Origin of the sequence: Pantoea sp. WEP (assembly GCF_041678305.1) — a bacterium.
GTDB lineage: Bacteria > Pseudomonadota > Gammaproteobacteria > Enterobacterales > Enterobacteriaceae > Pantoea > Pantoea dispersa.
The window spans coordinates 1-56824 of record NZ_JBGNXB010000002.1; the positions used below are offsets into that span (position 1 = coordinate 1).

Here is a 56824-nt window from a genome sequence, read left to right on the forward strand (position 1 = left end):
AGAAATCGATCATTTTACGGTTGCGCCACGAGCCATATTCGGTGACCAGATGCATCGGCACATCGAAGTGACACAACGTGACCAGTGGTTCGATGCCGTATTTGCGGCACTCTTCAAATACGCTGCGATAGAAGGCGATACCTGCCGCGTTCGGCGTCAGTTCATCGCCGTTGGGATAAATGCGACTCCAGGCGATGGAGGTGCGAAACACCGTGAAGCCCATCTCCGCCATCAGGGCGATATCTTCTTTATAGCGGTGATAAAAATCGATGGCGTCGTGGCTCGGATAGAACTCATCGTCGCGCAGCGCATAGCGCGGCTCCAGCCCCAGCTTAACCGCCATGCGGTGCTCGCCGTGTGGAATCATGTCCACCGTGGTCAAGCCTTTACCGCCGGCGCGATAACTCCCCTCTGACTGGTTGGCGGCTAACGCGCCGCCCCATAAAAATCCCGCAGGAAATGTCACTTCAGACATCACTCACCTCAATCACAGTCCATTATTAATTCGCGCTGACCGGCTTTGCCGCTTCCGACTTGCCGGGGCGCGGCGCGGTCTCTGTCACCGGAATATCTTCAAAGCCAAGAATCAGCGTCAAAATGAACGACAGCACCACTGACAGCACCATCACGCCAGCCACCCAGACGATGCTCATCGGGTTGGTGGGATCGAAAAACTGGACGCTGGTAAACAGGCCCGGTGAGGCCATCGAGTGGCTGGCGAGGCCGCCAATGCCGGCCACCGCACCACAGATAAAGCCGCTGATCAGGCTGGCAATCAGCGGGCGCTTCAGGCGCACCGCCACGCCGTACAGCGCCGGTTCGGAAATGCCGGCGACGATGGCGGAAGCTGCCGCCGCGAACGCCGTCTGCCGCAGTTCCGGATTTTTGGTTTTGAACGCCACCGCCAGCGATGAGCCGCCCAGTGACAGGTTGGCGCCAATTTCCGACGGCATTACCATGCCTTCTTTGCCGGTCTCAGCGATGGTCTGAATAATGGTCGGGGTAAACACGCGATGCATGCCGGTCATCACCAGCAGCGGCCACAGCCCGCCCATGATCGCCACCGACAGCCAGCCGAGATAACCGTGAATGGTATACACCAGCGCCGAAATACCGCTACCTATCCAGATACCGAGCGGGCCAATAAAGACGATGGCGATGGGGGCTGCAATCAGCACAATCAGCATCGGTTTAAGGAAGTTTTTGGTTACCGCCGGGGTAAAGCGATCGACCCAGTATTCGATGTGCGACAGAATCCACGTCATCACCAGCGCGGGGATCACCGTGTAGGTGTATTTCACCGCGGTGACCGGCACTGAGGCGAATTCCACCACCTGACCCTGCGCCGCTTTGGCCATCAGGTCGATAAAATTGGGATGCACCAGCACGCCGGCAATGGCAATCGCCAGCGACATATTGGTTTTAAATTTCAGCGCTGCCGAAGCCGCCACCATCACCGGCAGGAAGAAGAAGGCGCCATCACCAATCACATTCAGGATGATCAGCGTCGACGAGCCTTTGGGCAGCACGCCGCTCATCTCCAGCATCATCGCCAGCAGTTTCACCATCGATCCGCCAATGATCGCCGGGATCAGCGGTGACATGGTGCCGACCAGCGCATCGAGAATGCCCGCGCCGATACTGCGCAGCGTGATTTTCCGTTTCACCGGCGCGCTGCCGCTGTTGCCCGGCGTGCCGAGTTTCATCACTTCCTGAAAGGCGAGATTAACGTTGTTGCCGATGATCACCTGACACTGACTGTCGGTGTGCACCACGCCCATCACGCCGGGAATGGCTTTCAGTGTGGCGTTGTCGACGCGCGCGCTGTCTTTCACCACGAAGCGCAGGCGTGTCATGCAGTGGGTAACGGCTTCAATATTCTCTAATCCGCCGAGCGAGGCCACAATGGCTCGTGCGGCGTCAGCGTAGTTGGTCGCCATGAATGTTTGTCTCTGATTGTAGGGTAGAGGAAACGTCGGTTTCGTCTGGCTGTTATGTGTTCATGAGAAACCGGTTTCACAAAATCATGAACAGACGCATTCATTCAGACAAGAAATATCGCTATCTTCGTTTTAATTTTGTGATGTTGATCGGCTGGCGTGCGGCGGGATCTTCACCCGCAGGCGCAGGGCGACAAGAAAATTCCCCGTCTTATTCATCGCTTAGGTACACTGAGGCGATGAGCAGCGAAGCAGAGTGAAGCATGGCAACCATACTTGAGGTGGCAAAAAAGGCCGGCGTGTCAAAAGCGACGGTGTCGCGCGTGTTGTCCGGTAACGGCTACGTCAGCCAGGAGAAGCGCGATCGGGTGTACCAGGCGATTGCCGAGACCGGCTTCCGGCCGAATTTGCTGGCGCGCAATCTGGCGACAAAATCCAGCCAGACCATTGGCCTGGTGATCACCAACACGCTGTATACCGGCAGCTATTTCAGTGAAATGATGCAGCATTCGGCGCGTATTCTTGAGCAGCAGGGCCGTCAGCTACTGCTGGTGGACGGCAAACACAGCGCCGAAGAGGAGCGTGCGGCGATTCAGTTTCTGCTCGATCTGCGCTGCGATGGCGTGATCATCTATCCGCGTTTTCTCACCATTGATGAAATGGACAGCATCATTGCCCAGCACCGCCATCCGATTCTGGTAATCAACCGGCGGCTGCGTCAGCACGACAGTTACTGCATCTACTCCGATCAGCAGCGCACCAGCGCCGAGGCGGTGGCGCAGCTGATTGCACTCGGCCATCGCGATATCGCTTTTATCACCGGATCGCTCGACTCGCCGACCGGGCGCGAGCGGCTGGCGGGTTATCACGCGGCACTGGCGCAGCATCAGCTGGTGGCGGATGACGCACTGGTGGTGGAGGGAAAATGGCAGGCGCAGCACGGGGCGGCGGCAGTGGAAACGCTGCTGGCGCGTGGTAAACCGTTCAGCGCGCTGGTCGCCAGTAACGATGAGATGGCGGTGGGCGCGCTGAAAGCGCTGGCGGCGCATAACATCCGCGTGCCGCAGCAGGTGGCGGTGCTGGGTTTCGACGATATTCCGCTGGCGCCCTATACCATTCCGGCGCTGGCCAGCGTGCGCATGCCGGTGACCGGCATGATCGAGGAGACCATTGAACGCCTGGTGTCGATGCTCGACGGCGGCGAAATGCGTAACCGCAAAACCTTTGCCGGCGAGCTGATTATGCGTGAATCCGTTGGTCCCGGCCCGTTTTACCCTGGCTGAAATCAGGCGTTCAGCAGCGCCTGCTTGAACGAATAGATGTGCACGCGCGCGGCGTCTTCTGCCCGTGTTACGTCACCCTGCGCCAGCGCCGCAATGATTGCGTCATGCTCGGCGATCACCTCCTGCATGTGCTGCGCGCTCGACAGCGTGGTTGCCCAGAAGCGCTGCGCCTGGGCATGGATGATGCTGAGAATATCTGACAGACGACCGTTGCCGGCGATGTCAGCCAGCACCTGATGAAACTCGCGGTCCAGCAGCATCATCTGCTCACGATCGCGCGCCACGCTGGCGGCGGCGATGCGCTGATTCAGCGCCTGTAGCTGGGCAATCTGCGCCGGATTCACGCGCTGCGTCGCCAGCCGCAGGCACAGCGCTTCATTTACCAGCCGCACTTCAATCAGCTCCAGCGCATCGTCAATCGACAGCGGTGCCACCATCACCCCTTTACGCGGGATAATCTGCAGTAACCCTTCGGTCGCCAGCCGGTGTACCGCCTGGTTAACCGGCGTGCGGCCCATTGCCAGATCCTCCATCACCTGCGCGGTATTGAGATATTCACCTGGCTTATAGCGCAGCGTAATCAGGCGATGCCTGAACGCCAGATAGGCCTGTTCATTCAATGAAACGCTTTTTTGTCCGGCCTGTGACTTCACATTTTCAGCAATTGAATCACTCATCACGCAGATCCTTATTGGGGTACTGAGACATCTTACACAAAAACCTGGCATGAAAATGGCTATCTTGAAATTGCAGTGAAATTTCACACGCATTTTTCATCAGGAGATCATCGCATGCATTTACGCTTTACAACCGACTCACAAGCCGCCCCGGTGCTGGATGTCGACATTAAGCAGCTGGTCATTGCCGGATGGGTTGGCCGCGACCAGGCGGCGGTGCTGCACCATATCAGGGAGCTGGAGGCGCTGGGCGTGCCCGCACCTGGTGCATTCCCGCTGTTTTATCGCGTAGCCACCCAGCAGCTGGCGCAGCACAGCCCGCTGGAAGTGGTGGGCGAGCAAACCTCCGGCGAAGCCGAGCCGTTTGTGTTTTTCCATCGCGGCGAATACTGGGTGTCGCTGATTTCCGATCACACCGACCGTCACCTGGAAACCTTCAGCGTGGCACTGTCGAAGCAGGCCTGCGTTAAGCCGGTCGCCGGTCATGCGTGGCGTATGGCAGAGGTTGAGCCGCACTGGGATCGGCTGGAGCTGCGCGCGTGGATCAAAGTCAACGGCGACTGGGTGACTTATCAGCAGGGCACGCTGGCATCTCTGCTCACGCCGATGGATCTGCTGGCGCGCTACTTTGGCGATCGCCCGGTCAGTGAAGGCTTTGCGATGTCATGCGGCACGTTGAGCGCGATTGGCGGCATCCGTCCGGCCAGCGAGTTCCGCATGGCGCTGCACGATCCGCTGTTGAATCGCACGCTGGAACACCACTATGTCACCGGCACGCTGCCGGTGATTGCCTGAGGAGACGCGTATGACCACCTTATGGCAGGCGAGCCAGCAACTGCGCGCCGGAGACCTCACCGCAAGCGCCGCGACGCAACAGGCACTACGCGCCGCTGAGCAGCCATCGGGCGAAGGCGCACGCGTGTTTACGCGGACCTACGCCAACAGCGCCGTTCAGCAGGCGCAGCAGGCTGATGCGCGCTGGCAACAGCAGCAGCCGCGCAGCCCGATTGACGGACTACCAATCAGCATCAAAGACCTGTTTGATGTGGCGGGCGAACCCACCTGCGCTGGCTCGCGCGTGCTGGCGGATGCGCCGCCCGCCGCGCGCGACGCGCATATCGTGCAGCAACTGAAACAGGCCGGTGCCGCTATCATCGGCAAAACCAACATGACCGAGTTCGCTTTTTCCGGGCTCGGTATCAATCCGCACTACGGCACGCCAGCTAACCCATGGCAGCGCGGCGAAAAACGCATTCCCGGCGGTTCTTCATCCGGCGCGGCGGTGGCGGTGGCCGACGGCATGTGCCTCGCGGCGGTCGGCACGGACACCGGCGGCTCGGTGCGGATACCGGCGGCGCTGTGTGGGCTGACCGGCTTCAAACCCAGCGCCAGCCGCATCAATCAGGCCGGCACGCTACCGTTATCGGCGGCACTCGACAGTATTGGCGTAATTGCCCATGACGTGCGCAGCTGCTGGCTGCTCGACAGCGTCATCGCCGATCGGCCTTTGCAGCTGACAGAGCGTGATATCACGAGGGCGCACTTTGCGATTCCACAGACCCGGGTGCTGGACGGGCTGGATCTCGCGGTCAGCCAGGCGTGGCACCACGCGCTGGCACAGCTGCGCGCGCAAGGTGCCACGCTCACCGAGCTGCCGCTGTCTGAACTGGCGGAACTGGAAACCATGAACGCCCGTGGCGGCATCACCGCCTGGGAAGCCTGGCAGTGGCATCAGTCGCTGCTGCAGTCGCACGCGGCGGGTTATGACCCGCAGGTGCGGATGCGCATTGAGCGCGGCGCGTTACTGAATGAGGCCGACGCACAACTGTTGTATCAGCAGCGCGCCGACTGGCGGCAGCGGGTGGAGCAGGCGGTGGCACCGTTCGATGGTCTGCTGCTGCCCACCGTGCCGCTGATTGCGCCGACCATCGCCGAACTCGACGACGCGGAGCGTTATCGCCAGGTCAACCTGCTGATGCTGCGCAACACCAGCGTGATCAACATGCTGGACGGCTGCGCCATCTCCCTGCCTTGTCATCAGCCCGGCAGTGCGCCGGTGGGTCTGATGCTGGCCGCCACTCATGGCCACGATGCCGCGCTGCTTAGCTGGGCGCTGGCGCTTGAATCCATCCTGCAACGGAGTCTCTGAAAATGACACATCCTCACGGCATGCTGTTCGTCGCCACCAACGTCGCCGCTGAAAACGAAGCTGATTTCAATCAATGGTATGACCATGAACATGTCGCCGAGCGCGTTGCCATTGACGGCTTTCTCAGCGGCACGCGCTATCAGGCGCTGGATGCTGAACGCAAGTACCTCGGACTGTATGAAACCCGCTCGCTGGAAACCTTCACCAGCGCCGATTACTACGCCGCCTTCACGCGCCAGACGCCGTGGTCGGTAAAAAACCTGGAGCGGATGATCAAACCGATGCGCCGCGTGTGCGCCATCACTCAGCAGCACGGTCAGGGCAGCGGCAGCCACCTTGCGGTGCTGACGCTACAGGCTGGCATTGAAACTGCAACGCTCAACGCCTGGCAGCAGCAGGTTGCCACGGTGCCGGGCTATATCGCCTCGCGCTTACTCACGCCGGACACCACGCTGAGCACGCCGCTGCCACAGGAAGATCGGGCGCAGCGCGCCATGCAGCCGATGCTGCTGCTCAGCTGTTCGTGCGCCGATGCCTGCCAGACACTGGCGGCCGCCGCGGCACACGCGCTCAATGCCCGCGCTGAATTTTATGCGCTTAGCTGGCAGCTCACTAAACAGGAGATGGCTCATGGCGAATACTGATTCAACTCTGCCGCACGCCGCGCGTGCCGCAGCAGGGAAAACCCACACCGGCCGTCTTGCCGCGGCCAGCTCCATCGGCACCGCGCTGGAGTGGTACGACTTTACCGTTTACAACATCATGGCGGCGCTGGTATTTAACCATGTGTTTTTCCCCAGCTTCGACCCGCTGGTCGGCACCATTCTGGCGTTTTCAACTTACGCGGTCGGTTATGTATCACGTCCGGTGGGTGGTTTTATCTTTGGCCATCTCGGGGATGTTGCCGGGCGCAAGGCGGTCTTGATCACCACGCTGGTGATCATGGGCGTGACCACGGCGCTGATGGGCATGCTGCCCGGTTATGCGCTGTGGGGCATCTGGAGTCCGATTCTGCTGGTGGCGCTGCGCTTTGTGCAGGGCATCGCGCTGGGCGGCGAATGGGCCGGCGCGGTGTTGCTCTCCATGGAGCACGGCGAAGCCAGTAAGCGCGGGCGTAACGCCTCGTTCGCCCAGGTCGGGCCTTCCTGCGGCACACTGATTGGCACCGGCTTTATCACTTTAGTGACGTTGTCACTCAGCGGCGAGCAGTTTCAGGAGTGGGGCTGGCGCATCCCGTTCCTGCTCAGTCTGCTGCTGGTGATGTTTGGCCTGTGGCTGCGGCGCGGCGTGGAAGAAACCCCGACTTTCGTGGCGATGCAGCAGGCAGAGAAAACCAGCCACACGCCGCTGAAAGAGGTGTTCCTGCACTATCCACGTGAACTGCTGATCGCCGGCGGCTCGCGCATCGGCTCTGATGTGCTGTACGCGCTGGTGGTGGTGTTCACCCTGACATACGTCACCACCGTGTTACAGCTGCCGCGTCCGCTGGCGCTGATGGCGACGATGGTCGGCGCGATTGGCAACGCGTTGACGGTGCCGCTGTTTGGCGCGCTGTCCGACCGCCTGGGCCGCCGTCCGGTGTACATTGCCGGCGCGCTGCTGGCTATTGTCTGGTCGTTTGTGTTTTTTGTCCTGCTCGACAGCACCCAGCCGTGGCTGATTGTGCTGGCGGTGGTGATTGGCCTGCTGATTCACGCCGTGATGTACGGTCCGCAGGCGGCGTTTGTCACCGAGCAGTTCCCGAGCCACGTGCGCTATGCCGGTTCGTCACTGGCCTATACGCTGGCCGGCATCATCGGCGGCGGTTTTGCCCCGCTGATCATTACCTCGCTGTACAAAGAGCTGGGCAGCACGCTGTGGGTGTCACTGTATGTGACGCTGGCGCTGGCGATTACTTTGTTTGCCTTATGGAAAGCCAAAGAAACCGCGCACCAGTCGCTGTAATCACCTCTGGCGAGGGATCGCCACCTTTTATTAAATATTCATGTGCAGCGCCGGTTCACTCTGCGGCGGCTCGGTCGAGATTTGCGGCAGCGGCAGCGGTCGTCCGATGTAGTAACCCTGAATGGCATCGCACGCCAGCTCCTGCAGCTGCGACATCTGCACCGGCGTTTCCACGCCTTCCGCGGTTACCGACAGGGAATAGGCTTTGCCGAGTCCAATCATGTTTTCCACCACCTGGCGCGCCTGGGGCGAATCGGCCAGCGGAAAAATAAAGGATTTATCGATTTTGATGCCATCGAACGGGAAGGCACGCAGGTAGCACAGCGACGCATAGCCGGTGCCAAAATCATCAATCAGAAATCTCACCCCCAGCGCTTTCACCGCCTGCATCACCGCCAGGGTTTTGTCCGGATCGCTCAGCAGCGCGTTTTCCGTGACTTCAATTTCCAGCCGCTGGCTCGGCAGACCGCTGAGCTGCAGCACCCGGGTGATGCGTTCGGCTAAGGCGCTATCCTGCAATTCGCTGGCGGAAATATTCACTGAAACCGCCATTTCCGGCCGGTAACGGGCGATGTCCTCGCAGGCATTGAGCAGCACCCAGTCGCTCAGCGCGCTGATCAGGCCGGTCTCTTCGGCCAGCGGAATAAACTGATCGGGCATCAGTAAGCCCAGCCGCGGATGCTGCCAGCGTACCAGCGCCTCGACCGCGCTGATGCGCTGCGCGATCAGGTCATAGCGCGTCTGATAGACCAGCCGCAGCTGGTTCTCCTGCAGCGCTGCGCGCAGCTCATGCTCCATTTCGCGCCGCTGCACAATTTTCTCTTCCATGTCACGGTCGAAAAATATCCACTGGTTGCGGCCGCTGTTTTTCGCTTTATACAGCGCGATGTCGGCAAAGCGCAGCAGATCGCTGGCGTTGTCGGCATCCTGTGGTGCCAGCGCGATGCCGAGACTGCCGCCGATGTGGATGTCGTTGTCGTACACCGGAAACGGCAGATTGAGCTGGGCGATGAGCTGCTGACACAGCGCGTCGACCTGCTCGCGGCTGCCCGCCTCCGGCAGAATCACCACAAACTCATCGCCGCCGAGCCGCGCCACCAGGCCATTGCCGTTGAGCGTGCGCCGGATACGATCTGATACCGCATGCAGCACCTGATCGCCCGCTGCATGACCGTAGAGATCATTGACCGGTTTGAATTTATCCAGGTCGATCATGATCATCGCCAGCAGCGGCTGCGCCGGCAGTGGCAGGCTCAGCTGCCCCGTGAGGAATTCGCGCATCTGCACGCGGTTGGCCAGTCCGGTCAGTTCATCGAAGTGCGACAGATAGTGCGCGCGTGCCTGCGCTTCAACTTCCAGCGTTACGTCGCTGGCGCTGCCGCGAAAGCCGCTGACGCCGTGCGCCAGGCTGACGCGCTTGAGGGTCAGATTGCAGTAGCGCGGCTGATGCTGGGCGGAGAGATAGCGGCAGCCGTTCAGCGTGAGCTGACCGCCCGAGTCTGCCAGCTGCAAAAGCCGGGCGCGCTGGTGCTCATCGCACAGCAGGAAATCCAGTAGCGTGCGCTGCAGCCACTCCTCGCTGGTAAACCCGGTCACTACCGGGAAACGGCCGGAAACCCAGCTGAAGCGCAGCTGTTCGTCCATCTCCCAAATCCAGTCGGTGGTAATTTCGGCGATATCACGGAAGCGGCGTTCGCTGGCGCTGAGCGCCCGCTGGCTTTGCGCCAGCAGCAGCGTATTTTCATCATTGAGCTGCGCTTTACGCAGCGCGTTGCGCATCAGCATGATGGCACCATACAGGGTGATCAGCATGGCGATCACCAGCAGCGGCAGCAGGGCGGTCAGCAATTTACCGCCGGGGTTGCTGCTGGTCCAGCGCAGCGTGGCGTCATGGCCGTCGGCGGCGAGGCGCAGGCTTTCCGCCACTGGCGCGCGGGGTACAGCGAATTCCACCCGCAGCGCGTTGATGCCGTACTCGTGCCCCAGCTGCTGTAATTTTTGCGGCGTCAGGCGATCGGCAAAGATCATCAGCGATGGCGCACCGGGCACCTGCGGCACGCTGTTATCGCCACCGGTGGTGATCCATGCCGCGCACAGCAGCACTAACTGCTGATTTACCACCACAAAGCGCGACAGCGCCTTACCGTCATTGTGCTGTAACTGCTGACGCAGCGCGGGCAGTTGCTGGCGACCGAGCCAGCCGGTGAAATCGCGTTGCTGCAGCTGACCGTCGATCACGCTGTAAACCGTGTCGCCGCGCGGCGCGATGACAAACACGCCCTCGTAGGCAAAGGTCTGGAACAGCGACTCACCCAGATTCTGCCGCGTCCACGCCCAGTCAGTATTCAACGTGCGGTGCAGGTTTTGGTAGGCTTCGCCCCATTCTGCATTATCGGAGAGGTGAAAATGCATCACTTCCTGACGCGTCTGCAACGCCTTCTCCAGCAGCAGGCGGTTTTGCCGCGCCTCCTGCTGGTTGAGATCGCTGGCGATAAAGCACAGCGTCACCAGCGCCACCATAAAGGAGAGAAAAATCAGCAGCACCATCAGCAGCATCGGCTGGCGCATCAGTCCGCGCATCCGACCATCGGTCGGGAAATCCATCAGTGAACGTTTCGCCATCATAGACTTATCACAAACCAGTAAAATGATATTTCATAAGTACGTTATGAGTATCGGCATGACTGCGCCGAACCTGGGCGAAAAAGTAAAAAAAGCGTGAGCGGAGCGGCAAAAACAGATCGCATATTCGGCCAGAAGCCCGACGATGCCGTGGTGTAATCAGATCTGCATAAAGTGTGTTAATAAAAGGCCCTGCCGCTGCGTTTCCGCCAGTGCAATACGGCGAATGCCGGTAAACTTTCCCCGTTGCGTTAATAGCTTAGTGTTTATTTCATGCTGATGACGATAAATATATTACAGCCATAATTTATCAGAGCGTGATTTAACGTTCAGGACCTGAAGAATTTCCTGATTAAATGATGATGCGTTATCCAGGACTATTCTTGTTGAGTGTAAATCTTTGTCAGTGCTAATTTGCTGAAACCCATCTGCTCCTCTTTCCAGAGACCACTTATGCAACCACGTATCACGCATCTTGATGGCATGCGCGGATTAGCGATCCTGCTGGTGATTGCTTATCACGCCTATGCTCGCTGGCCCGAACTGTTGCCGTATGCCGCCACTACCCAGCATATTCCGCTGCTGGCATTTGGCTGGGTCGGCGTGCAGTTGTTTTTTATGATCTCCGGCTTTGTCATATTTATGACGCTGGATAAATCATCCGGCTACCTCAGCTTTCTCAAAAAACGCTGGCTGCGTCTGTTTCCGGCGATGCTGATAGCCAGTCTGCTGCTGTACGTTGCCGGCGGCTTTTTTCCGGAGTGGTCGCTGATGACACCGGAAAGCCGCAACCTGCTGCCCGGTCTGATATTTATTAATCCTGAGACGCTGACGCAGCTCACCGGCATTGAATTCCGCTCCATGGCCGGATCGTTCTGGTCTCTCTATGTTGAAGCGCTGTTTTATCTGATTATTGGCGCGGTTTATTTCACCCTCGGACGTAAATATTGTCTGCCGGCGCTGATTGTGCCGATGTTATTACTTTCCGCTTCATCGGTATTGAAATCACTCGGCCATCCATTATTAATCGATGTTATTTCAAAATTCGGTTTTATTCACTACGCCTGGTTTATGGTCGGCTGTCTGGTTTATGAACGTCTGCACGGGCGCGATAAACGTTATCACTACGCACTGACCGCGCTGGCCTTGCTGATTAATTTCAGCTACTACGTTAAAAACAGCGGCGTGGTCGCCGTGATACCGCTGCTACTGGTAATGCTGTTTTTTATCGCCAGCTTTTATTCCAGACAGATTGAGCGCTGGCTTTCCCTGCGCTTTTTCACCGCCATCGGATTTGTCAGTTACGCCCTGTATCTGATTCATGAAAATTTAATGATCGCGATATTGATTAAGCTTAATGGCTATATCAAAAATGAGGCGGTGATGACGATGCTGCCGGTGGTGGTGGCCAGCGTACTGTATTACGTTGCCTGGCTGATCAGTAAATATGCCGAACCGGCGCTGCGTAACGCGCTGAAGTGGAAGCGGCAGCCCGCGCCGCAGGCGGGCAGCGGGCTGTAATCGCGCGGGAGCCAGCGCTCCCGCGTACGCTGTCACACATCCAGCCGGTGAATGACGTTCACAAACTCGTGTACGCCACTGTTGATTTCCCGCAGGCTGCGCGACAGCACGCTGATCTTCTCCTGTTCGGTCACCACAAATTGCCTGACCTCATCCAGCTGCTGATACATCTGCTGGATCAGGTCGGCATTTTGCTCCACGACCACTGATATCTGTTTGGTGGCGCTGGCGGTCGAGGCCGCCAGGCGGCGCACTTCACCTGCCACCACGCTGAAGCCACGTCCGGCCTCGCCAGCGCGTGCCGATTCGATGGCGGCATTCAGTGCCAGAATGTTGGTCTGTGAGGCAATCAGGTTGATGGTTTCCACCACGTCGCTGATGCTCCTGGCCGAGGCGGTGAGCTGCGCGCCAATTTCGGCGGCGGCATTCACCTGCTGCGCCACCAGTCCGGAGTTACGCACCGTTTCATCCAGCACTTCATTGGCGTTATCGGTAATTTGTGAGGTCTGCTCAGAGGTGGTCAGTGCGATATCCGCCACGCGCTTCGCCGCTTCAACGCGCGCGGTGATATCCGAGGCGATCTTAATCACTTTGTAGACCTTACCGTCGCCGTCAAACACCGGGTTGTAGCTCGCCTCCAGCCAGATGCGCTCGCCGCTGGCGGTCTTACGCTCAAAGCGACCGACAAAATGCTGACCGTTGCCGATTTTGCGCCAGAAGTCCGGATTCTCGCGGTAAAAATTGTCGAAGCAGAACAGGCGATGATGCTGGCCGGCGATGGCTGGCAGGGTATAGCCCATGTGAGTGAGGAAGTTGGCGTTGGCGGTAATGATGTGACCGTCCGGCGTGAATTCAATCACCGCCATCGAACGGTCCAGCGCCGTTATCACCGCCTCTTTATGTTCCAGCTCCTGATGGCGGGCGGTGATGTCGCTGGCGACCTTGATCACTTTGTACACTTTGCCGCGCTCATCGCTCACCGGAAAATAGGTCGCGCTGAGCCAGAAGCGCTGATGCTGCTTGTTGAAACGCTCAAAAATGCCGTTCACCGATTCGCCGGCGGCCAGCGTTTGCCAGAAGGCGTAATAGTCGGAAGACTGGCTATAAGCAGGGCTGCAGAAAATCCGGTGATGCTGTCCCTGAATTTCATGCAGCTGATAGCCGGTGACCTGTAAAAATTGTGCATTGGCGCTGAGGATTTCACCGGCCGGTGAAAACTCAATCCACGCAACATGCTGCTTTATCGCTTCAATATCCTTAGCAACGTCGCCACTTTTGGCAAATGGCAGAGAAAGGCTCGATTTTTTCACCCCGAACATGAGAGACCTCAGGCGCTTGGTATGCTGTTGAACGAAATGCAGGCGCAGATGCGCGCGTGCTAACGCATTCGGCGCGTCCAGTGGACGGCACCGCATGATTTCCCCGGTTGTCCATTACAGCCGTGCCACAGGCACAGGCTGCTGTCTCGCTGCGCACCGATGTGCGCAGGTGGGGTGTGTAATGGTGTTACCTGCCTGATGTTGTTACAGCGCAAGCTGAAAGCTGATTTTGCTATGCAACTTTGATTATCGACCGTGGCGTTAAAAATGTGAGAAAAAAGTGATCAACGCCGCGCGTGCGGGTAAGAAAAGTGCCCAGCGGACTTGTTAAAAGATGCATGTTAAATGTATGTTAATGCCCGAGACGTGACGCAATTAACGCCCGATGACGGCCTGGAGAAAAACCACCATGACGACCGCGCTGTGCCAGCTGTTAAAACTGCAGTATCCGCTGATTCAGGCACCGATGGCCGGTGTCGCTACGCCGCAGCTGGCCGCAGCGGTATCCAATGCCGGGGCGCTGGGATCGATTAGCGTTGGCGCGGTGACGCCGCAGCAGGCGGCAGAAATGATTGCCCACACCCAGGCACTGACGCGTGCCCCGATCAACGTCAACGTATTTTGTCACGCGCCGGCAAGGCGGGATGCCGCGCGCGAGGCTGCGTGGATCAGCCGGTTCAGTCCGCAGTTTACGCAGTACCAGACGGCGCTGCCGCCAGCATTAACGGAGATCTATCAAAGCTTTTTGCACAATGAGGCGATGCTGACGGTGCTGGAGCAGGCGCGGCCGGCGGCGGTCAGTTTCCATTTCGGCATTCCCGATGCCACGGCCATCGCCCGGCTTAAACAACGTGACATTGTCACGCTGGCGACCGCCACCAGTCCGCAGGAAGCGCGGGCAGTTGCGCGCAGCGGTATCGATATCATTGTGGCGCAGGGCTATGAAGCCGGTGGCCATCGCGGCCATTTTGATCCGGGCGCGCCAGACCAGCAGCTTTCGACCGTTGCGCTGGTGCAGGCGATTCGTCAGCACACCGCGCTGCCGGTGGTGGCAGCGGGCGGCGTGATGGACGGTGCCGGCACCGCGACGATGATGAAACTGGGTGCCAGCGGCGTTCAGCTCGGTACGGCGTTTGTGCTGTGTCCCGAATCGGCGGCCAGTGTGGCCTATCGTCGCGCGCTGCTGGCAGCTGGCGAGCGTGGCACGGTAATGACGGCGGCGATCTCCGGGCGTCAGGCGCGCTGCGTGCGCAACGCATTTTGTGAATTGTGCCATGACGCAACGCCGGAGGAGATTCCCGACTATCCGCTGACCTATGCGCTGGGAAAAGCCCTGGCGGCAGCGGCGGCTGCGCACGGCGAGGACGGCTTCGGTGCCCAGTGGGCCGGTCAGGGCGTGGCGCGGGTGCGCGCGCTGCCGGCGGCACAGCTGGTGGAGACGCTGATTGCAGAGTGGCAGCAGGCATAAAGCAGGCTGCTGCCACATACTTTGTAACGTTACAGACCGAGCGCGCGCGTTACCGCTTCCGGCATTGACGGGCGCCCATTGGCGAGGCAGGTGGCGACAAACGTGGCCTCGGCATACACCACGCCGTCGACCTTGATTTGCTGCACGAAGTTCACGCGATTGCGCTTCTCATTCTGCTCCAGCGCGCAGGTGACTTCCACCTTATCGCCTTTCACCAGGCTCTTGCGGAAGCGCAGCGTGTACTCCAGCACCATGTAAATCTTGCCCTGACTGAACTCTTCTTCAATGTCGATACCCAGCGCCTCGCGCATGTAAGCGTGGCGCGTCCACTCCATGTAAAACGGGTAGTACAGCCCGTCGACCACGCCCTGAAAATCGATATGGCTTTCATCTACGTCATAGTGCTTTACGAACATTTTTGCATCCTGATAAGCGCGTTACGCGGTGAGGCAATGGGTATACCGCAGAATGACGCCGCGGGTAAACGGCAAGATGTTGCAAAGTAATTCCACTGTCGCCTGACGGAATGAATGCTGGTATTTTCCCGTGCTGCAGCAGAAACTGACAACTGCATCACATATCCATAATCAACTGGCTACCTTTTTGTGACAAATCACGCAGCCCGGACACATTTTTCTGCGCAGGGTCGCGCGGCCAAACATAATGGTTTTACTATGTACACACATGTTGTACAGAGTAAAACAACAACTCTGGCCGATTTGCGTTAAGCCATGACTCTGTGAGGAACTCTATGTCTGACAAGATAACCCGCGCGGCCGCTGTGCTCGATATTGAGCAGCAGACCGTAAAACGCGTCATCTGGCGCATTCTGCCGTTTCTGATCGTCTGCTATCTGATCGCCATTATCGATCGCGGCAACATCGGCATGGCGTCCCTGCAAATGAATGAAGATCTCGGGCTGAGCAAAGCGGTGTTTGGCCTGGCAAGCAGCCTGTTTTTTGTTGGCTATTTTCTGTTTGAGGTGCCAAGCAACCTCGCGATGCAGAAGATTGGCGCCAAAATCTGGATTTCGCGCATCATGGTGACCTGGGGCATTGTCTCGGTGTGCACCGCGTTCGTCAGCAGTGCGGAAATGCTGTACGTGCTGCGCTTTCTATTGGGCGCCGCCGAAGCCGGCTTCTTTCCCGGCGTGATCCTTTATCTGACTTACTGGATTCCGGCGAAATATCGCGCGCGCGTGATTGCGACCTTTATGGTGGCGATCCCAGCAGCCAACTTTATTGGCTCGCCGATCTCGGGCGCAATCCTGACGATGGACGGCTGGTTCGGCCTGCGCGGCTGGCACTGGCTGTTTATCATCGAAGGATTCCCGGCGATTGTGCTGGGCGTGCTGGCTTTCTTCCTGCTCAGTAACCGTCCGGAAAATGCCCACTGGCTGACCAGCGAACAGCGCAACTGGCTGAGCGGCAAACTGGCTGAAGAGAATGCCCAGCGCAAAGCGATTGGTCATATCACCCTGTGGCAGCTGCTGCGCCACAAGCATATCTGGGTGATGGCGCTGATTTACGCCGGCGCGTCGGCAGCGGGTTCGACGCTGAGCGTCTGGTCACCGCAGCTGCTGAAATCATTTGGCCTGGATAACTTCACCACCGGTTTGATGAATGCGATCCCGTACGGTCTGGCATCGATTCTGATGATTGTCTGGGGCCGCAGCTCTGACCGCAGCGGTGAGCGTCGCTGGCACACCGCGCTGACGCTGTTCCTGATTGCCGGTGGACTGCTGGCGGCGTTCCTGACCGATACGCTGGCGGGCAGCGTGGTGATTCTGTCACTGGTGCTGATTGGTGCTTACTCGATGAAAGGGCCGTTCTGGGCGCTGGCCTCGGGCTGGATGTCCTCAACCACCGCAGCGGCCGGTCTGGCTGCTATCGGCGCGATGGCCAACCTGATTGGTGGCGGACTGATGGTGAACGTTTACGGCATCATTAATGAGAAAACCGGCAGCCATGCGATGGCGATGATTCCTCTGGCGCTGCTGTGCGCGGCGGGCGGCATTGCGGTATTGCTGATGGGACGCAGCAAAAAGCTGCACGTTGAAGCGGAACAGCCGGTGGCCAGCACCGGGAAATAATCTCATGAGCCTGTGCCAGGGAGGGCACGCATCTGGCTCATCACGTCTGACGTTATCCTGCTTTCATCCTCTAAAACATCCGTTTCCCGATGCGCCACAGGCACACCGGGAAACGCGGCGTTATTATCTCTGCTCAGCGCTGCGCTGGCGCCACGGATCTTTCACCATGGCGACCGCCAGTGCGCCAATCATCAGGACTGCCGCCACCGCCAGCAGCGCCCACATAAAGCCGCCGGAAGACTGACGCACATAGCCGATCAGCGACGGGCCGAAGAAGCCGCCGAGATTACCAATCGAGACAATCATAGCTAAGCCGCCTGCCGCGGCATTGCCGGTCAAAAAGCCGGAAGGCAGCGCCCAGAACGAGGCCTGAAACGCCAGAATACCGCTGACGGTGCAGCACAGTGCCAGCATTTTGATCACCGGCGCATCGCTCAGCGCGCTGCACATCAGGGCTAAGGCGGCGATCACCAGCGCGCCGCTGATCCAGCGAATACGGTGCGCTGATGCATTAGCGCGGCGCGCCCACAACAGCATGCTCACGGCACCGCAGACATAGGGCAGCGCGGCAAGAAAGCCGGTTGCCGTATGGCTCACGCCGAGCTGTTTGATGATCTGCGGCATCCACAGTCCCACGCCGATCGAACCCACAATGCCGCAAAAGTTAATAAACGCCAGCAGATACAGCAGCGGATTGCGCAGCGCGTCGCGCATCTGGGAACCGTGCGTTGCCGCGATTTGCTGCTGCTCATCAGCCAGCCGCCGGCTCAGCAGCTGCTGTTCACGCGGCGCCAGCCAGCGCGCTTTCTCCGGCCGGTCGCTCAGCACAAACAGGCACATGACGCCGAGGATCACCGCCGGTAAGCCTTCAATCAACAGCAGCCACTGCCAGTTACGGATATGCTCATGGCCGGTGATCTGCATCAGCGCGCCGGAAATCGGTGAGCCGATGATATTGGCCACCGGAATGCCGACCAGGAACGCGGCGGTGATTTTGGCGCGCCAGCTGCCGGGGAACCAGTAGGTAAAGAACAGATAGATGCCGGGGGTAAAGCCGGCCTCTGCTACGCCGAGACAGAAGCGCGCAATGGCAAAGCTGACGGGGCCGCTGATGAACGCGGTCGCCATCGAAATCAACCCCCACGAAATCATGATGCGCGCGATCCAGATGCGCGCGCCCACTTTTTGCATGATCAGGTTGCTGGGAATTTCAAACAGGAAATAGCCGATAAAAAACATGCCCGCGCCGAAGCCAAACTGTTCGGCGGTGATGCCGAGATCGGCGTTCATGCCCAGCGCGGCGAAGCTGACGTTGGTGCGGTCAAGGTAGCTGACCACGTAACAGATAAAGATAAACGGCAGAATGCGACGAAAGGCTTTGGCGGCCGCCTGCTCACTGTCCTGGAAATCCTGTTCGCTGAGCGTTTCATGGCGGGGTGGCACCGCAGCCGGCTGAGCCGGCGCAGGGCTGGATGTTGAGTGCAGGGTCATAGTAATCTCCGGTGCGTTCGGATGACGCAGAGTTGTAGTCAGAGAAACGAGGTATCGATGGCCGGCAACGCGCGGCCTGGCGTGTTCTGGGTGCAGGTCAGGATGCTGCCGCTGACCGATTCGGTGATAAACAGCTGATTAAGGTCGGCCCCGCCGAAGCACAGGTTGGTGGTGGAGCGACCCAGCGGACTGAGCAGAATCTCTTCCGGTTCAGCCAGATCGTTAAGACGCCAGACGCGCCCCAGGCCGGGATTGGCGATCAGCAGTTCACCGCGCTGATTGATGGTCAGCCCGTCCGGCCCGCTGGGTCCGTGCGAGGTAAAGAACAGTCCAACTTTGCTCACCGAACCATCCGCCAGCAGCGGCACGCGCCACACGCAGTTGCCGCGCGTCATCGCCACGTAGAGGATTTTCTCATCCGGCGACAGCACCAGGCCGTTCGGGCTCGGGCAGTTATCCAGCAGCAGGTCCAGCCGGCCATCCGGACTGAGCCGATAGACGCGTCCGCTGGCATCGTGCAGCCCGGTCTGGCCCTGATCGGTAAAATAGAGATTGCCGCGACTGTCAGGCGTTAAATCGTTGACGCCGCGAAAGCTTTCGCTATTACGCCGCGTCAGCCACGGCGTGATAGTGGCGCTGCTGATTGACAGCTTCATCAGGCCGTTACGGTAATCGGTGATGATCAGCGTGTCCGGATCGGTCAGCTTCATGCCGTTGGGCTCACCGTCATACTGCACCACCAGCTCCCAGTTGCCGCTCATATCAACGCGAAAGATGCGGCCATAGGGAATGTCGGTGACATACAGACAGCCGGAGGGATGCCACACCGGGCCTTCGAGAAAGGAGTCGGTAAGCTGGCCGCCGCGATTGGCGGCAGCCCAGACATTGCCGGCGTCCGGCCGGCGAAACGCTTCCGGCAGGCGCGAAAACAGCGTTAACTCGCGCACCTCCGGTACGGTGAGCACGGTCATGATACCGCCTCCTGCTCCTGCAGAACCTGCAACGCGTTGCGCGCGGCACCGGTGCCCATGCGCACGTAAGCATTGTCGCTCACGCCACCAATGTGCGGCGTGATAATCACATTGTTGAGCGACTGCCACAGATGCGGTGCAGTCAGCGGCTCGCTGGTGAAGCTGTCCAGTCCGGCGGCACGCAGCGTGCCGTTTTGCAGCGCGGTCGCCACCGCCTGATCGTCAATCAGTCCGCCGCGTGCGGTGTTGATCAGAATCGCGCCAGGCTTAAAACGGGCGAGGGCGGCCGCGTTGATCATCTGGTGATTGCTGTCCGTCAGCGGACAGTGCAGCGACACCACATCGGCACGGCTGTACAGTTCATCCAGTGATTCAACCGCTTCACAGCCAGCCGGCAAGGTTTGCGCATAAGGATCGTAGGCCAGCACCTGCATACCGAAGGCCTGACCAATGCGCGCCACGCGGCTGCCGATGGCACCCAGGCCGACCAGGCCGAGCGTGCGTCCTTCCAGCTCCAGTGATTTATGCTGCGCTTTATCCCAGTGTCCGTCGCGCATCCGGCGGTCCAGCTGCGGCACGGATTTAGCACAGGCGAGGATCAGCGCCCAGGCATGCTCCGACACGGCAGCGGCATTGGCACCCACTGCCGCGCGGACCGCAATCTGGCGTTCCGCCGCCGCCTGCTGATCGATAACGTCAATACCGCTACCGTGCTTGGAGATCACGCGCAGCGCCGGCGCGGCGTCCATGATGCGCCCGTTGATTTTGCCATAGCGCACAATGATCGCCTGAGGATTATGGCGCTCACACAGCGCGATCAAATCGGCTTCCTGCGGCTGGCGTCCGGCATAAATCAGCTGATAGTCCTGCAGCAGCTCGACGGCTTCAGCAGCCAGGTCACTGCCGGTGATGAGGATAGTTTTTACGTTGCTCATTACAGCGATTCTCCTTCTGCTAACATACCCGCCGCGCGCAGGGCACCTTCCAGCCAGCCCGGACGCAAATCGCCCTGCTTAATACCCGCGATGCGGCGCGTTTCGGCGTCCAGCTTCTTCGCCGCCAGGGCAATGATGCGTTCCACATCCTGTTTAGCGATCACCACCACGCCATCGGCATCGCCGACCACCAGGTCGCCCGGCTCAATCGACGCACCGGCCACCGACACCGGATGGTTAACGCGTCCGGGAATACTTTTGGTGGGGCCGCTTGGGTTGAGGCCGGCCGCAAACACCGGATAGCTGCCCTGCGCGAGGGCGTCAGCATCACGCACCGCACCATCAATGATGATGCCGGCGATGCCGGACGCTTCGGCCTGGGTTGCCATGATTTCACCCAGCAGCGCGCAACTGATATCGCCTTTGCCGTCCACCACCAGCACATCACCCGGCTGGGCGATAGCCAGCGCCGCGTGAATCGCCAGGTTATCGCCCGGACGCACTTCCACCGTGATGGCCGGCCCGGCGACTTTCATCTGCGGCGACAGCGGCTTAACGCGGCCATGCAGGGTGCCGCGACGACCGGCGACATCGGCCAGAATCGCCGCCTGGAATGCGGCGGCCTGGCTGACGGACAGGGCGCTGACGCGCTCGATGTTGCGGTTGATCAGGTTATTTGCAGACACAGACATAATTCACCTCGTGGTTTGTTTTACCTGGTACAACAATGTTGTACAATATAAAACAACTATATCGACGATCTGACGCCGCATGCCAGTGTTACGAAGGTGTTTGTGATGTAAACACGATGTGACTCACAGTTTTCAGGTACACTCAGGACGGCACAAATCAGGAGGAAAAAATGGGAAATGAAGGCGTTAATGCGGTGGAGAAGGCGTTGTCCCTGCTGGATTGTTTTAAGCCGGGCGAAGAGAGCCTGTCGCTGACTGCGCTGTCGCAGCTTTCCGGCTATCACAAAACCACTGTCTATCGTCTGATGAACTCGCTGGAAAGGATGGGCTATGTGGTGCGCAGTGACAGCGGGGTCTACACGCTCGGCCCGCGTCTGTTATACCTCGGCAAGCTTTATGAGCAATCCTTCCATCTGGCCAGCGTGGTGCAGCCGGAATTGCAGGCGCTGGCAACGGCGACTAACGAGAGCGCCAGCTGGTACGTACTGGATAACGGCCAGCGTCTGTGCCTGTTTCGTGCTGAATCGTCTGATGGCCTGCGTCATACGCGCCTGCCGGGGACGATTTTTCCGCTCGATAACTCAGCCATCAGTAAGGTGCTGCGTTTCTGGGGCATGAATGAAAATCTCTTCGATGCGCTGCCGTCGCTGCCGATATTCAGTTCGGGCGCGCGCGATCCGCACATCGCGGCCTTTGCCGTACCGGTATTCGCCGAAAATGACCGGCTGACCGCTGCGCTGGCGCTGACCGGCCCGGTTTCGCGTCTGACGCTGAATCGCAAAGATGAAGAGTTAGGCGTGTTGATGCGCGAAGCCGCTGCACGCCTGTCAGCCAAACTGGGCGCGCGCAAAGCATTTTGTGATGCGGTTTATGCGGCTAAATAAGGCTGCGCATTAATCACTCACCGGCGGGCCAGCAGGCCTGCCGCACTCCTTCGGATTTTTCAAAGCAACACCTCAGTTAATGCTGTTTTCCCTGCTGCGCTAAGCCCGGTATACCTTGCGGAAACCAATTAAACGCTGGCAGGCATCATGAGCACCCATACCCGCATCCGCAAATTCAACACCAAAGATACCTATCCTAATCAGTCGCTGGACAACGACCTGTGTCAGGCAGTGCGCGCCGGCAACACCGTTTACGTGCGTGGCCAGATTGGCACCGACTTCGAAGGCAACCTGGTGGGGCTGGGCGATCCGGCAGCGCAGGCCGAGCAGGCGATGAAAAACGTGAAGCAACTGCTCGAAGAAGCGGGCAGCGACCTGTCGCACATCGTGAAAACCACCACCTACATCATCGACCCGCGCTATCGCGAGCCGGTGTATCAGGTGGTGGGCAAGTGGCTGAAAGGCGTGTTTCCCATCTCCACCGGTCTGGTGATCTCGGGACTGGGCCAGCCGCAGTGGCTGATGGAGATCGACGTGATTGCGGTGATCCCCGACGACTGGCAGCCGCAATAAGGAGCGCCGCATCATGACGTTATCGATTGTTGGACGCTGTTCGAAAACCGGCCAGCTGGGCATTGCGGTCAGCTCGTCGAGTATTGCGGTCGGCGCACGCTGTCCGTGGCTGCGCGCCGGCGTCGGCGCGGTCTCCACACAGAACATCACGCTGCCGGCGCTGGGCCCGCGCATTCTTGATCGGCTGAGTCAGGGCGAGACGGCGCAGCAGGCGCTGCAGAGCGGCCTTGCCAGCGATGACTTTTTTGATTATCGCCAGCTTACGGTGCTGGCGGCCGACGGCAGCAGTGCCTGCTTCAGCGGAACGCACACGCTGGGGGTGAATCACGCGCTGTGCGGCAGCGACTGCGTAGCGGCCGGTAATTTGCTGGCGAATCCCGAGGTGATTGCGGCGATGGTCAGCGCGTTTACGCAGCAGCCGGGCGAACTGGCCGCACGGTTAATCGCGGCCATGCAGGCCGGGATGGCCGCCGGAGGCGAAGCCGGGCCGGTTCATTCGGCGGCGCTGGCAGTGGTGGGCGAACCGTCGTGGCCGCTGGTTGATCTGCGCGTTGACTGGACGGAGGGCGATCCCATCGCGGAACTTCATCAGCTGTGGCTGGCCTATCAGCCGCAGATGCAGGATTACCTGACGCGCGCGCTCAATCCTACGCTGGCACCCCGTTACGGCGTGCCGGGCGATGAATAAGCGAGAGGAGACGCGATGCTGACCAGCCGTAACCTGCTCGAACATCTGGTGGCTTTCGACACCACCAGCCGCGAATCCAACCTGGCGCTGATCGATTTCTGCTGGCGCTACCTCAGCGGGCTGGGCGTGACCTGTGAACTGATGCACAACGCAGAACGCAGCAAGGCCAATCTCTATGCGCGGCTCGGGCCAGCCGGCAGCGGCGGGGTGATGCTATCGGGCCACAGCGATGTGGTGCCGGTTGATGGCCAGACGTGGACGGTGCCGCCGTTTGCGCTCACCGAACGTGACGGCAAGCTGTACGGACGCGGCACGGCAGACATGAAAGGCTTCCTCGCCTGCATGCTGGCTGCGGTGCCGCATTTTCTCGCCCAGCCGCTGCGTCAGCCGCTGCATCTGGCTATCTCCTATGACGAAGAGGTGGGTTGCCTCGGCGTGCGCTCGCTGGTGGATTCGCTGGCGCAGCGCAGCGATCGACCGGCGATCTGCCTGATTGGCGAGCCGACAGAACTGCGTCCGGTGCTGGGCCACAAAGGCAAGCTGGCAATGCGCTGCGAAGTGCAGGGCGCGGCCTGCCACTCGGCGTACGCGCCGCAGGGCGTCAATGCGATTGAATACGCCGCGAAGCTGATCCAGCGCTTAACCGTCATCGGTGAACGTCTGGCGGCGCCGGAACGACAGGATGCGCGCTTCGATCCGCCATTTACCACCGTGCAAACCGGGGTGATCCACGGCGGACGCGCGCTGAATATCGTGCCAGACGCCTGCAGTTTTGATTTCGAAGTGCGCACGCTGCCGCAGGAGGATGCGCAGCAGGTGGCAGAGGAGCTGGTGGCGTATGCGCAGCAGACGCTGGAGCCGCAGATGCGCGCGGTGCAGCCCGCCAGCGCCATCCGCTTCTCGCCGCTCAGCGCCTATCCCGGACTGGATACCGCCGCGCACAGTGCCGCGGCACAGCTGATTGCCCGGTTGAGCGGCAGCGACAGCTTCGGCACCGTGGCGTTTGGCACTGAAGGCGGACTGTTTGCCGCCGCCGGCATCCCCTGTGTGGTGTGCGGTCCCGGCAGTATGGAGCAGGGCCATAAGCCCGACGAATTTATCACCCTCGCACAGCTGGACGCCTGTGACAGCCTGTTACGCCGGCTGGCGACCTGGATGTGCGAATGAACCCGCGACGAGCCACCCCGTCCGAATCCGGAGATTGTATGGTCAGTGCAGAAGTAACCCCGTTTCCGCAGCCGCTGTCATCGGCACCGCATAAGGCCAACGTGGCGGTGCAGCTGGATGGCGTCCTGAAGCGCTTTGGTGATGCCATCGCGCTGCATAAAATTTCTCTCACCATCCATGAAGGTGAGTTCATTACGCTGCTCGGCCCGTCCGGCTGCGGTAAAACCACGCTGCTGAACCTGATGGCCGGCTTTGCCGAAGCCGACGGCGGTGAGATTTTTATCGATGGCGACCTGGTAACGGAAATCCCGCCCTATCAGCGCGAGATCGGCATCGTGTTTCAGAACTACGCGCTGTTTCCGCACATGACGGTGGAGAAAAACGTCGGCTACGGCTTGCGTATGCGCGGCGTGCCGAAAGCGGAAATCGCCGAGCGGGTCGGGCAGGCGCTGGCGCTGGTGAAGCTGGCGGGTTACGGCCAGCGCAAGCCGCGTGAACTGTCTGGCGGGCAGCAGCAGCGCGTGGCGCTGGCACGCGCGCTGGTGATTCGTCCCAAAGTGTTGCTGCTGGATGAGCCGTTCTCCGCGCTGGACAAAAATTTGCGTTTATCCATGCAGGTCGAGCTGAAAGCGATTCAGCGCAAACTCGGCGTGACCACGGTCTTCGTCACCCACGATCAGGGCGAAGCGCTGAGCATGAGCGACCGCGTGGTAGTGATGTCGGCCGGTCACGTGCGCCAGATTGGGCCGCCGGATGAGATTTATCGCCGCCCGCAGGATCCGTTTGTCGCCAGCTTCGTCGGTGACGTGAATATTCTGCCGGGCCGCTACGCCGGCCGTGACACCAGCGCGCTGCTGGAGCTGGGCGGCAACACGCTGCGCCTGCCGGCCAAACGGGTGCAGGCCAGCGTCGGCGACCGGCTCGATGTGTATGTGCGTCCGGAAAATGTGCAGCTGGCGCCGCTCGGTCCGCAGGCGCTGCTCAGCGCCACGGTACTGACGCATGTGTTTCAGGGCGATCACGTTGACGTGCACCTCGACATTCCGGCGCTCGGCAGTGCCTCACTGTTTGCCCGTCAGTCCGGACTGGACGCGCTGACGCGCTGGCCGGTCGGCAGCGTGGTAGGGCTGACTTTTGATGACGAGGGCGTTTGCGCCTTCGCCAGCGACGCACAGGGTTAACGCATGACTACGGAAACCATGACGGCGATCATCGCCGCGCAGCCGGGTGGTGCAGAGGTGTTGACTGCGGTGCAGCGCCCGGTGCCGCAGCCGGGACCGGGCGAAGTGCTGCTGCGCGTCGTCAGCGCAGGGGTTAACCGGCCCGATATTCTGCAGCGCAACGGCATGCCACCGCCGCCAGGCTGCAGCGATATTCTCGGGCTGGAAGCGGCGGGCGTCATCGTTGCGCTCGGCGCAGGCGTCAGCGAACTGCAGCCTGGCATGGCGGTGATGGCGCTGCTGAGCGGCGGCGGTTATGCGCAATACTGCGTGGCGCGCGCCGAACTGTGCCTGCCGGTGCCGGACACGCTGCCGCTCAGCCACGCGGCGGGGTTTCCCGAAGCCGCGTTTACCGTCTGGCACAACCTGTTTGAGCTGGGGCGTCTGATGCCGGGCGACAGCGTGCTGATTCACGGCGCGGCCAGCGGCGTGGGTACGCTGGCGATCCAGTGCGCCCAGGCTTGTGGCGCGCGGGTGATTGCCACCGCCGGCGGTGCGGAAAAAATTGCCGCGCTGCAGCAGCTGGGCGTGTGGCGCGCCATCGATCGCCATAGCGAAGATTTTGTGGCGGTGATTCAGACGCTGACCCGGGAACATGGCGTGGATGTGGTGCTGGATAACGTCGGCGGCGACTACATTGCGCGCAACCTCAGCGTGCTGGCAGCGGGCGGGCGGCACGTCAGCCTCGCCTTTATGCAGCGGGCCACGGTGGAGATCGATTTACAGCTGATCATGCGCAAAGGTTTAAGCCTGACCTCTTCCACGCTGCGACCGAAAAGCGCGGCGGAAAAAGCGCGTCTGGCGCAGTGCGTGCGCGCCCATCTGCTGCCTTTACTGGCCGCCGGGCGCATCACGCCGCAGGTGCATCAGCGATTGCCGCTGACGGCCGCCGCGCAGGCGCACCGCATCCTCGAAGCCAATGCCAATATCGGCAAAGTGCTGCTGCTGCCAGATGCGGAGGTCACGTCATGATGGAGCTCTATTACGCCTCTACCTCGCCTTACGTGCGAAAAGTGATGGTGTGCGCCCAGCTGCTGGGTCTGGCGCCGGAGATCACCCTGCTGGCGTCGGCGGCGCACCCCATCGAGCGCGATGCGCGCATTGCCGCGTTTAATCCGCTGGCTAAAGTGCCAGCGCTGCGCACCGAACAGGGGCTATGTTTGTACGACAGCCGGGTGATCTGCGAATACCTTAACCAGCGCGCTGCGGGCCAGTTGCTGCCGGCAGACAGCGAGGCACGCTGGCTGTGCCTTACGCGCCAGGCGCTGGGTGATGGGCTGCTGGACGCCGCGCTGCTGGCGCGCTACGAAACCAGCGCCCGCCCGCTGGAAAAGCAGTGGTCAGCGTGGCGAGATGCGCAGCTGACCAAAGTGGCGGCTGCGCTGGCGGCCATTGAGCAGCAGGCGGAGGCGTTCAGCCGCACGCCCGACGATCTCGGATTGATCGCCATCGGCTGCGGATTGGGCTACCTCGACTTCCGTTTTGCTGAACTCAACTGGCGCGCCACACATCCGCAGAGCGCCGCCTGGTTTGCCCTTTTTGACGCGCACCCGGCGATGGCCGCGACGCGCCCGCACCTGTAACGGAGCCGCCATGTCTCAGATTTTCTTTCTTAATGGGCCCAATGCCAATCTTTACGGCATGGATCGCCACGGTACTTACGGCAGCGACAGTTTCGCCAGCATCGGCGAGCGCTGTCAGCGGCGCGCCGACGCGCACGGCCTCAGGCTGCAGTTTCGTCAGAGCAACCATGAAGGGGTGCTGGTGGACTGGATTCAGGAAGCGCGCCAGCAGGCAAACGGGCTGATCATCAATGCCGCCGGATTATCGTACCGATCAGTACCGATTCTGGATGCGCTGCTGATGTTTGATGGCCCGATCATCGAAGCGCACATGAGCAATATCTGGCAGCGCGAGCCGTTTCGTCATCAGTCGCTGGTGTCGAAAGCCGCCACCGGCGTGATCGCCGGGCTGGGCGCGCTGGGTTATGAACTGGCTATCGATGCGCTGGCGACGCTGCTACAGGAGCCCAGCGCATGACGACGCTGGTGTTTTATAGCGAGTTCGACAGCTTCGAGGCGTGGTCGGCGCTGCTGGCACCACAATTACCGGATGTCACTATCTGCCGTGCCGATCAGGTTGCGGATGCCGATAGCGTGCAGTTTGCGCTGGCGTGGAAGCCGCCGCGCGGCTTTTTTGCCCCGTATCGCCAGCTGAAACTGCTGGTGAATCTGGGCGCGGGCGTCGACTCGCTGGTGGGGCGCGACGACCTGCCTGACATCCCGATCGTCCGGCTATCGGACCCGGATATGGCGCGCATGATGGCCGGTTACGTGCTGTTTGCCGTGCTGCGTTACGCGCGTGACATACCGGCATTTGAGCGCGCACAGCGTGAACGTCGCTGGCATTATCTGCATCCGCGCGAGCCGGCGTCGATTCGCGTGGGCGTGTTGGGGCTGGGCGAACTGGGTGCGTACGCGGCGCGCGAGCTGGCGCGTCAGGGCTTCGACGTGCGCGGCTGGTCACGGTCGCCCAAAGCGCTGGACGGCATTCACTGCGTCAGCGGTATGCAGGCGCTGGATGCGTTTCTGGCCAGCAGCGACATTCTGGTGGTGATGCTGCCGCTCACGCCGCAAACCCACGGATTGCTGGATGCGCAGCGTCTGGCACGGTTGCCGCCGGGCTGCGCACTGATCAACGTGTCGCGCGGCGCGATTGTCGATCAGCCCGCGCTGACCGCGGCGCTGCAGAGCGGACAGATCGCCCACGCCACATTAGACGTGTTCGATCGTGAGCCGCTGCCGCCCGACGATGCGCTGTGGGGCATGGAGAATGTGCTGATCACCCCGCATCTGGCGTCGGTGGCGATCCCGGCCAGCGCCGCGCGTCAGGTGGCTGATAACATCCAGCGAGTGATGCGCGGCGAGCCGGTGCTCAACCAGGTGTTTCCCGCGCGGGGTTACTGAGCGCGTCAGGCGACGCGCACCACCTGCGGGTCGAAGTAGCTTGGCGCGGCCATACCGGGAATGTATTGATCGGAGATGAACATGCGGCAGCGTTCGGCGAAGGCGTTGACCACCATTGACTGCTGCACGTGGGCCACCGTGGCGTATCCCAGCAACATCGGCCGGTTCACGCCGGCAAGGCGCACACGGATCACCCGTTTGCCATCCTGCGACAGATTGGCTTTGGGCCGCACATTGGCGATGCCAAATCCCACGCCGTTGGCCACCATCGCGCGTACCACTTCCATATTGCCGGAGCGCATCACAATGTTGGGCGTCACGCCCGCTTCGCTAAACAGGCTGAGAAAATATTCGCGGCTCCATGGCATATCCAGCAGCACCATCGGCACCGTAGCGAGATCCTGAATGGTCACCGCAGACTGACTGGCAAACGGATGATGTTCGCCGACCATCACATACGGTGGCAGCTGCGCCAGCGACTGAAACGCGATGTCGCTGGCCGGCACCAGATCGTAGGTCAGCGCGATATCGATATCGGCGGCGCGCAGCTGTTTCAGCAGCTGTTCATGATTGCCCTCCACCAGCGTGATGCGCACGCCGGGGAAGGCACGGCCAAAGCCAAACACCAGCTCCGGCGTCAGCATCGGGGCCAGCGTGTCGAGACAGCCGACGCGCAGCGGGCCGCGCACGTTATTCAGCGACTCTGAGGCGATGGTATACAGATTCGACATCTGTTCCAGGATCAGCTTCGCCTCTTTTAATACCTGATGGCCAATGGCGGTGAGCGATACGCCCTGCGCGTGGTGGCGCACAAACAGCTGCACCCCCAGCTCGGATTCGATGTGGGTAATGGCGGCAGAGATCGACGGTGACGACACGTGAATACGTTCGGATGCGCCAATAATGCTGCCGGCTTCGCCGGACGCGACGAAGTATTCCAGCTGGCGCTGGGTGATGCGACTGAGCATGCAGATTCTCCTGGTGTCGCCAGCGCGATCTTGTCGCGCCGGCTTTTCTATTTACCCCTGTTTCCATGCATTTATCATGCCGGACAGCGAATAGCAGCATAATCCCCTGCCTGACGCTTCACGCCCATTCGCTTCTGCCTCACCAGGGCTTAAGAAAATCCGTTGCAAAGCAGCGACTTTTTTAGCGTCAGAAATTCCGATGCAACGGCGAGGAAAAGGCTGTTTTACCGCAGCATCGGCCAGCGGCAGAATCGCTGTGACACCTGCTTTTCACTTTCGCACTGTTTTGGCGCAGCGCGCCGTGGCGAATCAACGGTGGTTCAGAGCAGCGATAACAGCCTTTTCATTGACTGGGGACAAAAATATGTTGCGTAAGATGTGTGCCTTAACGTTGTTAACCACGGGAATTCTGAGCGCAGGGAATGCCATGGCCGCCGACAAGCTGATTGTCAGCACCTGGGGCGGCAGCTTTAAAGATCTGATCGATCAAACCATCGCTAAGGAGTTCACCAAAGAGACCGGCGTCGAAGTGCAGTTCGTCACCGGCGGCACCATCGATCGCCTCAACAAAGCCAAACTGGCGGGCGGTTCGCCGGAAACTGACGTGACCTTTACCACCGCGCACGTCGGCTATCTGTATGCCAACAGCGGCCTGTTCGAGAAGCTCGACATGAGCAAAATTCCTAATGCGGTCAATCTGGTGCAGCAGGCGAAAGTCAGCCCGTATCATCTGGGCGTGTGGGGCTACGTCTACACCATCGGCTACCGACCGGATCTGGTGCCAAAAGGGGAAACTTTCACCAGCTGGAACGACCTGTGGAAGCCGGAGCTGAAAGGTACGCTGGCGCTGCCCGACTGGGATCCAAGCCACATCATCGCCGTGGCCGCCAAACTCTCCGGCAGCGATGCGGCGCACTGGCAGCAGGGCCAGGCGAAGCTGAAAGCGCTGATTCCTAACATCAAATCGTTCTACACCGATGATGCCAACAGCCAGCAGCTGATCTCCACCGGAGAAACGCCGGTGCAGGTGATGCTGTCAATGAACGCCTACAGCATGATTGCGGAAGGGGTCAACATTAAGCTGGCGATACCGAAAGAGGGCGCGATCCTCGGCGTGGATACCGTCGGCATCAATAAAGGCAGCAAACATGCCGATCTGGCGTACAAGTTCATCAACATCGCACTGAAACCGGAAATTCAGCAGCAGGTGGCGAAGATCTATCGCGGTAGCCCGACGGTGACCAACGCGCATATCGATCCGGAGCTGGCGAAGCTGCCAGGCATGCTGACCACGCCGGCGCAGTGGAATGCCACCATCAATACCGATCCCCAACTGCGTGCGGAGAAAACCGCCGAGTGGCGTCAGTGGTTCTCTGAAAACATCATGTCTCACTGATTGTCCTGGTGCTGCGGCGGGGCGGGTGCCTCGCCGTAGCCGGTAACACCTATGCAGGCAGTAACGTCCATGACGAAAAAACCGACATTTTTACCCTGGTTCATTCTTCCCGCCACGCTGACCGCGATGGGGCTGGTCGTCGCGATGTTTGCGGTGATGCAGTTCAGCGTGCGTGCATACATCCCCGGCTCGCTGGATGTCGGCGGCTTTACGCTGGCCAATTTCAGTGGCCTGTTCAAACGCATCTATGGCGACGCGTTTCTCAATACCGTGCTGCTCAGTGCCAAAACGGCCCTGTTTGGTTTGCTGATGAGTTACCCACTGGCCTATGCGCTGGTGCGCACCCGCACTGCGTGGATCAAATCCACCATTCTGATCATCGCGATTACTCCGCTGTTTCTGGGGGAAGTGGTGCGCACCTATTCGTGGATTATCGTGCTGGGTAATAGCGGCTTTCTTAATAGCCTGCTGCTGGCGCTGGGCATCATCAGCCAGCCGATCCAGTTTATGTTTACCCAGACCGGCGTGGTGGTCGCGCTGGTGCATGTCACCATGCCGATCATGGTGCTGATGCTGGCGACGGCGCTGTCACATATCAATCCGGACTACGAAAAAGCCGCCACCAGCCTTGGTGCCGGGCCGGTACGCGCGCTGCTGACGGTGACCATTCCGCTGTCGATTCCCGGCATCATCGCCAGCCTGACCACCGCGTTTGCCTGGACCTTCAGCGCTTTCGCGACGCCACAACTGATTGGCGGCGGGCGCGTCAGTACCGTGGCTACGCTGGTGTATCAGCTGGGTTTCTCCTCGATGAACTTCCCGTTTGCCGCAGCGCTGAGCATTGCTGGCCTGCTGCTGACCATTCTGCTGCTGCTGGCGCTGAAGCGCATGACGCGCTTCCTGCACGCCATGGGAGGGCACTGATATGACCCGTTCTCACAACGACAAACTGATTGCGCTGCTGGGTAAACTGCTGGTGATCGCCATTCTGGCGTTTGTCATGTTGCCCACCGTCGTGGTGTTTATCTCGTCGTTCAGCAGCACCTCCGTGCTGTTCTTCCCGCCGAAAGGCTGGTCGCTGCGCTGGTTCGAGCGGGCGCTGAGCTACGACGATTTTCGTCACGGCTTCTGGTCCGGACTGATTGTCACAGCATGGGCGTCGACGCTGGCGGTGGTCATCGGTGCCACGCTGGCGATTGCCATCGAGCGCTATCGCTTTCCCTGCAAACAGGTGCTGGAGAGCATTCTGCTGTCGCCGCTGTTTATTCCGCATTTCACCATTGGCCTCGGCCTGCTGATGCTGGTGTCACAGCTCAATCTGGGACGCGGCTACGCGCTGGTGATTTTCTGCCACGTGGTGCTGGTGCTGCCGTTCGTGCTGCGCAGCGTCTATGTATCGCTGAAAAATCTTGAGCAGCGGATAGAACTGGCGGCGGCCAGCCTCGGCGCATCGCCGTTGCGCGTGGTATGGACCATTACCGTGCCGCTGATTCTGCCGGGCCTGTTTGGTGGCTGGCTGTTCGCCGCGATTCTCTCTTTCAATGAATTTACCGCCTCGCTGTTTATTACCACCCAGGCGACGCAGACGCTGCCGGTGGCGATGTACAACTACGTGCGTGAATTTGCCGACCCGACGCTGGCGGCGCTGTCGGTTATTTATATTGTGGTGACCGCCGCGATGTTAATAATCGCCAATAAATTTTTCGGGCTGGGAAAAATATTAAACGTTGAGGCCGGGCATTAATTTCGCTGTGCCATCGGGCCGCCGTTAAACATGACAACCTGGTGTTAATCGCCAGCGGCGTAATATTTGCGCCGCGCTGGTGGCATGCCAACTATTCGGGGATGACCTATGTCAGTAGAAAAAATCAATACCGTGATTGTCGGAGCGGGCCAGGCGGGTATCGCCATGAGCGAACATCTGGCGCAGATGCAGATCCCGCACGTGGTACTGGAGCGCAGCCGCATTGCCGAGCGCTGGCGCTCCGAACGCTGGGACTCGCTGGTGGCCAACGGCCCGGCGTGGCACGACCGCTTTCCTTCGCTGAAGTTTGATAACATTTCACCGGAGGCGTTTCCGCCGAAAGAGCGCATGGCGCAGTATTTCGAGGATTACGCAAAGATGCTCAACGCGCCGGTGCGCACCGGGGTTGAAGTACAGCAGGTGACGCGGCTGCCCGGACGCAGTGGCTTCCGGGTGGTGACGTCGGTGGGAGAATTCGACGCGGACAATGTGGTGGCTGCCACCGGGCCGTTTCAGAAGCCCGCGTTCCCGGCCATCGTGCCTGAAGGCGCGGTGCCGCAGCAGATCCACTCATCGGCGTACAAAAATCCACAGCAGCTGGCGCCCGGAGCGGTGCTGGTGGTGGGTGCGGGTGCGTCCGGCACCCAGATTGCCGAGGAGCTGCGTCAGGCCGGCCGCGAGGTGTTTCTGTCGGTCGGTGAGCACTACCGCCCGCCACGCGCCTATCGCGACCGTGATTACTGCTGGTGGCTTGGCGCGCTGGGGCTGTGGGACGAAGTGAAAATCAAGCCGAAGAAACAGCACGTGGCCTTTGCCGTCAGCGGCTATGAAGGCGGTAAAACCGTGGATTTCCGCCGGCTGGCCCATATGGGCATTACGCTGGTCGGCATCACCGAGCGCTGGGATAACGGCGTGCTGCGCTTTGCGCCGGGGCTGGCAGAGAATATCGCCGAAGGTGACAGAGCTTATTTCGAGGTGCTGCGCGATGCGGATGCGTACATAGAACGCAACGGGCTGGATTTACCGGCCGAGCCGCAGGCGTGGGAGCTGTTGCCGGATCCGGAATGCCTGTTAAATCCGCTGATGCAGCTGGAAGTGCAGGCGGCGGGCATCAGCACCATTATCTGGGCTACCGGGTTTAAATTTGATTTCAGCTGGCTGCAGGTGGATGCGTTTGATGAACAGGGCCTGCCATTCCACAAGCGCGGTATTTCTGCCGAGCGCGGTATTTATTTCCTTGGCCTGCCCAATCTGGTCAACCGGGCGTCGTCGTTTATTTACGGCGTGTGGCACGATGCGAAATATATTGCCGACCACATCGCGCTGCAAAATGCCTATTCGGATTACGTGAAGTCGTAATTATTTTCCAGGTGCGCATGAATGCGCACCTTACGGAAGATTCACAAAGCCCGCACGTACTGTTGCCTTGCAACCTTTGAATTAGCACGATAAATCGTGCCGCTACATAAGGTGCGGCTGGAGGGTGCAGTAATCACAACGCGCACAAACCGTAGCGGCGCAATTTATTGCGCAACCTGACACCGCAATCAGCCAATCCTCAGACAAAAAAATGCCGGTGGGCGATGGCTCGCGCACCGGCATCGGTTCGATTGACTCAGCGATGGCGCTATTACAGCGCCATATCCTGCTTCGCGGACTCTTCGCGCGGTTTGGCCTGCGCAGGTGCCGACTGCTGATCGTCCATGTTAATCACTGGCGGTTTGGTCAGCTGCAGCACGGATGCGGTGTTATCCCATACCTGCTGGGTCAGCGCGGTGTTGCCGTTCAGCTTCTGGCCGAAGCTTGGCACGATAGCGCGGATCTTCTGCTGCCACTCCGGTGACGCGAACTGCTGCGGGAACAGCTTCTGCATCACGTTCAGGGTGATCGGTGCCGCGGTAGATGCACCCGGTGAAGCACCCAGCAGGGCCGCCACGGTTTTCTGCTGATCGGTCACGATTTCGGTACCCAGCTTCAGCACGCCGCCTTTCTCAGCATCTTTCTTGATGATCTGCACACGCTGGCCGGCCTGAATCAGTTTCCAGTCCTCTTTACGCGCGTTCGGGTAGTACTCTTTCAGCGCGGCAAAGCGGTCGTCATCGTTCAGCATCACCTGACCAATCAGGTATTTCACCAGGTCAAAGTTATCGATGCCCACGTGCGTCATCGGCATGAAGTTACTGGTGGTGGTGGCACTCAGCAGATCAAACAGCGAACCGTTCTTCAGGTATTTGGTTGAGAACGTGGCGAATGGCCCAAACAGCACCACTTTTTTACCGTCGAGGTTACGGGCATCAATGTGCGGTACCGACATTGGCGGTGCGCCTACGGAAGCCTGACCATACACTTTCTGCAGGTGACGGCTGGTGATTTCCGGGTTTTCGGTCATCAGGAACGAACCGCCCACCGGGAAACCGCCGTAGTTATCGGCTTCAGGAATACCGGTTTTTTGCAGCAGCTTAATCGCCGCACCGCCCGCGCCGATGAATACGTATTTCGCATCCACTTCACGGTTTGCGCCGCTCTTCACGTCTTTGATGGTGACGTGCCAGGAGTTGTCGCTGTTGCGTTTGAAATCGGTGACTTCAGAGGAGGTTTCCAGCTTGAAGTTCTGATCTTTCTGCAGGCTGCCGATCAGCTGACGGGTAATTTCACCGTAGTTCACATCGGTACCCACCGGCGTCCAGGTAGCGGCCACTTTCTGATTCGGATCGCGACCTTCCATCACCAGCGGTGCCCACTGCTCGATCTGTTTGTGATCGGTAGAGAACTTCATGCCCTGGAACAGGGTGGTTTTCTGCAGCGCCGCATAGCGTTTGGTCAGGTATTCGACATTTTTGTCGCCCCAGACAAAGCTCATGTGCGGGGTGGAGTTGATGAACGAACGCGGATCGTGCAGCACGCCACGCTGTACCTGGCTGGTCAGGAACTGGCGGGTAATCATGAACGATTCATTGATTTCCAGCGCTTTGCTCACATCGATGGAACCGTCTGCACGCTCTGGCGTGTAGTTCAGCTCCATGTTGGCAGAGTGGCCAGTACCGGCGTTATTCCAGCCGTTGGAGGATTCCAGCGCGACGCCGTCGAGACGCTCAACCATCAGTTGTTTCCAGCCCGGTTGCAGCTCCTGCAGCCAGGTACCGAGCGAGGCGCTCATGATACCGCCGCCAATCAGCAGCACGTCGGTTTTTTCTGGTGCGTTCTCAGCGTGAACCGCTGAAGAGACAAGCAGTGCCGTCAGCGAAAGCGCGGACACAAGTTTTTTGGTCTGAGTCATGCCAGTCCTGTTTATTCTTTGCAGATGAACGTTAAAAATTCGGTTGGCAAATTAAAAGATTGTTACGAAAAGATTAACTTGTTTTTAGTTAATTAACTATTGATGGCAATTAATTAACTTTCATAAAAGCGGGATGGCGAAATAAACGGCAGGAATACAGCAGAAATGCGGGAAAAAGCAACAATATATCCGCTAACGGAGCGCGGTTATTATTTATAACGACGGGCACGACTTAGGTCAAATTAAATCCGCTGCCGCGATGACAAATCATGCACTATCACTGCACGTAGCGTGTTGATGATCTGACGCCGAATGGGTTTACCCTAAGGTCTCTGATGACTTGTTTAACTTTCGCGTGGACATGAGCATGGCGGGCAAAACCCTGTATGAAAAGCTGATCGAACAGCATGTGGTACGTCACCTGGACGATGAGGGGCACGTGCTGCTCTACATTGACCGGTCAATCCTCAATGAATACACCAGCCCGCAGGCGTTTAGCGGTCTGCGCGACCGGTCGCGGCGCGTGCGCCATCCGGCCACCATTCTACTCAACGTTGACCACGTGAACCCGACGCGGCCGGTGCGCGATGCGGCGATGACCGACGCAGGCGGTCAGCTGCAGGTCGATTACTTCCGCAAAAATGCGGAGCACTTTGGCATTGAGCTGTTTGACGTGCTCGACCCGCGACAGGGCATTGAACATGTGGTGGCGCACGAGCAGGGGCTGGTGATGCCGGGGATGGTGATTGCCGCCGGCGACAGCCATACCACCACTTACGGGGCGTTTGGCGCGCTGGGGTTCGGCATCGGCACCTCGGAAATCGAACACCTGCTGGCGACACAGACGTTGATTTATCGCACGCTGAAAACCATGCGGGTTGAAGTCACCGGCGAGCTGCCGTTTGGCTGCGCCGCCAAAGACATCGTGCTGGCGTTGATCGAACAGATTGGCGCATCCGGCGCTACGGGATATGCGATTGAGTTTACCGGCAGCGCGATTGATGCGCTGAGCATGGAAGGGCGTATGACCCTGTGTAACATGGCAGTGGAAGCCGGTGCGCGCGGGGCGATTATCGCGCCGGATGACAAGGTCTACGCTTACATTGCCGGCAAACCGCAAATGCCGGTGGGCGAGCTGTGGCAGCAGGCGCTGGCCGAGTGGCGCACGTTGCGCAGCGATGATGATGCGGTATTTGACCGGCAACTGACCATTGATTGCAGCGATCTGGAACCGAAGGTCACCTGGGGCATCAGCCCGGATCAGGCCTGCGCCATTAGCGGCCACGTGCCTAATCCGGCTGACGAACCCGATCTGGTGAAACAGCAGGCGATGAAAAATGCGTTGCACTACATGGGGCTGCAAGCCGGCACGCCGCTGGCCGACATTGCCATCACCCACGCGTTTATCGGCTCCTGCACCAATGGGCGCATTGAAGATTTGCGCGCTGCGGCAGCGGTGATTGGTACCCGCAAAATCGCGCCGCACGTGCGCGGCATCATCGTGCCGGGCTCAACCCAGGTGCGGCAGCAGGCGGAGGCGGAAGGGCTGGCGGCCATCTTTATCGACGCCGGCTTCGAGTGGCGTCAGTCGGGCTGTTCGATGTGTCTGGCGATGAACGAAGATGTGCTGGCACCGGGCGATCGCTGCGCATCGGGCACCAATCGTAACTTTGCCGGCCGTCAGGGCGCGGGCGCGCGTACTCACTTAATGAGTCCAGCGATGGTCGCCGCCGCTGCGCTGGCGGGCCATCTGGTTGATGTTCGTCACTATCTGCAATCCGGGGTTTAATATGCAAGCTTTCACTACCATCACCGGCAAGCTGGCACCGCTGCCGGCTGCTAACATCGATACCGATGTGATTATGCCCAAGCAGTTTCTCAAAGGCATTGACCGGCAGGGGCTGGATCGCGGCGTGTTCTTTGACCTGCGCTTTCTGGCCGACGGTGCGCCAAACCCTGATTTCATCCTTAATCAGCCGGGCTGGCAGAACGCGACGTTTTTGCTGGTTGGCGCCAATTTTGGCTGCGGCTCCAGCCGCGAACATGCGGTGTGGGGGCTGAATCAGCTGGGCATTCGCGCGATTATCGGCACCAGCTTCGCCGGCATTTTTGACGACAACTGCCAGCGTAACGGCGTGCTGACGCTGAGCCTGAGCGAGGCGGATTATCAGCGTCTGAGCGCGGTGGCCGCCGATGCGCAGCGCAACACTATCAGCGTGTCGCTGGAGCAGCAAACCATTCAGTTCGCGGATGAAGTGATTCACTTTACGGTCAGTGCCCTGAAGCGCGAAATGCTAATCGGTGGCGGCAGCGCGGTGGACTGGACGCTGCAATATGAAGCGGATATCAGCCAGTTTGAAGCGCAGCACTTTGCGCAGCGTCCGTGGCTGCAGCGCACCAGGGAGCAACCATGAGTAAGATTATCGACCGCGGCCCGTCGCCGTTTATCGCCGGTTTTACCCTGCAGGATGTGACGCTGGATAATGGCGTTACGCTACGCGTGGCCAGCGGCGGCAAGGGCTCGTCTTTACTGATGCTGCACGGCCATCCGCAAAATCATCTGGCCTGGCGTAAAATCGCACCACAGCTGGCGCAGCATTATCAGGTGATCCTGCCGGATTTGCGCGGCTACGGTGACAGCGACAAGCCCGCCAGTGACGCTGAGCATCTGCCATATGCCAAACGCAGCATGGCGCAGGATATCAGCCAGCTGATCGACGCGCTCGGCCTGCAGCGCGTGGCGTTTGTCGGCCACGATCGCGGCGGGCGCGTCGGGCACCGGCTGGCGCTCGATCATCCGGAGAAAGTCAGCTGCTGCGTGTTTGTCGATATCGCACCCACTGCCACCATGTACGCGCTGACCGATCAGGCGTTCGCCACGCGCTATTTCTGGTGGTTCTTCCTGATTCAGCCGCACCCGCTGCCGGAGACCATGATTGGTCACGATCCGGCGTTCTTTTTGCGTAAACACATTGATGGCCAACTGAAAACGCCGGGCGCGACCGAAACGGCGGTGTTTGAAGATTATCTGCGCTGCTATCGGGATCCGGCGATGATCCACGCAGTATGTGAAGATTATCGCGCCGCCGCCAGCATCGATTTGCAACACGATGCCGCTGACAGCGACCGGCGCATTGCCTGTCCGCTGTTACTGCTGTGGGGCGAAAAGGGCACGGTCGGTCAGCTGTATGATGTGGTGCACACCTGGCAGGACAAGGCGCTCCAGGTGCAGGGCGAGGCGTTACCGTGCGGCCATTCACCGCAGGAAGAGGTGCCAGAGCGGTTTCTGCACTCGCTTCAGCGCTTCCTGGGATCTGTGTTATAACCACGTGGCGTTCACTCACCATGTGCTGTTATGAAAATACTGCTTGCCGGAAAAAGTTATCAGAAGCCGTTACAGGGTTGGCCGTCGATTGAAGACCTGTACGTGTTTATCAGCGTGGCGCGGCATGACGGTTTCGGCCGCGCGGCGATTGAGCTGGGTCAGTCACCGTCTTACATCAGTAAACGCATCGCCATTCTGGAAAAACAGTTGGAGACGCGGCTGTTTTTCCGCACTAACCGCGTGATGCGCCTGACGCCGGAAGGGGAAAAAGCGCTGGAGGGCGCGTTGCAGGTAGTGCAGGAAATGGATGGCTTTCTCAATAATTTCCGTCAGTGGCGCGGCGAGTTGACCGGGGAAATTACCGTCGGCTGCTCGTTTGGTTTCGGTCAGGACTATTTATCGGATGCGGTTTCGGCATTTATTCACCAGCATCCGTCGCTGAATATTAAACTGATGCTAAGCGATCGGGCATTCGACCTGCTACAGAGCGGCACGGATGTGGAAATCTGCGTTGGCGATGATCTCAATCCTTCCTATATTGCCCGCCGGCTGATTGCCAACCGGCGTATTTTATGTGCCGCGCCGGCGTATTTATCCCGCGCCGGTATGCCAGCCTCGCTGGATGCGTTAATTCATCACAGCTGTCTGATCATTAATGAACGCGATAATTCATTTGGTAACTGGGCATTGACCAATGGCGAGCAGCAGGTGTTGTGTCGCCTGAACAGCCATTACTCTTCCAATAGCGGCAAGGTGATTCTGCACTGGGCGTTGCAGGGGCATGGTATTGCGCTGCGTTCAGCGTGGGATGTGGCGCCGTATCTGGCCACGGGCGAGCTGGTGGCGGTATTACCGCAGTGGTATCAGGAAGCCAATATCTGGGCGGTGTATACGCAACGCGCCGCAGAATCGCAGCGTATTAAAGTTTTTCTGGATTTTCTCGCTGCCTATTTTAATGAAAAAAGCCTGCCGGAAATGACGGGCAGGCCATAAGCAGAAAAACGTGTTAATCCGAGCATCAGCCGTAAGCCACCTTGTCATTGATGTGATACAGCGTGGCGGTGGCAGCCATCACGTGCTGGCCGTCGTGGCCCGGCTCATGTGATTCAACGTCGGTGATGTGATAACCGACGGCTCCGGCCGCCTGGGCTTTTTTCACAATGGCGTCTGTTAACTCTTCCATTGACGTGGCCCAGCTTACGGAGGTCACACCTGCCGGATGGATTGAGGATAATTCGCGGTGCGTCAAATCGGCGCGAATTAAAACCGGTTTAACATTTTGCGGCGTAAAAATGGAAATCACATCGTTAATTAACGCTTTCATGGTCTTACTCCTCAAAAATAACAACAGAGCCGGAAGTGAATTAACCGATCCTGAGATCGTTGTTTATTGGTTTATACATTCCGGCAAAGCGCACGGTGAATGATCATGCCGGTAGGGTTAATAAACACCTTTTGAGGTTATGCGTTTTAGCTTTAATTGCTAATCAGATGTTAAGAAAAGTTCCGCCACAACTCCGGTAATGTTTCGCTAATATTTTTTCATCTGCTTACATTTGCCATTAAAAAAGTCAGTGCGTCATGTGCGGGCAAATCCGGCCATCCGTGGCCCTGCGGCCTAAAACTCGCGCTGGCCGCCCAGTTCGATCACCCGATTGGGCGGAATATGAAATTGCTCATGGGCGCGCAGCGCGTTGCGCTGGCAGAAGTGAAAAATCCTGCCGCGCACCCGGGCCAGACCGCGGCGTTTTTTCATTACCAGCGTATCGTGCGCGGTAAAAAATGACGCTTCGTTCACCGTGCAGCCAAAACCTTCCAGTCCGCACAGATGCAGAATCTCGGCCATCGACGGCACTTCACGCCAGCCGTAGGCGGCAGTGACCTGCCAGAACGACGGCGACAATTGCGTAATGCTGATGCGCTGCTGGTTATACACGCGCGGCGTATCAGTGGTGCGGATATGCAACAGCACCACGCGGCGGTGCAGCACGCGGTTATGCTTGAGGTTGTGCAACAGCGCCTGGGGAATTTCAAACTCCTTACGCGCGAGGAAGATGGCGGTGCCCTCGACGCGGTTCGGCGGATTGCTCTCCAGCGATTTCACCAGCGCCAGTAAACCGTCCTGATCGTTATTCAAACGGCGAATCAGGCGGTTACGCTCGCTGCTCCAGATCAGCATCAATCCCATCATGGTCAGCGCCAGCAGCACCGGTACCCAGCCGCCGGACAGCAGTTTCATCAGGTTGGCGATGAACAGCGGCACGTCGACCACCAGCATACACAGCAGGAACAACAGCGCCAGCGGCAGCGGCCAGCGCCAGTTACGCAGCGCCACCACGCCCGCCAGACAGGCGGTGATCACCATGGTGCCGGTCACTACGATGCCGTACGCCGAGGACAACGCCGACGACTGACGGAAAGCCAGCACAATCAGCATCACGGCGGTGAACAGCAGCCAGTTCACCACCGGAATGTAAATCTGCCCGGACTCAGTATGCGAGGTAAAAATGATGCGCATCGGCGGTAAAAAGCCCTGGCGAATGGCCTGATGCGTCAGGGTATAGACGCCGGAAATCACTGCCTGCGCCGCGATGACCGTGGCCAGCGTTGACAGCACAATCAGTGGAATCTGCGCCCAGCCGGGAGCCAGATTAAAGAACGGATTGTTCATCGCCTGCGCATCGGCGATCACCAGCGCGCCCTGGCCGAAGTAATTCAGTATCAGCGCCGGCATGGCGATCACCAGCCAGGCGAGACGAATCGGCGCTTTGCCCAGGTGGCCCATGTCGGCATACAGCGCTTCCGCGCCGGTCACCGCCAGCACCACCATGCCCATCGCCGCGAGCGAGAGCGCTTTGTGGCTGAGCAGGAAGGTCAGCGCATAGGACGGACTGAGCGCGTGCAGCACTTCCGGGTTGAGCAGAATACCGCGTATACCAAGTGCGCCGATGGCCACAAACCAGACAAACATTACCGGGCCAAACACCCGGCTGACCTTTTCCGTGCCGTGTTTCTGGATAATGAACAGCAGCGCGAGAATGGTGAGCGCCAGCGGCACCACATATTTTTCCAGCCCGGGCGAGACCACCTGAATCCCTTCGATGGCCGACAGCACCGAGATGGCTGGGGTGATCACGCCATCCCCATAGAAAAATGCGCCGCCAATCAGACCGGCCAGCACGATGATATGACCGGCTTTGCGGCCAACGTTGCGGCGTGCCAGTGACATCAGGGTGAGAATGCCGCCTTCGCCGTCGTGGTCGGCGCGCATCACGAAGCAGACATATTTCAGCGTGACGATGAGCGTCAGCGCCCAGAATATCAGCGACAGAAAGCCCATCACCGCCAGCGCCGACGGCGCGCCGTCCGGCAAAATCGACAGACACTCTTTGAGGGTATACAGCGGGCTGGTACCGATATCACCAAACACGATGCCGGCGGCGGCCAGCATGCCAGCAGGCAGAGACTGTTTCTCTGATTGACTCATACATTTCCTGTTTTTTCAGGGAGAAAGGGCGAGCGCCATCAGCCGCACTGGCGTGTCGCAATCACCCACTTTTATGCTGGCGAAGATAGCGTTTCAGCGGCGTAATCGGTAGGGGGTGGCGTTTTTTTGTACGCGATTTTTATACCAATCGACCAAATTTTTACGCCATTTTTACACCGCTGCGGCTTTTTCAACCTGAAGTGTAGACGATTCAGACAGCAGCAGAAGCGGGCTGGCTGGCAGAAAATGGGATGGGGGAGTGCAGGTAGCGAGATGATTAAAAATGCAGGAAATAGCGATGCTAAGACTTTGTACCAAAAATTATATCCGTACCCTCCGACCGCACAATATGTAGCGGCGCGATTTATCGCGCTAAGTTAAACATTTCACAGTTGCCGGAATGCGCAATGAATTGCGCCGCTACGATCCGTGCGGCATTGTATTTCGGCACCACCATCCTGCACACATTGTAGCGGCGCGATTTATCGCGCTGAGTGAAACACCGCACAACTGCCCGAATGCGCAATAAATTGCGCCGCTACGATGGGTGCGGTAATCCTGTTCCTGCCTGCATCAACAGGCAGGTAATCCTTACCAACCCTTAATAATATCGCCTTTATAAATCTCGTTGGCTTTATCCAGCACCGGCTGGGACTGAAACGCTTCTTTCAGCTTCTGCACGTTCGGGCTGTCTTTATTATCTTCGCGCGCCACAATCGCATTAACGTATGGCGACGCTTTGCCTTCCATAAACATTCCGTCACGCGAGGCGGATAAATTTACCAGCGCGGCAAAGTTATTATTAATGATCGACAGATAAACCTGCGGATCGTCCAGCGTGCGCGCCAGCTGCGGCGTATCCACTTCCACAATCTTCAGCTTTTTCGGGTTATCGGTAATATCCAGCGTGGTCGGCAGCAGACCGGCTTCGGGTTTCACCTTCAGCAGGCCCTGCGCCTGCAACAGCAGCAGGCTACGCCCCAAGGTGGTCGCTTCGTTAGACACGGTCACGGTAGCGCCATCCGGCAGATCCTGCAGTGATTTAATCTTGCGTGAATAACCGGCAATCGGGAATACGAAGGTATTGGTCACGACGGCAAATTTATATCCGCGCTCTTTGGACTGCATCTCCAGATAAGGCAGGCTCTGGAACGCGTTGGCGTCCACATCTTTATTGAACAGCGCTTCGTTCGGCTGCACGTAATCGTTAAACGCCACCACATCAACATCGAGCTGATATTTATCGTGTGCCACCTGCTTCACGGTCTGCCACAGCGCCTCATCCGGTCCGGTATTGATCGCCACTTTGATTTTGTTGTCGTTGTGGTTGTCACAGGCGCTGAGCAGGGTGACAGAGGCCGCCAGCAGGGCGGTAAGCCATGTTTTTTTCATTGTTTGCAGGTTTCCTTATGTTTGCAGGAAACCGACTATAGTATACGTCCAGACGTCTGTACATCCGTGTGCGATGCGATCGCCTGGTATTTATCCAGCGCGGCTGTGTAAGCGCTACGGCTGTGGGTGTTGCAGACAGGCCAGATAGCGGCGGCCCGACTGCTGCACTGCCTCATCGGCACGCGCGAGAATTTCGCGGCCGGCAAACGCGCCGTACAGGCGCGTAAACTTAACGCCCTGCAACCGCTGCAGCATGGCTGTCACCGTGGCGCCGGCCAGCGGTAACATATTGGGATAGCTCCACATAAACGAAACCGCACTGGCACCGGGCGTTACCTGCAAAATATCGCCGCTCAGCAGCACGCCGCCGTCGTGCGCCCAGTGCAGCACCGTGCCGCCGGCAAAGTGGCCGCCGAGACGTAACAGCCGCACGCCCGGCAGCAGATCACAGCTGTCGCCGTGCCAGGGCTGCAGACGGGGCGATGCGCGCATGATCCACTCGCTGTCGCTGGCGTGCAGATACACCGGCGCGTCGAAGGCGTCGGCCCAGTCCTGCATGGTGCTGTAATAGTGGGGATGGGAGATGGCGATGGCGTGCAGGCCGCCGAGCGCGCGCAGCAACGTGACGGTGGCGTCATCCAGATGGGCGATGCAATCCCACAGGATATTGCCGTGCGGCGTTTGCAGCACAAAGGCGCGCTGGTTAATGGCAAAATCCGGTACGGTTTGCAGGCTGAGCAGCCCGGGTGCGAGCTGTTGCCACTGGTTTTGATGCGAGGCGCGCAGCGCAGACTGATCGATCCACTGCTGCCCGCCGGGCGGCACAAACTGGCGTTCATCCTGACAAATGCGACACTGCGTAAGGGCAGGTTGCTGCTGCTGATAAGACGTGCCGCAGGCGGTACAAATGGTGATCATGGCTTCTCCTCACAGTCCGGTGAGGATCAGTGTAGGCAAGGTGCGAGGTTAGCGCGCGACGTCCTGCTGTGGCTGCAGCTGATAAATCCACGCCGTCCGCTGCTGGCCGTCGGTCGTGGTGACTTCAACCGGCACCCGGTCGTAGCCATCTTCAAACTCATCCAGCATCGGCCAGTGCAGCGCCAGCCGATCCGAGATGAACAGATAACCCGGCACGCGCGCGCCGTGCTCATCAAGTACGATGCCGGGAAAATCGGCGGCCGCGCCCCAGCCGTTGGCATAGTAAGTGCCGGCGACCGTCCCTGCCAGCCACTCACCGCCGATGTTTTCCAGGATATGCGCATTGCACTGGCCCGGCTGCAGCGTGCCGTAAACGAAAAGCGTGTTCATTTTCCCTCGTAAAATCATGCAAAAGCGTTACTTTACCTGCCTGCTGCCGCCCTGTCATCCGCCAGGGAAAGGCCACACCGGCAGCGAAATTCTGCGTTACCGGTTGTGCGATGGCTCGTAATGTGAGGACGCGCGCGGCATAAAACGGTTAACGTAGCCGCAGATGTTTACCGCTGCTGCCAGCCAGCTTTCTCATTTTCGAGGTATCCGCGCTATGTTGAAGGGCTCCAGCCTCTGCCGGGGGGCAATCAGGGAGTATCCGCACTCCGCTCAGTTTGATGGCAAAAAGTTTCGCAATGTCCAGCCGCGTCAGTCGCTAAGCTTTGGCGACTACCGCAAAATGCTGTGGGATTTCCTGTTCAATAAACCGGAAGATACCCAGCCGCCGGCCGCGCTGCCGGTGCAGCCCATCACGGCCGCCGCGCTGGCACAGGCCGCGGCCAACAGCGTCTTTCGCCTCGGCCACTCTTCGCTGTTGCTGAAGCTCAATGGCCAGTTCTGGCTGACCGATCCGGTGTTCGCCGAGCGCGCGTCACCTTTTAAGCGACTGGGACCAAAGCGCTTTCAGCCAGCGCCGATTGCCGTGGCCGATCTGCCGCCGATAGAAGGCATTATTTTGTCGCACGACCATTACGATCATCTCGATTACCACACCATCATGCAGCTGAAAGATCGGGCGAAGCACTTTCTCACGCCGCTCGGCGTCGGCGATTTGCTGATTAAGTGGGGTGTTGCGCCGGAGAAAGTCATCCAGCTCGACTGGTGGCAGTCGCGGGATATCGGCGACATCCATTTTGTCGCGACGCCGTCGCAGCACTTTTCCGGACGCGGCCTGTTCGACAGCAACAAACGGTTGTGGTGTTCGTGGACGCTGATTTCTGACCAGTTCCGCCTGTTTTTTGGCGGTGACTCCGGTTACTTCGACGGTTTCAAAGCGATTGGCCGGAAATACGGCCCGTTTGATGCGGCGTTTCTGGAAAATGGCGCTTACGATGCGCGCTGGGCCGACATTCATATGCTGCCGCAGGACACGTTGCGCGCGTTTCAGGACCTCAACGCGCGCTGGCTGTTTCCGATTCACAACGCGGCTTTTGATTTAGCTTTTCACCGCTGGGACGATCCATTTACCCAAATCGTCCAGCTGGCGGCAGAGCATCAGGTTGCACTGTGTCTGCCGATGCTGGGCGAGGGCATTGATCTGTTACAGCCGCAGCCCACCGCGGCCTGGTGGTAAAGCACGCGACCCGATGGCCGTTTGGCTATCGGGTCGCGCTGGTCAGGCCGTGAGTTCGTCGTACAGGCTGCGCAGCCGGGTGCGCAGAAACAGAACCGCTTTATGTTTGCGCGACAGCAGCGCCTGCACGCTGTCGCCGCTTTCGGCGGCCAGATCCTGATAGCTGAAGCCGAGCAGCTCGGTCTTTTCAAATACCTCGCGCTGCGCAGCAGGCAGTTCCGCGAGCGCATCGTCCAGCTCTTCCCACAGCAGCGTTTTCAGATACTCATCCTCCGGCGTCTGCGCCACGCCAAACAGCGTTTCGGCAATTTCATCCTCGGGAAAATCCTCGTCTCCGGCGGCGTTGAACAGCGAGAGTTCGCGTTTTTTTCGCGATCGATCGGTGATCTCGTTGCGCGCGGCGCGAAACAGCCAGGCGCTGACGTTCTCCACCGGCTGTTCCACCTGCAGCAGTTTCCAGCTGATCTCCTGCAGGATATCTTCGGCCTCATCGTGCCGCTCGCTGCGGCCGCGAATAAAGGCGCTGAGCTTAGTGCGGCAGGCGGCGAGGGCCGCCAGCAGCCGCGAATCCTGCGGCATGCTGTTTACTCTGCATCCGGGGATTTGGCGGGCGCATCGTCCGCGGGCGGGCGCGGATCGTCACGCTGGCTGCGGCGATCGTGCCAGTCACAGCGTCCGCCATGATGACCACGACCGCCAAACCGCTCGCGCCGCTGCTGCATAAAGGCTTCGCGCTGCTCCGGGGTCATCTGCATCCAGCGTTCATGCATGCGGCGACGCGCCATGCCAAACATACCGGGATGGAAGCCCAGCCCGCCGAACAGGATGCGACACAGCACCAGTAGTCCCAGCGCCTGCCAGAAGCCAATACTTTTTACGCCGGTCAGTTCCGGCAGCAGCGCATTCCACAGCGACATTACCAGCAGGCCAAGGGCAGCAAACAGCACCACGCCGAGCAGCAGCGGTTTCGCCATACGGTGATGACCAAAGCGGTGACTACGTGAATGCTGATGCCTGTCAAAATCTCTCATTGGGGTTCCTCATTACAGTGACAGAATAGGTTAGTGATGAGGTAGACGAATCAGCGATGAAAATATTGCTGAAAAAATAAAAAAAGTGCGCGCTGAACGCCAGGCCGCTGGCTTGACTTCTTCCCTGCCTGCCAGTAGGTTGACCGATCTCTGTTGTTCTACCGGATTGCGTTATGACTGCCCGTTCCTCTAAAGCCCGCGAAATCATGGCCTGCACCCGCCAGTTGCTCACCGCCGGCGGCTATAAAAGCTTTAGCTATGCCGATATTGCCGCCCAGGTGGATATCCGCAAGGCCAGCATCCACCACCATTTTCCCGGCAAAGCCGATTTGGTGAAAGCGGTGGTGGAGGAATATCGTGCTGAGGCGCAGGCGGGCATGCAGGCGATGGATGAACAGATCAACGATCCGCTGAACGAAGTGAAAGCCTACGTCGATTACTGGGCGCACTGCATTAAAGAGGGGGCTTCGCCTTTCTGCATCTGCGCGATGCTGGCGGCGGAAATGCCCACGCTGCCGCCGGATGTCGCCACTGAAGTCAGCGGCCACTTCAGCGATCTCTCCGGCTGGTTAGCGCGCCAGCTGAGCAAAGGCGCCGCCAGCGGCGTTTTCCAGCTCAGCGACAGCGCTGAAAACGAAGCCAAAACGCTGATGGCCAGCGTGCACGGTGCGATGCTGGCGGCGCGGGCATTTAATAACGCCGGGATGTTTGAGCAGATTACTCATCCGCTGCTGCATAAGCTGATCAAAAACGCCTGACGGCGTGCAATCAGTGCGCGCCGGCCTGGGCGGATGTGGTTTGCTGACGCAATGAGGCTTCCATCCTGTCCACCAGCGTTAGCGCTTCCCGCAAATGCAGCAGGATAATTTCCCTGTCTTCCTGCATTTCCGCCAGCTCTTCCAGCATTTCGCACTGCTCCGTCAGCTGACGGATACCGGTGACGCGCAGCGATCCGGTGATGCGATGAAACAGGCTGGCGGCAGTCGCGAGATCGCCGCTTTGCACCACGTCAATCGCCTGCGTCAGATCGGTGCGTGCTTCATTAATCACGATGTCGAGAAAATCCGCGATCGCGCCGGGGCTGTTGGGCATATATTTCTCAATTTCGGCGATATCCACCCAGTCAGAAAAATCATCACCGACCGACAGCGCACTGGCGCTGTGAATCTGGCTCAGAATGGTGGTAACTGCGCCAGCTTAACCGGCCGGAACACGCACTCGTTCATGCCCGCTTCGAGGCAGCGCTGGCGCTCCGACTGCTGCGCGTTGGCGGTAATGCCGATGATGTAGGTGTGCTTATCTTCCCGGCGGATGTTGCGCGTCATATCCAGACCGTTCATCACCGGCATATTGCAATCGGTAATGATCACGTCCGACTTCTGCTGCCGCCACTGCGCGAGGCCTTCTTCACCGTTGTTCGCTTCGCGGAAACGATGACCTAACAGCGTCAGCTGACGCGAAATAAGCAGGCGGTTGGCCGGATGATCGTCAATGATCAGCACATTCAGCGCGACCTGCGGCGCAGCCGGCAACGGTTCTGCGACCGGAGACGGCAGTGGGGTAGCGATATCACGCACGCTGACCGGCACGGCGACGTTCAATACCGTGCCGACGCCGGGTTCGCTCTCCAGAGAAATGCTGCCGCCCATCAGGCGGGTAATCTCCTGGCAGATAAACAGGCCCAGTCCGGTGCCAGCGTTATCCGACAGGCCCGCCTGTTCGAACGGGTGGAACAGCGCATTTTGCGCTGCTTTATCGATGCCGCGTCCGGTATCAGCCACCTGAATCCGCAGCTCGGTATGGCTCTCCAGCGGCGTCAGACCCACCGTCACCTTTACTTCACCCTGATCGGTGAACTTGACGGCGTTACCGACCAGGTTAGACAGCACCTGGCGTACGCGGCTGGCATCGCAAAACAGATCGTCATCGCCGACCGGCAGCATCAGGTTCAGGTTGATGCCTTTTTGCCGCGCCAGGCCGTCAAAGGCACAGATCACCGGACGCACCAGCGCATGCAGGCTGACCCACTGCGGCTGCAGCGTCATGCGGCCGGACTCTATCTTCGCCATATCGAGAATGTCGCCGACGATATCCATCAGGCTGACCGCCGCTTCGTGCGCGACGCGAATCAGTTCGGTATCGGCGCGGCCTTCCTGCGTCTGCAGTTCCAGCAGGCCAATCACCGCGCTGAGCGGCGTGCGAATTTCATGGCTCATGGTGGCGAGGAAGTCGCTTTTGCTCTGGCTGGCCAGTTCGGTGGCTTCGCGTGCCAGCGAAAGATCTTCCAGCAATTGCAGGTAGTCGGTAACATCCTGCCAGCCACAAATCAGTCCGCCGCTGCCGACTTCATCGCCGGTATACGACGTCATCCAGTGACGGATGTGACGCTTCTGCCGCCCGTCATCAATAACAAACTCTGCTTCTTCCGGAATGTCGCCGGGCTGGATGTTTTTGTCGATCTGCTGCCACACGTGGTACAGCGGATGGCGACAGTCATACAGCGAATAGCCCAGATGGGTTTGCTCTTCCGGGGTGAAAAACTGGGTAAACGCCGGATTGGTGTGCACGATCATCCCATCCAGCGAGGCCACATAAAACGGCCGCGGCGGACCATTGATCAGGCGATCGCGCAGCTGAATTTCCTGGCGCAGCAGCGCTTTGGTGCGGCGCGTCCGTTTGACCTGCCGCATCAGCAGCACCGCCCAGACAAAGGTGACGGCGATGATGGTGGCTGCGCCCAGCGCGCCGACATAAAACTCTTTGCGGTACAGCTTCCAGGTGTCGAAATGCGCGGCGGGCGTGGCCTGCCAGTGGGTTAATACATCGGTCATCATGCCGGCCGGAATCGCTGCCAGCGCTTTGTTCATGATGTCCTGCAGTTCCGGCTCGCTGCGGCTGACGCCAAAGGCGATAGCCGCTTCCTGCGCCGGTTTCAGCTCGGTTAAGCGCAGTTTGCCGGGATACAGACCTTCAGAGAGATAGCGCGCGCCCACCAGCGTATTAATGGTGGCGTCGGTTTGCCCATCCGCCACCCACTGCATCGCCAGACTGGGATTGCCAACATAATCGACTGACACATCAGGATATTTTTTCAGAAACCAGTGGGAGGCATCCTGCTCGCGCACCAGCGCGGCGCGTTTTGGCGGCGCATCCTGCGCGGCCGTGTTGGTCACCAGCACTTCCGGCGTGAACATAAACGGTGTGGTCATCAAAAAGTCACGGCTGCGCTGCTGGCTCCAGATCAGCGGTGCAGCAATCGTGACATCGCCGCGTTTCATCCGCGCGGTCAGATCACGACTGTCGCTGATCTCAATAAAGTTGAAGCTCAGCCCAGTGCGCATTTCAATCAGGTTGAGCAACTCCGGCACGATGCCGGTGATTTCGCCCTGCGCGTTTTTGATAAAGAACGGTGCCACCAGGTCCGTGACCGCCATGTTGATTTGGTTGTGCGTCTGCAGCCAGGCCTGCTCGGTGGGCGTCAGCGCCAGCGGCGTGGTGACAAAGCGCGTGATGTTGGCGATATCCCAGCGTGCGGCAATGATCTCACCGGCCGCGTGGCGCTGCAGGGCGTCAAACGCAATGCGCATCGCCCGCGCCAGCACGTGTTCTTTACTGTTGACCACAAAGCGATACGGCGAACTGAGATCGGGCAGAATGTGATCGATGGTTAGCGTATTCAGGTAGTTGCGTTCAATCAGGTAATAGGCTTCCACTGCCGGCACATCGGCATAGGGCAGGGTGCCCATGGCGACCTGCGGCAGCTGGCTGTAGGGAGAGGTTATCGCCGGACCGGGTAAAAACTCCTGACCAGCCAGCGGGTTACTGCTGCTGCGCACCACCCGAACCGGACTGGCTTTCAGCGCGGTTACGCTGATGGTGTCGTTAACATGCGCCGGCACCGCCTCTCCGGCCGGCACAAAAATCATATCCAGCTCTTCGCGCGCCAGCGCGGCAAAGGCTTCGGGCGCGGTGTCATAATGTTTGACGCGAAAACTGATACCCAGGCTGTGCAGCGCAGCGTAAGCCGCATCGGGAATGTAGCCAAACACTCTTCCTTCAGGATTTGTGCGCAGCATCGGTGGCCGATCCGGCCCATAGATGCCAATCACGCTGTCGCGCTTTTGCCCCAGCCAGTGCCAGTCGCTGTCATTGAGCATCGGCGCGGGCATCGCCGGCAAATCGTTGGGCTGATAATTAAGCTGCTGCACCGCCGCGCGCAGTGGGGCGACCAGCAGCAGCGCGCAGCACAGCGCGCACAGGAAAAAAAGTCGCATCAGTTAATCTGGTTCCGGCGGGTGAAATCGAGTAAATCCTTTTGATTTTTCAGCGATAACTTTTCCATCAGTCTGGCTTTATAGGTGCTGACCGTTTTATTGCTGAGCTTCATGCGGTTGGCAATTTTGACAATCTCGGTGCCTTCACCGAGGTAACGCAGCACTTCATATTCGCGATGCGACAGCAGCAGCAGTTTGTCGCTGTCCTGCACCAGTTGATCGCCCTCCGCCTGGTGACTCAGGCGCAGCGGGAAAAAACCATAGCCGGACAGCACCGCGTCGACGGCGTGGGTCAGATCATTGAGGTTGTTTTTTTTACTGATAAAGCCATTGGCACCGGCTTTTTTACTCTCGTAAGCGTAAAATTCCGCGTTTTTTCCGCTCATCACGATCACCGGGATCAATGATCCGGCGGTGCGAAGGTTCTTAACCGCTTCAATACCGCCAATGCCGGGCAGATCAATATCAATAATTGCCGCATCGGCACCTTTCTCTTTGACCAGGCTAAATATATTGTCGCCGTCGCCAGCCTCTGCTGAAACACGATGTCCGGCATTTTCCAGCACCAGCCGTATCGCCACGCGCACAATAGGATGATCATCCACAATAACAAAGTTAGCCATACGTACTGCCTTTCTCTTAATTAATCTGAGCACGCTCATTCAAAAGCACACTTATATAACGGCATCTTAATTAACTCAAGACCATTCTGTTTGCAGGCATTTATTTTTAAATGTAGTCCATAACTTACAGTTGATTTCTGATTGTCTTATTTACAACGTTTCAATCTGTACTGCGACTTTTCTGCATAGCACAAAGATTATTCACCAAAGATAAACGACGCCAGTTACCCGAACTTAAGCGCGAAAGATTAAATGTTTGTCAATCTGTTCTGGTTTTAGTTGCTAAATATCCTTCTCACAGTAATTTATTATAAATCAACATCCTATGTGGAATTTCTGGTTCGTGATTGTTGTGATTTTGTTAAGTGATGCATTAACGGGTAAATGATTTATTTAGAGGTTTGGCTGTTTGTATTGCATTTAAGTTGCGCCACATGCGTATTGAATTCTGATCGATTTAATAAACGTAAAATTAACCGTCCGGCATTCTGCCTTGCGCGGGTGGAATTTGTGCTTATTCTTTCCCGGCCAGATTTGTGCTGATGCATGGTTTTTAACTCATTTAAATTTATCGGTTTAGTAAACTGTAGTCCTTAGCCTACGGCGTAATGTGATTTTTTTATTTATCCCGAAGAGAAAGTTTTGAGACAGGTCTTAGATCAGATAAGACCGGTCTCAACGTTAGAATTCAGCCAAATCCGGTTGTTTTAATCATTTCTCAGCGCAATGCGACAGAAAAATAACCTGTTGCAGTGCGGCTGTTTTACCCGTTACGTCATTCCGCTGGTGGAGCGACATAACCTGAATCAGGAAAAAAGCATGAACAAAAATTATCGTGTTATCTGGAATTATGCCCAGCAATGTTATGTCGTGGCCTCGGAACTGGCGCGCGGTAAAGTGAAATCATCACGTTCAGGAAAAACGGCAAATAAAGCCTTATTCATCAGCGGCGCGCTCGGTTCAGTGCTGCTGCTGACCGCTTCACCGGCGGCGCTGGCGGCAAACGGGGCGACTGCAACCGGCCCGGAACAAACCCTGAATCTGAGCAACCAGACACTGCAGGCGACGGGCAAAGATCATCACGGGCTGCTGGTTGAGAACGGCGCAAAGGCCAGCGCCACGGATGTGAAGGTATTGACCGATGGCACTGATGGCTACGGTGTATTCTCCACCCTGGCGTCTTCGGCCATTGAGATGACGCACGGCAGCGTGCAAACCACGGGCGACGGCGGCTACGGCGTGGTCGCCAGCCTGACCGGCACATTGAAACTGGATGGCACCCGCGTGGAAACCACGGGAAAAACTGCCTACGGCGCCTATGCCTCTTCGGCCGGGATCATTAACAGCCTGAACGCAGATTATGTCACCCACGGCGACGGTGCCTATGGTGTTTACTCCCGTGGCACCGGTTCACTGATCGATATCGCAGGTGGCAGCGTCACCACCACTGGCACTAAGGCTTATGGTCTGGTGGCGGGTTCCGGCGGCAGGCTGATTGCGGATGGCGTAAATGTGGTCACCCATGGCGACCAGTCCTTTGGTGTTTTTGCTAACCTGGCCGGGACAGAAGTTACGCTGGCAGGCGGAGCAGTGACGACCAGCGGCTCCAACGCTTACGGTCTGGCAGCGATTTCCGGTGGCAAAGTCAACGCCGGCGGCGTGCAGGTTGCGACCAGCGGGCAGGATGCCCACGGTCTGTACGTTGGTGGCTCGGGGATGATGACCACCTCAGATGCTCACGTCAGCACTTCTGGCCGGAATGCACACGGCGGCTACGCCAGTGGCGAGGGTTCTGTGCTGAACGTGGACAATAGTACATTTGTAGTCAGCGGCGCAGGCTCCAATGGCCTGAATGCAGACGCAAAGTCGACGCTCAATGCCTCAAATTCTCAGATAGACGTCGCTGGCAGCGGCTCGGGCGTGATCGCCAATGATTCCGGAACGGTGCTCAGTCTCTCTGACAGCCGAATCAACATTGGTCGCAATGGCGGATACGCCGCATTAAGCTATAACAATGCAACCATCAACCTGAAAAACGTCGATATTACCACTGACGCAGGCAATGCAGCCCTGTCTTCAGGTTTTTCAGCCAATATCGATGCTGAAAATGTTTTCGTACAGGCGCGCAGTGGCGGTTATGGCCTTGAGGTGCAGGATGGCAGCACATTTTCAGGAAATAATATCACCATTGATAAAACGGGGTCTGATGCGGAAGGTTTCAATGCTGCAATTAATGTAGTGGGTTTAGTCAATCCGGATTTACTTACCAGTGTTTACCTGACGGATTCGAACATTACCGTTACCGGCGATAATGCCACCGGCATTGTCTCCAAACAACAGGCCACGCTGGCGGACATTAAACTCGCCAACACCCGCATTAACGCCACCGACGGCACCGCCGTTAACGTGCTGACCTGCACCAGCATGAATATCGACGCCGACAACTCGCTGCTGAGCGGCAGCATGCTGCTGAAAACCGGCTACAGCACCACCGCAGGCGCGACCGCCGGCTCGGTGGTACTGAACGGCAGCAACCACTCGCTGTTCATCGGTGACGTGGACATCGACCGCAGCCAGACGCAGGACAGCCAGATCAACCTGAGCGGCAGCTCGGTGTGGACCGGCGCGTCCAGCGGCCTGAATACGCTGACGCTCAGCGACAACAGCCAGTGGAACATCATGGACAACAGCAGCGTCGATGCGCTGACCGCAAATAACAGCGTGATCAACGTGGCGCACAACACCGCGAACTTTACGGTGCTGACCGTCAACGGCAACTACACGGCGGATAACGCCACGCTGGTGATGAACGCGGCGCTGGGCGGTGACACCTCGGCCACAGACCGGCTGCACGTGCTGGGCGACGTGAATGGCAACACCGAGGTGGCGGTGAACAACGCCGGCGGCAGCGGCGCGCAGACCATTCAGGGGCTGCAGCTGATTCAGGTGGACGGCGCGGTCAACGGCGACTTCCGCAAGAAGGGCCGCATCGTGGCCGGCGCCTACGATTATGACCTGGTAAAAGGCCGCGGGGCCGACGGCCACAACTGGTATCTGGTAAGCGACAAAAACGGCAGCGATACCACTCCGGCTGAACCGAACCCGGTGACCACGCCGGGCGAAGGCGCGGGCGGGGACATCATCGCGCCGCCGGCGGAGCTGCACAACATGATTGTGCGCCCGGAAGCGGCCAGCTACAGCGCCAACCTCGCGGCGGCCAACACGCTGTTCGCCACCAGCATGGACGACCGCCCGGGCGTCACGCAGTACACGGACGCGAACGGCCGGCAGCAGCACACCCGCCTGTGGCTGCGCAACAGCGGCGGCCACAACCACCAGAAAGACAGCAGCGGCCAGCTGAAAACCGACACCAACCGCTACGCGCTGCAGCTGGGCGGCGACCTGGCGACCGGTACGCTGAACGGCACGGACAGCCTGCGCCTCGGCGCGATGGCCGGCTACGGTAACGCGCAGAGCAAATCGCGCTCGGCGGTGAGCGGCTACCAGTCGCGCGGCCAGGTGCACGGCTACAACCTCGGCGTGTACGGCACCTGGCAGCAGAACGCGGCGGCGCGCAGCGGCGCGTTTATCGACAGCACGCTGAGCTACAGCTGGTTCGACAACAGCATCAAGGGCGAGGATATCGGCGAGGAGTCCTACAAATCGAAGGGCATCCTGGCGTCGCTCGCCGGCGGCTACAGCGCTGAAGTGGCAAAAATCACCGAGTCGACCGGGTTCTGGCTGCGCCCGCAGGCGATGCTGAACTGGCAGGGCGTGAAGGGCGATGACCTCACCGAAGGCAACGGCACCCGCGTGCACGGCACCGGCGAAGATAACCTGCAGAGCCACGCCGGCGTGCGCGCCTCGCTGCGCTCCGCGCTGGACCAGGGCCGCAGCGTGGAGCCGTACGTGGAGGCCAGCTGGGTACACAACACCCGCGCGCTGGGCACCTCGATGAACGGCGTCACCATCCACCAGGCCGGCATGCGCAACGCCGGTGAGCTGAAGCTGGGCGTGGACGCCACGCTAAGCGCTAACGTTAACCTGTGGGGCGGCGTGGCGCAGCAGCTGAGCAGCCACAGCTACAGCGACACCAGCGCCATCGCCGGCGTAAAAGTCAGCTTCTGATGACAGACGGCTCCCGCAACGGGGGCCGTTTTTTT

Annotated in this window: 50 protein-coding genes; 28 read left to right on the forward strand and 22 right to left on the reverse strand. The window is 59.0% G+C overall.

Translation table 11 applies throughout. The features are described from left to right. Positions 1-475 (reverse strand): family 1 glycosylhydrolase (locus ABVR31_RS19175; RefSeq protein ID WP_372774118.1); only part of this gene is annotated, 475 nt, incomplete at its 3' end. 25 nt (positions 476-500) lie between these two features. Further along, positions 501-1940 carry a PTS cellobiose/arbutin/salicin transporter subunit IIBC gene (gene ascF, locus ABVR31_RS19180; protein ID WP_325924267.1) on the reverse strand — a complete coding sequence of 480 codons (1440 nt, stop codon included), beginning with the start codon at positions 1938-1940 and terminating at the stop codon, positions 501-503. A gap of 263 nt (positions 1941-2203) precedes the next feature. On the opposite strand from ascF, the gene ABVR31_RS19185 reads away from it, so the two are divergent. Further along, the gene (locus ABVR31_RS19185) at positions 2204-3223 is read left to right on the forward strand and encodes a LacI family DNA-binding transcriptional regulator (RefSeq protein ID WP_150059068.1); all 1020 of its coding nucleotides are present in this window, start codon (positions 2204-2206) and stop codon (positions 3221-3223) included. A 2-nt stretch (positions 3224-3225) separates the two neighbouring features. On the opposite strand, the gene ABVR31_RS19190 is transcribed toward ABVR31_RS19185, so the two are convergent. Continuing rightward, complete coding sequence (locus ABVR31_RS19190) at positions 3226-3900, reverse strand: GntR family transcriptional regulator (protein WP_150059067.1); 675 nt, start codon at positions 3898-3900, stop codon at positions 3226-3228. Positions 3901-4014: 114 nt separating this feature from the next. Between ABVR31_RS19190 and ABVR31_RS19195 the strand changes: the two genes are divergently transcribed. The 4 genes from ABVR31_RS19195 to ABVR31_RS19210 are packed head-to-tail and all read left to right on the forward strand — an operon-like array spanning position 4015 to position 7993. Continuing rightward, entirely contained in the window at positions 4015-4695 is a 681-nt protein-coding gene (locus tag ABVR31_RS19195) for a DUF2848 domain-containing protein (RefSeq protein WP_372774121.1), read from the forward strand. 10 nt (positions 4696-4705) lie between these two features. Then, positions 4706-6049, forward strand: coding sequence for an amidase (locus tag ABVR31_RS19200; protein WP_372774123.1), 1344 nt, complete (start codon positions 4706-4708; stop codon positions 6047-6049). 2 nt (positions 6050-6051) lie between these two features. Continuing rightward, the gene (locus ABVR31_RS19205; RefSeq protein ID WP_262258544.1) at positions 6052-6693 is read left to right on the forward strand and encodes a DUF4286 family protein; all 642 of its coding nucleotides are present in this window, start codon (positions 6052-6054) and stop codon (positions 6691-6693) included. After that, the gene (locus ABVR31_RS19210) at positions 6680-7993 is read left to right on the forward strand and encodes an MFS transporter (protein ID WP_372774125.1); all 1314 of its coding nucleotides are present in this window, start codon (positions 6680-6682) and stop codon (positions 7991-7993) included. The genes ABVR31_RS19205 and ABVR31_RS19210 overlap by 14 nt, the downstream gene beginning before the upstream one ends. A 30-nt stretch (positions 7994-8023) precedes the next feature. On the opposite strand, the gene ABVR31_RS19215 is transcribed toward ABVR31_RS19210, so the two are convergent. Next, complete coding sequence (locus ABVR31_RS19215; protein WP_372774127.1) at positions 8024-10618, reverse strand: EAL domain-containing protein; 2595 nt, start codon at positions 10616-10618, stop codon at positions 8024-8026. 450 nt (positions 10619-11068) lie between these two features. Here ABVR31_RS19215 and ABVR31_RS19220 point away from each other — a divergent pair, with 450 nt between their 5' ends. Continuing rightward, complete coding sequence (locus ABVR31_RS19220) at positions 11069-12136, forward strand: acyltransferase (RefSeq protein ID WP_150360223.1); 1068 nt, start codon at positions 11069-11071, stop codon at positions 12134-12136. Between the two features lie 32 nt (positions 12137-12168). On the opposite strand, the gene ABVR31_RS19225 is transcribed toward ABVR31_RS19220, so the two are convergent. Continuing rightward, positions 12169-13455 carry a PAS domain-containing methyl-accepting chemotaxis protein gene (locus ABVR31_RS19225; RefSeq protein WP_215800954.1) on the reverse strand — a complete coding sequence of 429 codons (1287 nt, stop codon included), beginning with the start codon at positions 13453-13455 and terminating at the stop codon, positions 12169-12171. 409 nt (positions 13456-13864) lie between these two features. On the opposite strand from ABVR31_RS19225, the gene ABVR31_RS19230 reads away from it, so the two are divergent. Further along, entirely contained in the window at positions 13865-14923 is a 1059-nt protein-coding gene (locus ABVR31_RS19230) for an NAD(P)H-dependent flavin oxidoreductase (protein WP_372774130.1), read from the forward strand. Positions 14924-14952: 29 nt separating this feature from the next. Here the strand turns inward: ABVR31_RS19230 and ABVR31_RS19235 are convergent, their stop codons facing one another. After that, positions 14953-15339, reverse strand: a complete 387-nt coding sequence (locus ABVR31_RS19235) for a thioesterase family protein (protein ID WP_021509508.1) — start codon at positions 15337-15339, stop codon at positions 14953-14955. A 335-nt stretch (positions 15340-15674) separates the two neighbouring features. Here ABVR31_RS19235 and ABVR31_RS19240 point away from each other — a divergent pair, with 335 nt between their 5' ends. After that, positions 15675-17015, forward strand: a complete 1341-nt coding sequence (locus ABVR31_RS19240) for an MFS transporter (protein WP_336699353.1) — start codon at positions 15675-15677, stop codon at positions 17013-17015. Positions 17016-17138: 123 nt separating this feature from the next. Here ABVR31_RS19240 and ABVR31_RS19245 read toward each other — a convergent pair whose 3' ends face one another. The 4 genes from ABVR31_RS19245 to ABVR31_RS19260 are packed head-to-tail and all read right to left on the reverse strand — an operon-like array spanning position 17139 to position 21104. Next, positions 17139-18506 (reverse strand): MFS transporter, encoded by a 1368-nt coding sequence (locus ABVR31_RS19245; RefSeq protein ID WP_372774133.1) that lies wholly within the window; start codon positions 18504-18506, stop codon positions 17139-17141. Positions 18507-18544: 38 nt separating this feature from the next. Then, complete coding sequence (locus ABVR31_RS19250; protein ID WP_021509505.1) at positions 18545-19477, reverse strand: SMP-30/gluconolactonase/LRE family protein; 933 nt, start codon at positions 19475-19477, stop codon at positions 18545-18547. After that, positions 19474-20412: a hydroxyacid dehydrogenase gene (locus ABVR31_RS19255; RefSeq protein WP_372774135.1), complete on the reverse strand. Its 939-nt coding sequence runs from the start codon at positions 20410-20412 to the stop codon at positions 19474-19476. The genes ABVR31_RS19250 and ABVR31_RS19255 overlap by 4 nt, the downstream gene beginning before the upstream one ends. Next, the gene (locus ABVR31_RS19260) at positions 20412-21104 is read right to left on the reverse strand and encodes a diguanylate cyclase (RefSeq protein ID WP_021509503.1); all 693 of its coding nucleotides are present in this window, start codon (positions 21102-21104) and stop codon (positions 20412-20414) included. Before ABVR31_RS19260 ends, ABVR31_RS19255 begins: the two co-directional genes overlap by 1 nt. Before the next feature lie 170 nt (positions 21105-21274). Here ABVR31_RS19260 and ABVR31_RS19265 point away from each other — a divergent pair, with 170 nt between their 5' ends. From ABVR31_RS19265 to ABVR31_RS19305, 9 genes are all read left to right on the forward strand, one after another. Continuing rightward, the gene (locus tag ABVR31_RS19265) at positions 21275-21988 is read left to right on the forward strand and encodes an IclR family transcriptional regulator (RefSeq protein ID WP_021509502.1); all 714 of its coding nucleotides are present in this window, start codon (positions 21275-21277) and stop codon (positions 21986-21988) included. 147 nt (positions 21989-22135) lie between these two features. Then, on the forward strand, positions 22136-22561 hold the full coding sequence (locus ABVR31_RS19270) for a RidA family protein (protein ID WP_021509501.1): 426 nt from the start codon (positions 22136-22138) through the stop codon (positions 22559-22561). Between the two features lie 13 nt (positions 22562-22574). Continuing rightward, positions 22575-23249 carry a DUF1028 domain-containing protein gene (locus ABVR31_RS19275; protein ID WP_372774139.1) on the forward strand — a complete coding sequence of 225 codons (675 nt, stop codon included), beginning with the start codon at positions 22575-22577 and terminating at the stop codon, positions 23247-23249. Positions 23250-23264: 15 nt separating this feature from the next. Next, entirely contained in the window at positions 23265-24416 is a 1152-nt protein-coding gene (gene argE / locus ABVR31_RS19280) for an acetylornithine deacetylase (RefSeq protein ID WP_058758804.1), read from the forward strand. 38 nt (positions 24417-24454) lie between these two features. Next, positions 24455-25597 (forward strand): ABC transporter ATP-binding protein, encoded by a 1143-nt coding sequence (locus tag ABVR31_RS19285; RefSeq protein ID WP_325924253.1) that lies wholly within the window; start codon positions 24455-24457, stop codon positions 25595-25597. A 3-nt stretch (positions 25598-25600) separates the two neighbouring features. Further along, the gene (locus ABVR31_RS19290; protein WP_325924252.1) at positions 25601-26608 is read left to right on the forward strand and encodes an NAD(P)H-quinone oxidoreductase; all 1008 of its coding nucleotides are present in this window, start codon (positions 25601-25603) and stop codon (positions 26606-26608) included. Beyond that, positions 26605-27219 carry a glutathione S-transferase N-terminal domain-containing protein gene (locus ABVR31_RS19295; protein ID WP_325924251.1) on the forward strand — a complete coding sequence of 205 codons (615 nt, stop codon included), beginning with the start codon at positions 26605-26607 and terminating at the stop codon, positions 27217-27219. Before ABVR31_RS19290 ends, ABVR31_RS19295 begins: the two co-directional genes overlap by 4 nt. A gap of 10 nt (positions 27220-27229) precedes the next feature. Continuing rightward, the gene (locus tag ABVR31_RS19300; RefSeq protein WP_088517647.1) at positions 27230-27676 is read left to right on the forward strand and encodes a type II 3-dehydroquinate dehydratase; all 447 of its coding nucleotides are present in this window, start codon (positions 27230-27232) and stop codon (positions 27674-27676) included. Next, positions 27673-28602, forward strand: a complete 930-nt coding sequence (locus tag ABVR31_RS19305) for a 2-hydroxyacid dehydrogenase (RefSeq protein ID WP_372774142.1) — start codon at positions 27673-27675, stop codon at positions 28600-28602. The genes ABVR31_RS19300 and ABVR31_RS19305 overlap by 4 nt, the downstream gene beginning before the upstream one ends. Positions 28603-28607: 5 nt before the next feature. On the opposite strand, the gene ABVR31_RS19310 is transcribed toward ABVR31_RS19305, so the two are convergent. Then, positions 28608-29570: a LysR family transcriptional regulator gene (locus tag ABVR31_RS19310; protein WP_021509493.1), complete on the reverse strand. Its 963-nt coding sequence runs from the start codon at positions 29568-29570 to the stop codon at positions 28608-28610. 364 nt (positions 29571-29934) lie between these two features. Here ABVR31_RS19310 and ABVR31_RS19315 point away from each other — a divergent pair, with 364 nt between their 5' ends. The 4 genes from ABVR31_RS19315 (at position 29935) to ABVR31_RS19330 (ending at position 34069) form a co-directional block, all read left to right on the forward strand. Further along, on the forward strand, positions 29935-30966 hold the full coding sequence (locus ABVR31_RS19315) for a polyamine ABC transporter substrate-binding protein (RefSeq protein ID WP_058758799.1): 1032 nt from the start codon (positions 29935-29937) through the stop codon (positions 30964-30966). Positions 30967-31035: 69 nt separating this feature from the next. Further along, a complete protein-coding gene (locus ABVR31_RS19320) occupies positions 31036-31890 on the forward strand; it encodes an ABC transporter permease (RefSeq protein WP_021509491.1) in 855 nt (284 codons plus the stop codon). 1 nt (position 31891) lies between these two features. Further along, on the forward strand, positions 31892-32710 hold the full coding sequence (locus ABVR31_RS19325; protein ID WP_021509490.1) for an ABC transporter permease: 819 nt from the start codon (positions 31892-31894) through the stop codon (positions 32708-32710). Between the two features lie 108 nt (positions 32711-32818). Then, positions 32819-34069 (forward strand): NAD(P)/FAD-dependent oxidoreductase, encoded by a 1251-nt coding sequence (locus ABVR31_RS19330; protein ID WP_150059059.1) that lies wholly within the window; start codon positions 32819-32821, stop codon positions 34067-34069. Between the two features lie 271 nt (positions 34070-34340). Here the strand turns inward: ABVR31_RS19330 and mqo are convergent, their stop codons facing one another. Next, on the reverse strand, positions 34341-35987 hold the full coding sequence (gene mqo, locus ABVR31_RS19335; protein WP_021509488.1) for a malate dehydrogenase (quinone): 1647 nt from the start codon (positions 35985-35987) through the stop codon (positions 34341-34343). Positions 35988-36354: 367 nt separating this feature from the next. On the opposite strand from mqo, the gene leuC reads away from it, so the two are divergent. Genes leuC through ABVR31_RS19355 form a run of 4 tightly spaced genes read left to right on the forward strand, consistent with a single transcriptional unit; the run spans position 36355 to position 40305 of the window. Next, entirely contained in the window at positions 36355-37776 is a 1422-nt protein-coding gene (gene leuC, locus ABVR31_RS19340) for a 3-isopropylmalate dehydratase large subunit (RefSeq protein ID WP_058770123.1), read from the forward strand. 1 nt (position 37777) lies between these two features. Further along, positions 37778-38401 (forward strand): 3-isopropylmalate dehydratase small subunit, encoded by a 624-nt coding sequence (gene leuD, locus ABVR31_RS19345; protein ID WP_058775054.1) that lies wholly within the window; start codon positions 37778-37780, stop codon positions 38399-38401. Continuing rightward, the gene (locus tag ABVR31_RS19350; protein WP_372774146.1) at positions 38398-39312 is read left to right on the forward strand and encodes an alpha/beta fold hydrolase; all 915 of its coding nucleotides are present in this window, start codon (positions 38398-38400) and stop codon (positions 39310-39312) included. Before leuD ends, ABVR31_RS19350 begins: the two co-directional genes overlap by 4 nt. Before the next feature lie 30 nt (positions 39313-39342). After that, positions 39343-40305 (forward strand): LysR family transcriptional regulator, encoded by a 963-nt coding sequence (locus ABVR31_RS19355; RefSeq protein ID WP_021509484.1) that lies wholly within the window; start codon positions 39343-39345, stop codon positions 40303-40305. A gap of 25 nt (positions 40306-40330) precedes the next feature. On the opposite strand, the gene ABVR31_RS19360 is transcribed toward ABVR31_RS19355, so the two are convergent. The 5 genes from ABVR31_RS19360 to ABVR31_RS19380 form a co-directional block, all read right to left on the reverse strand. Next, positions 40331-40636 (reverse strand): DUF1471 domain-containing protein, encoded by a 306-nt coding sequence (locus ABVR31_RS19360; RefSeq protein WP_021509483.1) that lies wholly within the window; start codon positions 40634-40636, stop codon positions 40331-40333. Between the two features lie 294 nt (positions 40637-40930). After that, on the reverse strand, positions 40931-42799 hold the full coding sequence (gene kup / locus ABVR31_RS19365) for a low affinity potassium transporter Kup (RefSeq protein ID WP_372774148.1): 1869 nt from the start codon (positions 42797-42799) through the stop codon (positions 40931-40933). A gap of 591 nt (positions 42800-43390) precedes the next feature. Continuing rightward, positions 43391-44191 (reverse strand): MetQ/NlpA family ABC transporter substrate-binding protein, encoded by an 801-nt coding sequence (locus ABVR31_RS19370; RefSeq protein WP_021509481.1) that lies wholly within the window; start codon positions 44189-44191, stop codon positions 43391-43393. 114 nt (positions 44192-44305) lie between these two features. After that, positions 44306-45109, reverse strand: coding sequence for an MBL fold metallo-hydrolase (locus ABVR31_RS19375; protein ID WP_241798474.1), 804 nt, complete (start codon positions 45107-45109; stop codon positions 44306-44308). A 48-nt stretch (positions 45110-45157) separates the two neighbouring features. Continuing rightward, positions 45158-45499, reverse strand: coding sequence for a gamma-glutamylcyclotransferase family protein (locus ABVR31_RS19380; RefSeq protein ID WP_058770129.1), 342 nt, complete (start codon positions 45497-45499; stop codon positions 45158-45160). Positions 45500-45713: 214 nt separating this feature from the next. On the opposite strand from ABVR31_RS19380, the gene ABVR31_RS19385 reads away from it, so the two are divergent. Then, positions 45714-46733: an MBL fold metallo-hydrolase gene (locus tag ABVR31_RS19385; RefSeq protein WP_371221430.1), complete on the forward strand. Its 1020-nt coding sequence runs from the start codon at positions 45714-45716 to the stop codon at positions 46731-46733. A gap of 42 nt (positions 46734-46775) precedes the next feature. Here the strand turns inward: ABVR31_RS19385 and ABVR31_RS19390 are convergent, their stop codons facing one another. Both ABVR31_RS19390 and ABVR31_RS19395 read right to left on the reverse strand, forming a co-directional pair. Continuing rightward, positions 46776-47312 carry an RNA polymerase sigma factor gene (locus tag ABVR31_RS19390; RefSeq protein WP_150059053.1) on the reverse strand — a complete coding sequence of 179 codons (537 nt, stop codon included), beginning with the start codon at positions 47310-47312 and terminating at the stop codon, positions 46776-46778. 5 nt (positions 47313-47317) lie between these two features. Further along, entirely contained in the window at positions 47318-47764 is a 447-nt protein-coding gene (locus ABVR31_RS19395) for a hypothetical protein (protein WP_215800963.1), read from the reverse strand. A gap of 173 nt (positions 47765-47937) precedes the next feature. Between ABVR31_RS19395 and ABVR31_RS19400 the strand changes: the two genes are divergently transcribed. Next, the gene (locus tag ABVR31_RS19400; protein WP_150059051.1) at positions 47938-48522 is read left to right on the forward strand and encodes a TetR/AcrR family transcriptional regulator; all 585 of its coding nucleotides are present in this window, start codon (positions 47938-47940) and stop codon (positions 48520-48522) included. A gap of 10 nt (positions 48523-48532) precedes the next feature. Here ABVR31_RS19400 and ABVR31_RS19405 read toward each other — a convergent pair whose 3' ends face one another. The 3 genes from ABVR31_RS19405 to ABVR31_RS19415 all read right to left on the reverse strand — a co-directional run bounded on the left by ABVR31_RS19405 (position 48533) and on the right by ABVR31_RS19415 (position 52661). Next, a complete protein-coding gene (locus ABVR31_RS19405) occupies positions 48533-48856 on the reverse strand; it encodes an Hpt domain-containing protein (protein WP_372774152.1) in 324 nt (107 codons plus the stop codon). Between the two features lie 80 nt (positions 48857-48936). Continuing rightward, entirely contained in the window at positions 48937-52038 is a 3102-nt protein-coding gene (locus tag ABVR31_RS19410) for a response regulator (protein WP_372774154.1), read from the reverse strand. After that, positions 52038-52661 carry a response regulator gene (locus ABVR31_RS19415; protein ID WP_058758781.1) on the reverse strand — a complete coding sequence of 208 codons (624 nt, stop codon included), beginning with the start codon at positions 52659-52661 and terminating at the stop codon, positions 52038-52040. Before ABVR31_RS19415 ends, ABVR31_RS19410 begins: the two co-directional genes overlap by 1 nt. A gap of 819 nt (positions 52662-53480) precedes the next feature. On the opposite strand from ABVR31_RS19415, the gene ABVR31_RS19420 reads away from it, so the two are divergent. Continuing rightward, positions 53481-56789: an autotransporter outer membrane beta-barrel domain-containing protein gene (locus tag ABVR31_RS19420; protein ID WP_372774156.1), complete on the forward strand. Its 3309-nt coding sequence runs from the start codon at positions 53481-53483 to the stop codon at positions 56787-56789. Positions 56790-56824 lie beyond the last annotated feature (35 nt).

Excerpts from the sequence above, each read along its gene's own strand:
- ascF (WP_325924267.1), bottom strand. The coding sequence starts at position 1,940 with ATGGCGACCAACTACGCTGACGCCGCACGAGCCATTGTGGCCTCGCTC.
- ABVR31_RS19185 (WP_150059068.1), top strand. The coding sequence starts at position 2,204 with ATGGCAACCATACTTGAGGTGGCAAAAAAGGCCGGCGTGTCAAAAGCG.
- ABVR31_RS19190 (WP_150059067.1), bottom strand. The coding sequence starts at position 3,900 with ATGAGTGATTCAATTGCTGAAAATGTGAAGTCACAGGCCGGACAAAAA.
- ABVR31_RS19195 (WP_372774121.1), top strand. The coding sequence starts at position 4,015 with ATGCATTTACGCTTTACAACCGACTCACAAGCCGCCCCGGTGCTGGAT.
- ABVR31_RS19200 (WP_372774123.1), top strand. The coding sequence starts at position 4,706 with ATGACCACCTTATGGCAGGCGAGCCAGCAACTGCGCGCCGGAGACCTC.
- ABVR31_RS19205 (WP_262258544.1), top strand. The coding sequence starts at position 6,052 with ATGACACATCCTCACGGCATGCTGTTCGTCGCCACCAACGTCGCCGCT.
- ABVR31_RS19210 (WP_372774125.1), top strand. The coding sequence starts at position 6,680 with ATGGCGAATACTGATTCAACTCTGCCGCACGCCGCGCGTGCCGCAGCA.
- ABVR31_RS19215 (WP_372774127.1), bottom strand. The coding sequence starts at position 10,618 with ATGATGGCGAAACGTTCACTGATGGATTTCCCGACCGATGGTCGGATG.
- ABVR31_RS19220 (WP_150360223.1), top strand. The coding sequence starts at position 11,069 with ATGCAACCACGTATCACGCATCTTGATGGCATGCGCGGATTAGCGATC.
- ABVR31_RS19225 (WP_215800954.1), bottom strand. The coding sequence starts at position 13,455 with ATGTTCGGGGTGAAAAAATCGAGCCTTTCTCTGCCATTTGCCAAAAGT.
- ABVR31_RS19230 (WP_372774130.1), top strand. The coding sequence starts at position 13,865 with ATGACGACCGCGCTGTGCCAGCTGTTAAAACTGCAGTATCCGCTGATT.
- ABVR31_RS19235 (WP_021509508.1), bottom strand. The coding sequence starts at position 15,339 with ATGTTCGTAAAGCACTATGACGTAGATGAAAGCCATATCGATTTTCAG.
- ABVR31_RS19240 (WP_336699353.1), top strand. The coding sequence starts at position 15,675 with ATGTCTGACAAGATAACCCGCGCGGCCGCTGTGCTCGATATTGAGCAG.
- ABVR31_RS19245 (WP_372774133.1), bottom strand. The coding sequence starts at position 18,506 with ATGACCCTGCACTCAACATCCAGCCCTGCGCCGGCTCAGCCGGCTGCG.
- ABVR31_RS19250 (WP_021509505.1), bottom strand. The coding sequence starts at position 19,477 with ATGACCGTGCTCACCGTACCGGAGGTGCGCGAGTTAACGCTGTTTTCG.
- ABVR31_RS19255 (WP_372774135.1), bottom strand. The coding sequence starts at position 20,412 with ATGAGCAACGTAAAAACTATCCTCATCACCGGCAGTGACCTGGCTGCT.
- ABVR31_RS19260 (WP_021509503.1), bottom strand. The coding sequence starts at position 21,104 with ATGTCTGTGTCTGCAAATAACCTGATCAACCGCAACATCGAGCGCGTC.
- ABVR31_RS19265 (WP_021509502.1), top strand. The coding sequence starts at position 21,275 with ATGGGAAATGAAGGCGTTAATGCGGTGGAGAAGGCGTTGTCCCTGCTG.
- ABVR31_RS19270 (WP_021509501.1), top strand. The coding sequence starts at position 22,136 with ATGAGCACCCATACCCGCATCCGCAAATTCAACACCAAAGATACCTAT.
- ABVR31_RS19275 (WP_372774139.1), top strand. The coding sequence starts at position 22,575 with ATGACGTTATCGATTGTTGGACGCTGTTCGAAAACCGGCCAGCTGGGC.
- argE (WP_058758804.1), top strand. The coding sequence starts at position 23,265 with ATGCTGACCAGCCGTAACCTGCTCGAACATCTGGTGGCTTTCGACACC.
- ABVR31_RS19285 (WP_325924253.1), top strand. The coding sequence starts at position 24,455 with ATGGTCAGTGCAGAAGTAACCCCGTTTCCGCAGCCGCTGTCATCGGCA.
- ABVR31_RS19290 (WP_325924252.1), top strand. The coding sequence starts at position 25,601 with ATGACTACGGAAACCATGACGGCGATCATCGCCGCGCAGCCGGGTGGT.
- ABVR31_RS19295 (WP_325924251.1), top strand. The coding sequence starts at position 26,605 with ATGATGGAGCTCTATTACGCCTCTACCTCGCCTTACGTGCGAAAAGTG.
- ABVR31_RS19300 (WP_088517647.1), top strand. The coding sequence starts at position 27,230 with ATGTCTCAGATTTTCTTTCTTAATGGGCCCAATGCCAATCTTTACGGC.
- ABVR31_RS19305 (WP_372774142.1), top strand. The coding sequence starts at position 27,673 with ATGACGACGCTGGTGTTTTATAGCGAGTTCGACAGCTTCGAGGCGTGG.
- ABVR31_RS19310 (WP_021509493.1), bottom strand. The coding sequence starts at position 29,570 with ATGCTCAGTCGCATCACCCAGCGCCAGCTGGAATACTTCGTCGCGTCC.
- ABVR31_RS19315 (WP_058758799.1), top strand. The coding sequence starts at position 29,935 with ATGTTGCGTAAGATGTGTGCCTTAACGTTGTTAACCACGGGAATTCTG.
- ABVR31_RS19320 (WP_021509491.1), top strand. The coding sequence starts at position 31,036 with ATGACGAAAAAACCGACATTTTTACCCTGGTTCATTCTTCCCGCCACG.
- ABVR31_RS19325 (WP_021509490.1), top strand. The coding sequence starts at position 31,892 with ATGACCCGTTCTCACAACGACAAACTGATTGCGCTGCTGGGTAAACTG.
- ABVR31_RS19330 (WP_150059059.1), top strand. The coding sequence starts at position 32,819 with ATGTCAGTAGAAAAAATCAATACCGTGATTGTCGGAGCGGGCCAGGCG.
- mqo (WP_021509488.1), bottom strand. The coding sequence starts at position 35,987 with ATGACTCAGACCAAAAAACTTGTGTCCGCGCTTTCGCTGACGGCACTG.
- leuC (WP_058770123.1), top strand. The coding sequence starts at position 36,355 with ATGGCGGGCAAAACCCTGTATGAAAAGCTGATCGAACAGCATGTGGTA.
- leuD (WP_058775054.1), top strand. The coding sequence starts at position 37,778 with ATGCAAGCTTTCACTACCATCACCGGCAAGCTGGCACCGCTGCCGGCT.
- ABVR31_RS19350 (WP_372774146.1), top strand. The coding sequence starts at position 38,398 with ATGAGTAAGATTATCGACCGCGGCCCGTCGCCGTTTATCGCCGGTTTT.
- ABVR31_RS19355 (WP_021509484.1), top strand. The coding sequence starts at position 39,343 with ATGAAAATACTGCTTGCCGGAAAAAGTTATCAGAAGCCGTTACAGGGT.
- ABVR31_RS19360 (WP_021509483.1), bottom strand. The coding sequence starts at position 40,636 with ATGAAAGCGTTAATTAACGATGTGATTTCCATTTTTACGCCGCAAAAT.
- kup (WP_372774148.1), bottom strand. The coding sequence starts at position 42,799 with ATGAGTCAATCAGAGAAACAGTCTCTGCCTGCTGGCATGCTGGCCGCC.
- ABVR31_RS19370 (WP_021509481.1), bottom strand. The coding sequence starts at position 44,191 with ATGAAAAAAACATGGCTTACCGCCCTGCTGGCGGCCTCTGTCACCCTG.
- ABVR31_RS19375 (WP_241798474.1), bottom strand. The coding sequence starts at position 45,109 with ATGATCACCATTTGTACCGCCTGCGGCACGTCTTATCAGCAGCAGCAA.
- ABVR31_RS19380 (WP_058770129.1), bottom strand. The coding sequence starts at position 45,499 with ATGAACACGCTTTTCGTTTACGGCACGCTGCAGCCGGGCCAGTGCAAT.
- ABVR31_RS19385 (WP_371221430.1), top strand. The coding sequence starts at position 45,714 with ATGTTGAAGGGCTCCAGCCTCTGCCGGGGGGCAATCAGGGAGTATCCG.
- ABVR31_RS19390 (WP_150059053.1), bottom strand. The coding sequence starts at position 47,312 with ATGCCGCAGGATTCGCGGCTGCTGGCGGCCCTCGCCGCCTGCCGCACT.
- ABVR31_RS19395 (WP_215800963.1), bottom strand. The coding sequence starts at position 47,764 with ATGAGAGATTTTGACAGGCATCAGCATTCACGTAGTCACCGCTTTGGT.
- ABVR31_RS19400 (WP_150059051.1), top strand. The coding sequence starts at position 47,938 with ATGACTGCCCGTTCCTCTAAAGCCCGCGAAATCATGGCCTGCACCCGC.
- ABVR31_RS19405 (WP_372774152.1), bottom strand. The coding sequence starts at position 48,856 with ATGCCCAACAGCCCCGGCGCGATCGCGGATTTTCTCGACATCGTGATT.
- ABVR31_RS19410 (WP_372774154.1), bottom strand. The coding sequence starts at position 52,038 with ATGCGACTTTTTTTCCTGTGCGCGCTGTGCTGCGCGCTGCTGCTGGTC.
- ABVR31_RS19415 (WP_058758781.1), bottom strand. The coding sequence starts at position 52,661 with ATGGCTAACTTTGTTATTGTGGATGATCATCCTATTGTGCGCGTGGCG.
- ABVR31_RS19420 (WP_372774156.1), top strand. The coding sequence starts at position 53,481 with ATGAACAAAAATTATCGTGTTATCTGGAATTATGCCCAGCAATGTTAT.